Annotated in this window: 52 protein-coding genes, 1 tRNA gene and 3 pseudogenes (1 of these 56 only partly in view); 34 read left to right on the top strand and 22 right to left on the bottom strand. The window is 57.1% G+C overall.

From position 1 onward, the window contains the following. On the top strand, positions 1-61 hold the final stretch of the coding sequence (gene glyA / locus AC2FFP_RS03345) for a serine hydroxymethyltransferase (protein ID WP_496843750.1). The gene continues 1,247 nt to the left of window position 1, outside the view; 61 of the gene's 1,308 nt are visible here — the last part of the coding sequence; its start codon lies off the left edge, out of view; the stop codon is at positions 59-61. A 105-nt stretch (positions 62-166) separates the two neighbouring features. Here the strand turns inward: glyA and AC2FFP_RS03350 are convergent, their stop codons facing one another. Then, the gene (locus AC2FFP_RS03350; RefSeq protein ID WP_496843751.1) at positions 167-694 is read right to left on the bottom strand and encodes a ZrgA family zinc uptake protein; all 528 of its coding nucleotides are present in this window, start codon (positions 692-694) and stop codon (positions 167-169) included. A 232-nt stretch (positions 695-926) separates the two neighbouring features. On the opposite strand from AC2FFP_RS03350, the gene AC2FFP_RS03355 reads away from it, so the two are divergent. The 10 genes from AC2FFP_RS03355 (at position 927) to speB (ending at position 11,994) form a co-directional block, all read left to right on the top strand. Continuing rightward, complete coding sequence (locus tag AC2FFP_RS03355; protein ID WP_496768863.1) at positions 927-2,195, top strand: imelysin family protein; 1,269 nt, start codon at positions 927-929, stop codon at positions 2,193-2,195. A 141-nt stretch (positions 2,196-2,336) separates the two neighbouring features. Then, a complete protein-coding gene (locus AC2FFP_RS03360; protein WP_496768865.1) occupies positions 2,337-2,630 on the top strand; it encodes a (2Fe-2S)-binding protein in 294 nt (97 codons plus the stop codon). Then, complete coding sequence (gene bfr / locus AC2FFP_RS03365; RefSeq protein ID WP_496768867.1) at positions 2,578-3,063, top strand: bacterioferritin; 486 nt, start codon at positions 2,578-2,580, stop codon at positions 3,061-3,063. The genes AC2FFP_RS03360 and bfr overlap by 53 nt, the downstream gene beginning before the upstream one ends. Continuing rightward, positions 3,023-4,570, top strand: coding sequence for a di-heme oxidoreductase family protein (locus tag AC2FFP_RS03370; protein WP_496880706.1), 1,548 nt, complete (start codon positions 3,023-3,025; stop codon positions 4,568-4,570). The genes bfr and AC2FFP_RS03370 overlap by 41 nt, the downstream gene beginning before the upstream one ends. A 3-nt stretch (positions 4,571-4,573) precedes the next feature. Continuing rightward, positions 4,574-5,584, top strand: a complete 1,011-nt coding sequence (locus AC2FFP_RS03375) for an imelysin family protein (protein WP_496880707.1) — start codon at positions 4,574-4,576, stop codon at positions 5,582-5,584. A gap of 3 nt (positions 5,585-5,587) precedes the next feature. Next, on the top strand, positions 5,588-6,673 hold the full coding sequence (locus AC2FFP_RS03380) for a DUF1513 domain-containing protein (RefSeq protein ID WP_496880708.1): 1,086 nt from the start codon (positions 5,588-5,590) through the stop codon (positions 6,671-6,673). Between the two features lie 101 nt (positions 6,674-6,774). Further along, positions 6,775-8,664, top strand: a complete 1,890-nt coding sequence (speA, locus tag AC2FFP_RS03385; protein WP_496843753.1) for a biosynthetic arginine decarboxylase — start codon at positions 6,775-6,777, stop codon at positions 8,662-8,664. A 22-nt stretch (positions 8,665-8,686) separates the two neighbouring features. Then, a complete protein-coding gene (locus tag AC2FFP_RS03390) occupies positions 8,687-9,910 on the top strand; it encodes a saccharopine dehydrogenase family protein (RefSeq protein WP_472722978.1) in 1,224 nt (407 codons plus the stop codon). 75 nt (positions 9,911-9,985) lie between these two features. Continuing rightward, positions 9,986-11,155 (top strand): carboxynorspermidine decarboxylase, encoded by a 1,170-nt coding sequence (nspC, locus tag AC2FFP_RS03395; RefSeq protein ID WP_496880709.1) that lies wholly within the window; start codon positions 9,986-9,988, stop codon positions 11,153-11,155. Then, positions 11,152-11,994, top strand: a complete 843-nt coding sequence (gene speB, locus AC2FFP_RS03400; protein ID WP_496768880.1) for an agmatinase — start codon at positions 11,152-11,154, stop codon at positions 11,992-11,994. Before nspC ends, speB begins: the two co-directional genes overlap by 4 nt. Here the strand turns inward: speB and AC2FFP_RS03405 are convergent. Continuing rightward, positions 11,991-12,581 (bottom strand): HD domain-containing protein, encoded by a 591-nt coding sequence (locus AC2FFP_RS03405; protein WP_058275703.1) that lies wholly within the window; start codon positions 12,579-12,581, stop codon positions 11,991-11,993. The genes speB and AC2FFP_RS03405 overlap by 4 nt on opposite strands. Positions 12,582-12,681: 100 nt before the next feature. On the opposite strand from AC2FFP_RS03405, the gene AC2FFP_RS03410 reads away from it, so the two are divergent. After that, positions 12,682-13,512 carry a LysR family transcriptional regulator gene (locus AC2FFP_RS03410; protein WP_496768883.1) on the top strand — a complete coding sequence of 277 codons (831 nt, stop codon included), beginning with the start codon at positions 12,682-12,684 and terminating at the stop codon, positions 13,510-13,512. Here the strand turns inward: AC2FFP_RS03410 and lptF are convergent. Both lptF and AC2FFP_RS03420 read right to left on the bottom strand, forming a co-directional pair. After that, positions 13,509-14,648: an LPS export ABC transporter permease LptF gene (gene lptF, locus AC2FFP_RS03415; protein ID WP_496768885.1), complete on the bottom strand. Its 1,140-nt coding sequence runs from the start codon at positions 14,646-14,648 to the stop codon at positions 13,509-13,511. The two genes, AC2FFP_RS03410 and lptF, sit on opposite strands and share 4 nt — an antisense overlap. Before the next feature lie 806 nt (positions 14,649-15,454). Beyond that, a tRNA-Trp gene (locus AC2FFP_RS03420) sits at positions 15,455-15,530 on the bottom strand. A 143-nt stretch (positions 15,531-15,673) separates the two neighbouring features. Between AC2FFP_RS03420 and AC2FFP_RS03425 the strand changes: the two genes are divergently transcribed. Further along, on the top strand, positions 15,674-16,381 hold the full coding sequence (locus AC2FFP_RS03425) for a lysophospholipid acyltransferase family protein (RefSeq protein ID WP_496768887.1): 708 nt from the start codon (positions 15,674-15,676) through the stop codon (positions 16,379-16,381). On the opposite strand, the gene AC2FFP_RS03430 is transcribed toward AC2FFP_RS03425, so the two are convergent. From AC2FFP_RS03430 to AC2FFP_RS03450, 5 genes are all read right to left on the bottom strand, one after another. Beyond that, positions 16,378-16,623 carry a MoaD/ThiS family protein gene (locus tag AC2FFP_RS03430; RefSeq protein ID WP_170559220.1) on the bottom strand — a complete coding sequence of 82 codons (246 nt, stop codon included), beginning with the start codon at positions 16,621-16,623 and terminating at the stop codon, positions 16,378-16,380. The two genes, AC2FFP_RS03425 and AC2FFP_RS03430, sit on opposite strands and share 4 nt — an antisense overlap. After that, positions 16,616-18,871 carry a xanthine dehydrogenase family protein molybdopterin-binding subunit gene (locus AC2FFP_RS03435; protein WP_496768889.1) on the bottom strand — a complete coding sequence of 752 codons (2,256 nt, stop codon included), beginning with the start codon at positions 18,869-18,871 and terminating at the stop codon, positions 16,616-16,618. The genes AC2FFP_RS03430 and AC2FFP_RS03435 overlap by 8 nt, the downstream gene beginning before the upstream one ends. Next, a complete protein-coding gene (locus AC2FFP_RS03440; protein ID WP_058278395.1) occupies positions 18,871-19,350 on the bottom strand; it encodes a (2Fe-2S)-binding protein in 480 nt (159 codons plus the stop codon). Before AC2FFP_RS03440 ends, AC2FFP_RS03435 begins: the two co-directional genes overlap by 1 nt. Then, positions 19,347-20,213 carry an FAD binding domain-containing protein gene (locus AC2FFP_RS03445; RefSeq protein WP_496768893.1) on the bottom strand — a complete coding sequence of 289 codons (867 nt, stop codon included), beginning with the start codon at positions 20,211-20,213 and terminating at the stop codon, positions 19,347-19,349. Before AC2FFP_RS03445 ends, AC2FFP_RS03440 begins: the two co-directional genes overlap by 4 nt. A gap of 129 nt (positions 20,214-20,342) precedes the next feature. Beyond that, complete coding sequence (locus AC2FFP_RS03450; RefSeq protein ID WP_496843759.1) at positions 20,343-23,555, bottom strand: reductive dehalogenase; 3,213 nt, start codon at positions 23,553-23,555, stop codon at positions 20,343-20,345. 76 nt (positions 23,556-23,631) lie between these two features. Here AC2FFP_RS03450 and AC2FFP_RS03455 point away from each other — a divergent pair, with 76 nt between their 5' ends. After that, positions 23,632-24,534 (top strand): LysR family transcriptional regulator, encoded by a 903-nt coding sequence (locus tag AC2FFP_RS03455; protein ID WP_282170990.1) that lies wholly within the window; start codon positions 23,632-23,634, stop codon positions 24,532-24,534. On the opposite strand, the gene AC2FFP_RS03460 is transcribed toward AC2FFP_RS03455, so the two are convergent. Then, positions 24,525-25,430: a LysR substrate-binding domain-containing protein gene (locus AC2FFP_RS03460; RefSeq protein ID WP_496880710.1), complete on the bottom strand. Its 906-nt coding sequence runs from the start codon at positions 25,428-25,430 to the stop codon at positions 24,525-24,527. The two genes, AC2FFP_RS03455 and AC2FFP_RS03460, sit on opposite strands and share 10 nt — an antisense overlap. A 49-nt stretch (positions 25,431-25,479) precedes the next feature. Here AC2FFP_RS03460 and AC2FFP_RS03465 point away from each other — a divergent pair, with 49 nt between their 5' ends. Next, the gene (locus tag AC2FFP_RS03465; RefSeq protein ID WP_496723882.1) at positions 25,480-26,181 is read left to right on the top strand and encodes an SDR family oxidoreductase; all 702 of its coding nucleotides are present in this window, start codon (positions 25,480-25,482) and stop codon (positions 26,179-26,181) included. Positions 26,182-26,183: 2 nt separating this feature from the next. Here the strand turns inward: AC2FFP_RS03465 and AC2FFP_RS03470 are convergent, their stop codons facing one another. The 4 genes from AC2FFP_RS03470 to AC2FFP_RS03485 are packed head-to-tail and all read right to left on the bottom strand — an operon-like array spanning position 26,184 to position 31,909. Continuing rightward, the gene (locus tag AC2FFP_RS03470; RefSeq protein WP_496768899.1) at positions 26,184-27,455 is read right to left on the bottom strand and encodes an NAD(P)/FAD-dependent oxidoreductase; all 1,272 of its coding nucleotides are present in this window, start codon (positions 27,453-27,455) and stop codon (positions 26,184-26,186) included. A 39-nt stretch (positions 27,456-27,494) separates the two neighbouring features. Then, entirely contained in the window at positions 27,495-28,529 is a 1,035-nt protein-coding gene (locus tag AC2FFP_RS03475) for an ACP S-malonyltransferase (protein ID WP_496768903.1), read from the bottom strand. Continuing rightward, on the bottom strand, positions 28,526-30,718 hold the full coding sequence (locus tag AC2FFP_RS03480; protein ID WP_496768905.1) for a dehydrogenase E1 component subunit alpha/beta: 2,193 nt from the start codon (positions 30,716-30,718) through the stop codon (positions 28,526-28,528). Before AC2FFP_RS03480 ends, AC2FFP_RS03475 begins: the two co-directional genes overlap by 4 nt. Positions 30,719-30,742: 24 nt before the next feature. Further along, positions 30,743-31,909, bottom strand: coding sequence for a pyridoxal phosphate-dependent aminotransferase (locus AC2FFP_RS03485; protein WP_496880711.1), 1,167 nt, complete (start codon positions 31,907-31,909; stop codon positions 30,743-30,745). Between the two features lie 96 nt (positions 31,910-32,005). On the opposite strand from AC2FFP_RS03485, the gene AC2FFP_RS03490 reads away from it, so the two are divergent. After that, positions 32,006-32,896, top strand: a complete 891-nt coding sequence (locus AC2FFP_RS03490; protein ID WP_496843762.1) for a LysR substrate-binding domain-containing protein — start codon at positions 32,006-32,008, stop codon at positions 32,894-32,896. Between the two features lie 144 nt (positions 32,897-33,040). On the opposite strand, the gene AC2FFP_RS03495 is transcribed toward AC2FFP_RS03490, so the two are convergent. Together AC2FFP_RS03495 and AC2FFP_RS03500 are read right to left on the bottom strand one after the other, a co-directional pair. Beyond that, positions 33,041-34,198, bottom strand: coding sequence for an acyl-CoA dehydrogenase family protein (locus tag AC2FFP_RS03495; protein WP_108859173.1), 1,158 nt, complete (start codon positions 34,196-34,198; stop codon positions 33,041-33,043). Positions 34,199-34,324: 126 nt separating this feature from the next. Then, entirely contained in the window at positions 34,325-34,888 is a 564-nt protein-coding gene (locus AC2FFP_RS03500; protein WP_496768913.1) for a TetR/AcrR family transcriptional regulator, read from the bottom strand. 302 nt (positions 34,889-35,190) lie between these two features. On the opposite strand from AC2FFP_RS03500, the gene AC2FFP_RS03505 reads away from it, so the two are divergent. The 7 genes and pseudogenes from AC2FFP_RS03505 (at position 35,191) to AC2FFP_RS03535 (ending at position 43,512) form a co-directional block, all read left to right on the top strand. Then, complete coding sequence (locus AC2FFP_RS03505; RefSeq protein ID WP_496725361.1) at positions 35,191-35,655, top strand: nuclear transport factor 2 family protein; 465 nt, start codon at positions 35,191-35,193, stop codon at positions 35,653-35,655. Positions 35,656-35,666: 11 nt separating this feature from the next. Beyond that, on the top strand, positions 35,667-36,287 hold the full coding sequence (locus AC2FFP_RS03510; protein WP_496880712.1) for a pyridoxamine 5'-phosphate oxidase family protein: 621 nt from the start codon (positions 35,667-35,669) through the stop codon (positions 36,285-36,287). A 42-nt stretch (positions 36,288-36,329) separates the two neighbouring features. Further along, a complete protein-coding gene (locus AC2FFP_RS03515) occupies positions 36,330-36,491 on the top strand; it encodes a hypothetical protein (RefSeq protein WP_472722960.1) in 162 nt (53 codons plus the stop codon). A 103-nt stretch (positions 36,492-36,594) separates the two neighbouring features. Next, the gene (locus AC2FFP_RS03520) at positions 36,595-39,075 is read left to right on the top strand and encodes a heavy metal translocating P-type ATPase (RefSeq protein WP_496880713.1); all 2,481 of its coding nucleotides are present in this window, start codon (positions 36,595-36,597) and stop codon (positions 39,073-39,075) included. Further along, positions 39,072-39,461: a Cu(I)-responsive transcriptional regulator gene (gene cueR / locus AC2FFP_RS03525; protein WP_058275308.1), complete on the top strand. Its 390-nt coding sequence runs from the start codon at positions 39,072-39,074 to the stop codon at positions 39,459-39,461. The genes AC2FFP_RS03520 and cueR overlap by 4 nt, the downstream gene beginning before the upstream one ends. A gap of 94 nt (positions 39,462-39,555) precedes the next feature. Then, positions 39,556-40,431: pseudogene (locus AC2FFP_RS03530) on the top strand (NAD(P)-dependent oxidoreductase); the annotation flags it as partial. 15 nt (positions 40,432-40,446) lie between these two features. Then, on the top strand, positions 40,447-43,512 hold the full coding sequence (locus AC2FFP_RS03535; RefSeq protein WP_496880714.1) for an aminotransferase class III-fold pyridoxal phosphate-dependent enzyme: 3,066 nt from the start codon (positions 40,447-40,449) through the stop codon (positions 43,510-43,512). Between the two features lie 50 nt (positions 43,513-43,562). Here AC2FFP_RS03535 and AC2FFP_RS03540 read toward each other — a convergent pair whose 3' ends face one another. After that, the gene (locus AC2FFP_RS03540; RefSeq protein WP_496880715.1) at positions 43,563-44,039 is read right to left on the bottom strand and encodes a hypothetical protein; all 477 of its coding nucleotides are present in this window, start codon (positions 44,037-44,039) and stop codon (positions 43,563-43,565) included. Continuing rightward, the gene (gene hemP / locus AC2FFP_RS03545; protein WP_081894606.1) at positions 44,036-44,203 is read right to left on the bottom strand and encodes a hemin uptake protein HemP; all 168 of its coding nucleotides are present in this window, start codon (positions 44,201-44,203) and stop codon (positions 44,036-44,038) included. Before hemP ends, AC2FFP_RS03540 begins: the two co-directional genes overlap by 4 nt. Before the next feature lie 225 nt (positions 44,204-44,428). Here hemP and gph point away from each other — a divergent pair, with 225 nt between their 5' ends. Further along, the gene (gene gph / locus AC2FFP_RS03550; RefSeq protein ID WP_496880716.1) at positions 44,429-45,088 is read left to right on the top strand and encodes a phosphoglycolate phosphatase; all 660 of its coding nucleotides are present in this window, start codon (positions 44,429-44,431) and stop codon (positions 45,086-45,088) included. Between the two features lie 143 nt (positions 45,089-45,231). Here the strand turns inward: gph and AC2FFP_RS03555 are convergent, their stop codons facing one another. From AC2FFP_RS03555 to AC2FFP_RS03565, 3 genes are all read right to left on the bottom strand, one after another. Beyond that, a complete protein-coding gene (locus AC2FFP_RS03555) occupies positions 45,232-45,666 on the bottom strand; it encodes a hypothetical protein (RefSeq protein ID WP_496781164.1) in 435 nt (144 codons plus the stop codon). Positions 45,667-45,727: 61 nt separating this feature from the next. Next, positions 45,728-46,669 carry an aminotransferase class IV gene (locus tag AC2FFP_RS03560; protein WP_496880717.1) on the bottom strand — a complete coding sequence of 314 codons (942 nt, stop codon included), beginning with the start codon at positions 46,667-46,669 and terminating at the stop codon, positions 45,728-45,730. 72 nt (positions 46,670-46,741) lie between these two features. Then, complete coding sequence (locus tag AC2FFP_RS03565) at positions 46,742-48,064, bottom strand: TAXI family TRAP transporter solute-binding subunit (RefSeq protein ID WP_496781163.1); 1,323 nt, start codon at positions 48,062-48,064, stop codon at positions 46,742-46,744. On the opposite strand from AC2FFP_RS03565, the gene AC2FFP_RS03570 reads away from it, so the two are divergent. The 5 genes and pseudogenes from AC2FFP_RS03570 to AC2FFP_RS03590 all read left to right on the top strand — a co-directional run bounded on the left by AC2FFP_RS03570 (position 48,053) and on the right by AC2FFP_RS03590 (position 51,548). Continuing rightward, positions 48,053-48,745 (top strand): GntR family transcriptional regulator, encoded by a 693-nt coding sequence (locus tag AC2FFP_RS03570; protein ID WP_496768928.1) that lies wholly within the window; start codon positions 48,053-48,055, stop codon positions 48,743-48,745. The two genes, AC2FFP_RS03565 and AC2FFP_RS03570, sit on opposite strands and share 12 nt — an antisense overlap. 130 nt (positions 48,746-48,875) lie before the next feature. Beyond that, positions 48,876-49,025 (top strand): annotated as a pseudogene (locus AC2FFP_RS03575) (transposase); the annotation flags it as partial. Beyond that, a complete protein-coding gene (locus tag AC2FFP_RS03580) occupies positions 48,995-49,174 on the top strand; it encodes a hypothetical protein (RefSeq protein ID WP_496768955.1) in 180 nt (59 codons plus the stop codon). The pseudogene AC2FFP_RS03575 and the gene AC2FFP_RS03580, both read left to right, overlap by 31 nt. Positions 49,175-49,666: 492 nt before the next feature. Next, on the top strand, positions 49,667-49,846 hold the full coding sequence (locus AC2FFP_RS03585; RefSeq protein WP_496768931.1) for a hypothetical protein: 180 nt from the start codon (positions 49,667-49,669) through the stop codon (positions 49,844-49,846). An 820-nt stretch (positions 49,847-50,666) separates the two neighbouring features. After that, a pseudogene (locus tag AC2FFP_RS03590) lies at positions 50,667-51,548 on the top strand (amidohydrolase family protein). 1,010 nt (positions 51,549-52,558) lie between these two features. Here AC2FFP_RS03590 and AC2FFP_RS03595 read toward each other — a convergent pair. Further along, the gene (locus AC2FFP_RS03595; RefSeq protein ID WP_496880718.1) at positions 52,559-52,906 is read right to left on the bottom strand and encodes a MerR family DNA-binding protein; all 348 of its coding nucleotides are present in this window, start codon (positions 52,904-52,906) and stop codon (positions 52,559-52,561) included. A gap of 142 nt (positions 52,907-53,048) precedes the next feature. Between AC2FFP_RS03595 and AC2FFP_RS03600 the strand changes: the two genes are divergently transcribed. From AC2FFP_RS03600 to AC2FFP_RS03620, 5 genes are all read left to right on the top strand, one after another. Further along, positions 53,049-53,678, top strand: a complete 630-nt coding sequence (locus AC2FFP_RS03600; RefSeq protein WP_260026646.1) for a cation efflux transmembrane domain-containing protein — start codon at positions 53,049-53,051, stop codon at positions 53,676-53,678. Between the two features lie 74 nt (positions 53,679-53,752). Then, positions 53,753-54,220 carry a DUF411 domain-containing protein gene (locus AC2FFP_RS03605; protein ID WP_496880719.1) on the top strand — a complete coding sequence of 156 codons (468 nt, stop codon included), beginning with the start codon at positions 53,753-53,755 and terminating at the stop codon, positions 54,218-54,220. Between the two features lie 38 nt (positions 54,221-54,258). Further along, on the top strand, positions 54,259-54,804 hold the full coding sequence (locus AC2FFP_RS03610; RefSeq protein WP_170411849.1) for a c-type cytochrome: 546 nt from the start codon (positions 54,259-54,261) through the stop codon (positions 54,802-54,804). A gap of 913 nt (positions 54,805-55,717) precedes the next feature. Beyond that, positions 55,718-56,644: a hypothetical protein gene (locus AC2FFP_RS03615; protein WP_496880720.1), complete on the top strand. Its 927-nt coding sequence runs from the start codon at positions 55,718-55,720 to the stop codon at positions 56,642-56,644. A 259-nt stretch (positions 56,645-56,903) separates the two neighbouring features. Next, on the top strand, positions 56,904-57,272 hold the full coding sequence (locus tag AC2FFP_RS03620) for a hypothetical protein (protein WP_496880721.1): 369 nt from the start codon (positions 56,904-56,906) through the stop codon (positions 57,270-57,272). The last annotated feature ends 399 nt before the right edge of the window (positions 57,273-57,671 follow it).

The following is a 57,671-nucleotide window of genomic DNA, read 5'->3' on the forward strand; positions in this document are numbered from 1 at the left end:
TATCGCCGCCGAGGTTGCAGAGTGGCGGCAGAGTTTTTCGGAACTGCGTTTCGTACACTGACAGCACGATGGGTGCTGTCCATGGCGCTTTCGTCGCGCCCGTGTGATTGCGCCCTTCGCATCGTATATGGGCGCGGGCCGACCGCATGGCCCGCGTTTTGGCATTTCACATTGCCAGATCCGGTTGGTCCCGAGTTATCTCATACGTTCTGGTTTGACCGGATCGGGTCACCTGCAAGATCAACTTCTGAGCATTTTCGAACCGTTCGAAATACGCAAACCGGATATTAGCCAGCGCTGTAATATCTTGGCACTGAATCAGGTAGTCGGCCAGAAAGTCGCTATGTTGATCTTGATCAGCAGACTCGTTGGTATTGTCCTGCCCCAATCCTTCACCCGTAAGTGTGACATTGGCCGACGCGGTAATGCATCCGGCCTCTTCCGGCAGCACAAACAAGCCCAAAGGTTTGGACAGGTCTGATACCGCAACCGCCACCTGCGCGCGATCGTCATCGGTTTCGGCCGGGCCTTCAAAACCGATAATGTCTGCAGAAGGCACATTGAGGGATAAAGAAAATGCCTGATCAGAAAAGGCGATATTCACATATCCCGTACCATGTTTATGGGCAGGGCCTTGCACTTGCGATAGAACAATCGCCGGTGTCAGCATCAAAGCAATGGCTGCACATTTCATAAACAAAGCACCACCCAACAAAGAATCACACAGTCCATTCTAATGTGATTAAAACCCCGTGCAATCGCGGCTTCGGCTCACCTACCCCGCCAATTATGGGGAAAGGGTGCGACATATATTTCCGACAATAAGACTCAGGTTGACTTACCTTACTATTTCACTCAGTTTTTGGTGCGTGCGCGTCGCTGAAGCGGCGCTAGTGAGTTTTTTCTGACAGGAAAGTGTCACCTCCATGACCAAATTTTTTGCCGCCACCAGCGTATTGACCCTTGGGATCGCGACAGCAGCATTTGCCGAAACCCCCGCGAAGATCGACGTTCTGACCACCTATGCGAACATCGCCGAAGCCAAATATGACGACAGCCTGATCGCGGCAAAGTCGCTGCAGGCCGCAGTAAACGCGCTGATCGCTGATCCGTCAGACGCCACACTAAACGCAGCACGCGCTGCATGGATTGCTGCACGTGTTCCGTACCAGCAGACCGAGGTTTACCGTTTTGGCAACGCGATCGTCGACGACTGGGAAGGCAAGGTAAACGCATGGCCGCTGGACGAAGGGCTAATCGACTATGTGGACGCAGCCTATGGTGGTCCAACTGACGAGAACGAATTCGCCGCACTGAACGTCATCGCCAACCCGACGTTCGAGCTGTCAGGCAAAACCATCGACGCCAGCGAAATCACCCCGGAACTGCTGGGCGAGCCCCTGCACGAAGCCGACGGAATCGAAGCGAATGTTGCCACAGGCTACCACGCGATCGAGTTCCTGTTGTGGGGCCAGGATCTGAACGGCCATGGCGCGGGCGCAGGCGACCGTCCGTACACCGATTACGTTCAGGGTGACGACTGCACAAACAGCAATTGCGACCGCCGTGCACAATACCTGAGCGCTGCGACTGACCTGCTGGTCAGCGATCTGGAATGGATGGCGGCGCAATGGGCCGAAGGTGGCGAAGCACGCGCAGTCCTGACTGCCGACGAAATCGCAGGCGTCAGCGCCATTCTGACCGGCATGGGTTCACTGTCTTATGGTGAGCAGGCCGGTGAACGCATGCGCCTTGGCCTGATGCTGAACGACCCCGAGGAAGAACATGATTGCTTCTCGGACAACACACATAACAGCCATTACTACGATGGTCTCGGCGTTCAGAACGTCTATCTGGGCAGCTACACCCGCATCGACGGCACTCCGGTTTCAGGCGCATCGCTGTCGGATCTGGTGATCGCCAGCGACCCATCTCTGGACGCGGAGATGAAGGTGAAACTGGCCAACACCATGCAGGCTCTGGGACGTTTGAAATCAACCGCGGAAGCCGGATTTGCCTATGACCAGATGCTGGAACGCGGCAACGAAGGCGGCGAAGTGCTGATCATGGGCGGCGTTAACGGCCTGGTCGATCAGACAAAGACGATCGAGCGCATTGTGACCACGTTGGAACTTGACCAGATCGTGTTCGAAGGTTCGGACAGCCTGGACAACCCAGACGCGGTCTTCCAGTAAAATACAAGGTTCGCGCCAAACGGAGGCGGCAGTTTCACACCGCCTCCAAATCTTGTGAGGTACCTTTGATCTGTTGCCTCTGGACGTTTCTAAATTAACTTACTAATACAGTAAGAAATACAACTCAGAGCCCTGATTGCTATGATCGTATGCCACTGCACAAACATCTCGGATCACGATATCCGCGCAGCTATCGACTGGATGCGCACGTCTGATCCTTACGCGGTCATTACACCTGGTAAAATCTACCATGCCCTTGGAAAATCAGCAGATTGTGGCGGGTGCATGCCGCTTTTTCTAGACTCGATGCGCTCCAGCGATAAGTTGGAGGTCCCGATGCAGCTTCGCGCACTTCGCAGCGAGGCAACACAGGAGAATGCAGATGAAGGGCGACCCCAAGGTCATAGAATATCTCAACAAATCTCTGCGGCATGAACTGACGGCGGTCAGCCAGTATTGGCTGCATTACCGCCTGCAAGAGGATTGGGGCCTCGGCCACATGGCCAAGAAAAGCCGCGAAGAATCCATCGAAGAAATGGGGCACGCGGACAAGCTGATCGAGCGAATCATTTTCCTGGGCGGTCACCCGAACTTGCAACAACTTGACCCGTTGCGCATTGGCCAGACCCCAAAAGAGACGTTGGAATGTGATCTGGCCGCAGAGGTCGACGCCCGGGCCTTGTACAAGGAAGCGCGCGAATACTGTCAGAGCGCTGGCGACTACGTCACTATGTCTCTGTTTGAAGGATTGCTGGCGGATGAGGAAGGGCATATCGATTTCCTCGAAACGCAGCTGGACCTGTACGAAAGGATTGGCGAAGCCAATTATGCGCAACTCAACGCATCGAAAATGGACGAAGGCGAGTAAGCTTGCCCTTTTGCCGGTGGCCGCGCTTGCGGCTACCCAATCCCTGTCGGCAGAGCTGCGGGATCTTCACCTCAACTACCTTCCCAGAACTGAAGACGAACATGCAAGGATTGCGCGGGTTACCGCCGCACCTGTCGAATTCAGCGCGCCTCAGCGCTTTGAAGAGCTGCCAGGTGGGGCCGCAACTGTCCGCGCGCGCATCGACGCAGATGCGTTCTCGCAGCCCTCAGGCAACCTGAGTTTCGAGCAGGAGCTGGACTTCAAAGTCGGCAACGGCCTGTTCAAGAAGATCTGGGTGTCTTCCCCGTCTTCCACGTTGGCCTCAGATGGGTTGGGGCCGCTATATAACGCACGATCCTGTCAACGCTGTCACATCAAAGACGGGCGTGGGCATACTCCCAACGGCCCCGATGATAACGCAATTTCGATGTTCCTGCGCGTGTCTATCCCCGGAACCCCCGAGGACGGATACGCCGAGATCGAAGACTACTTCGCCACCCGTCCCGAACCGAATTACGGCAGGCAAATGCAGGATCTGGCCCTTCCCGGCCACCCGGCAGAGTACCGGCTTGATATCACTTACGAAGACGTTCCCGTCACTTTGTCGGATGGGGAAGTCGTCACTTTGCGGCGTCCTACGTACGAAGCTGCCGATCTGGGTTATGGCCCTTTGCATCCTGACGCGATGATCAGCCCCCGCGTGGCTCCGCAGATGATCGGCCTGGGCTTGCTCGAGGCGATCCCGGTACAAGACCTACTGTCGAATGCGGACCCGGAAGATGAGGATGGCGACGGAATATCCGGCCGGCCTAACATCGTATGGGCAGTTGAATATGGCGCGCCGATGATGGGCCGGTTTGGTCATAAGGCGGGCATGCCCACGATCATGGAGCAATCCGCTGCAGCCTTTGCCGGTGATATCGGCATTTCCAGCCCCCTCTATCCGGCTGCGCACGGCGATTGCACGGCGGCGCAGGTGGATTGCGTAAACGCTCCACACGGCGATGGCGACGACCGGACCTTTGAAATTGATCAGGTCGGCATGGATCTGGTCGCGTTCTACAGCCGCAATCTGGGTGTACCGGCCCGCCGCGATTTGGACGATCCTCAGGTGTTGCGCGGCAAGCAGGTGTTCCATGACACCGGCTGTGCATCCTGCCACACGCCCTCTTTCGTGACACATCGCATGGAAGACCGCCCCGAGCATAGTTTTCAGCTGATCTGGCCCTATTCGGACCTGCTGCTGCACGACATGGGCGAAGCGCTTGCCGATAACCGGCCCGAGGCCCGCGCCACGGGTCGTGAATGGCGGACACCACCACTTTGGGGGATCGGACTGACCCAACAGGTATCGGGCCATACGCAGTTTCTGCATGATGGGCGGGCGCAATCGTTGCTCGAGGCGATCCTGTGGCACGGCGGTGAGGCGCAGACAGCGCGTGACGCCGTCGTCGGGATGCCAAAGCCTGACCGCGATGCCCTTATCCGTTTTCTGGAAAGCCTTTGACCCATGCGCGCCTTCGTACTTGCTCTTTCCCTGACATTGCCTCTGGGCGCCAACGCACAAGATCGTGGGCCGATCCTGTCCGACGCCATCGAGGCTCATATCCTACCTGGCTATACCGCCCTGTCAGATTCCACCAATGCTTTGGCTAATGCTGCACGGGCGGATTGTGACCCGAACTCGACCCCGCTTCGCACTGCATACCACGCGGCGTTTGACGATTGGATTTCGGTTAGTCATCTGCGCTTTGGCCCATCCGAAGCCGAGGACCGCGCCTTTGCGTTGGCGTTTTGGCCCGATACCAAGGGATTCACCCCCAAAGCCCTGTCCGGCCTGATTTCTGCTGAGGATACAGCCATTCAAACCCCGGATGCCTTTGCGGAAACCTCCGTGGCCGGACGCGGTTTTTTCGCGCTGGAACTGATGCTCTACGATCCACGGTTCACCGATCTGGGCAGCGCCGAGTATCGCTGCGCACTGATGCAGGCCATAACCGCAGACATCAACCGCAATGCCGGGGCAATTGATGCAGACTGGGCGGACTACGCACGCGCATTGGCAAGCCCGGGTGAGAACAGTCCATACCGGTCTGAAGACGAAGCCATGCAAGAGCTTTACAAGGCCCTGACGACCGGTCTGGAATTCACCGCCGAAACCCGCCTTGGTCGCCCAATGGGAAGTTTCGATCTCCCCCGCCCCAAACGCGCCGAGGCGCGGCGTTCAGAACGTTCGTTGCGCCATGTGGAGTTGTCTTTGATCGCCCTGCGTGACCTTGCCGCGCGTCTGTCGGCAGATCACCCGGACATCGCCGCCGATCTGGATGACGCATTCGCCGCCGCCATCGATCGGGCGCAGTCGCTGTACGATCCGGCATTTGCCGGGGTGGCAACCCCACAGGGAAGATTCCGCGTTGAGGCGCTGCAACAATCCATCAACGATATCCGCGCCATTGCCTCGACCGAGCTTGGCCCCACGCTGGGCATCAATGCCGGGTTCAACTCACTGGACGGGGATTGAACCGTGAAAAGCCGTCGAAGCTTTCTCGCTGGGTTGGCTGCTGCCAGCCTTGCGCCCTTACGTGGATGGTCCGCTGTCGGCGCACCGGATTATCTGGCCGCCGCACTGTTCCCGGATGGGACTTTTCGGCTGGCCGGGTTGGATATGGGCGGTGACATCCTGTTTTCTCTGCCGTTGCCCGCGCGCGGGCACGCGGCGGCGGCGCATCCCCACCACGCGCAAGCGGTGGCTTTTGCACGCCGTCCGGGAACATTTGCAATCATCATCGACTGCGCGACCGGCACACAGACCGCTGTGTTAGAAGCCCCAAAAGGCCGCCATTTCTATGGGCATGGCGTGTTCTCAACCGATGGAACGCGGCTGTTCACCACCGAAAACGATTATGAGACCGGTCAGGGCGTGATTGGTGTCTGGAACACAGATGACTACACACGAATTGGCGAGTTCGCTTCGGGCGGTGTCGGTCCCCATGACATGCGTCTCATGCCAGATGGTCGCACATTGGTTGTGGCAAATGGCGGGATCGAAACCCACCCAGAAACAGGAAGAACCAAGCTCAACCTGCCTGTGATGCAACCGCGCCTGACCTATCTGGACCAAAATGGCGGGGTTCTCGAGCAGGTAGAACTGCCACAAAAGCTTCACAAAAACTCGATCCGCCATTTGGCCGTGCGACCTGACGGTTTGATCGGGTTCGCGATGCAATGGCAAGGCGATACATCGCAACACCCTCCCCTCTTGGGTTTGCATCGCCGTGGCGAAAAGCCCCTGCTACTCAGAGCGCCCGACGCTGACCAAAGCACGTTGCAGGGATATGCGGGCAGCATCGCCTTTTCCGGTGCAGGCGAAACAGTCGCTATCACCTGCCCCCGCGGCAATGCCGTGCACCGTTTTCGGGTCGCGGACGGACAGCTTGATGGCGTCTTCCTGCACGAGGATGTTTGCGGCCTTGGCACCGCATCAAACGGGTTTGTGTTCACAACCGGGACTGGAGTCATCGGGCAATTGTCCACAAACAAGGCCCAAATATCCAACCGGGCTGATTGCCAATGGGACAACCATTTGATCCCAATTCGCACAGCTGCATGAATTCGGAAAATTCCGCCTCATAGATTACACTTGGAAGAATCATATAGCTGCCGTATTGGCGGGCGCGAAACTGGCACCCTGACTTACAAGGACTGACTTGATTGAAACACACGCCCGACGCACCGCATTCCATCTACGGAGTTGAGAAATGGGGCAAAGGTCTCATTGAGGTGACGGAGCAGGGCGAAATCGGTCTGCGCAATCCGATGGCCCCCGAGGCCGAAGCGATCAGCTTACCGGGTATTCTCAGTGATCTGGATGAACGCGGCATCAAAGCGCCGATGATACTGCGCGTCAGTTCTTATCTGGAACACGAGATTGTCCACATTAACGAGAGCTTTCGCGATGCGATTGCACGCACCGGCTACAAGGGCAGCTATCGCGGTGTTTTCCCGATCAAGGTGAACCAGCAAGCGCAGGTGGTCGACCGGATTGTCGAGTTCGGCAAGAAATACAATTATGGGCTTGAGGCCGGATCCAAACCCGAACTGGTGGTCGCGCTGGCGCACCGTCTCGCCCCCGAGGCGTTGATTGTCTGCAACGGCGTCAAAGATGCCGAATTCATTCAGTTGGCCATCCTCAGCCGCAAGATTGGGTTCAACACGGTCATTGTGTTGGAAAGCCCGAAAGAGGCTGACACGGTGATCCAGGTCTATAACGAACTGGGCATCGAACCCCTGATCGGTGTGCGGGTCAAACTGACCAACCAGATCAGCGGTAAGTGGGAGGAAAGTTCGGGCGACCGGTCCGCCTTTGGTATGAACACCGATCAGCTGGTCGCCACGGTGGATAAGCTGAAAGCGGCGGGCCTGCTGCATTGCCTAAAACTACAGCACTCACACCTTGGTTCGCAGGTGCAGGACGTCAACGATGTGCGCCGCGCGGTGGGCGAAGCCTGCCGGTATTACACCGAACTGACGCGCGAAAGCGTGCCGCTCACCCATCTGGACCTCGGCGGCGGTATGGGCGTGGATTACACAGGTGAGAAGAAGGCCGCCGAGAACTCGATCAACTACACGGTCGAGGAGTACTGCGCCAATGTTGTCGAGACCGTCGCCTACGCGATGGATGAGGCAGAAGTGAACCACCCTACGTTGGTTACCGAAAGCGGCCGCGCCGTGGTGGCGACATCGTCGATGCTGGTGTTCAACGTGCTGGAAAGCACGCTTTACGATGCGCCCAACGGCCCAGAGGTCGAAGCGGACGATCACCATCTGGTCTCAGATCTTGCGGCGATCAACGGCTATCTCAGCAGCGACCGACTGCAGGAATGCTGGAACGACGCGAATTTCTACCGCAACGAACTGCGCGCGCTGTTCCGCCGCGGCTATGTGGACCTGCGCCAGATGGCCCGCGCCGAACGGATCTATCTGTCGCTGATGGCCCGTCTCAAGGCACTGGCCGCAAGCGACGATCTGGACACGGATGTCGATGATCAGCTTGAGAAAGTGGCCGATATCTATCACTGCAACTTCTCGCTGTTCCAGTCGCTGCCTGATGTCTGGGCGATCGACCAGTTACACCCAATTGTGCCCCTGCAGGGCCTGAACCAAACGCCTGATCGTCGCGCGGTTCTCTCCGATATCACTTGCGACAGCGACGGGAAGATTGACCAGTTCATCCTGGCCGACGGTGTCTCGCCCAGCCTGCCTGTGCACTCCCTGCCCGAAGATCGGGAATACCTCATGGGTGTTTTCTTTGTCGGGGCCTATCAGGAAACACTGGGCGATTTGCACAACCTGTTCGGCGACACGAACGTCGTTACCATCGACCTGCGCGCGGACGGCGGCTTTGACCTGCTGCACGAGCAAGAGGGCGACACGATCAGCCAGGTTCTGTCGTATGTCGAGTTCGACCCCAACGATTGTGTCGCCGCGTTCCGCAAAATGGTGGACGAGGCGATCTCGACCGGTACTCTGATGGCCAAGGACCGCAAAACCCTGATGAGCGCCTATCGCGACTCCATCAACGGCTACACCTATTACGAATAACTCCAGAGAGGAGATGACCCCCATGGGAACTTTGAGTGGCAAAACACTGGTTGTCGGCGCAGGCGGCGTATCGCACGCGGCCGTGCACAAGATGGCAATGAATTCGGATATCTTTACCGAAATCACATTAGCCAGCCGCACGAAATCGAAATGCGACGCCATCGCCAAGGCAGTGAAAGATCGCGTGGGCGTTGACATCGCCACGGCGGAGCTGGACGCCTATAAGGTCGAAGATACCGTCAAGTTGATCAAGGAAACCGGGGCCGAACTGCTGGTGAACCTCGCCCTGCCCTATCAGGATCTGGTGCTGATGGATGCGTGTCTTGAGGCGGGCATTCATTATCTCGACACTGCGAACTATGAACCCGAAGATGTGGCCAAGTTCGAATACCACTGGCAATGGGCTTATCAGGACCGGTTCAAAGAGGCAGGCCTGACCGCCATCCTCGGCTCGGGCTTCGATCCGGGTGTAACCAGCGTGTTCGCCAAATGGCTGAAGAAACACAAGCTGGACACCATTCGCCAGATCGACGTTCTGGATGCCAATGGCGGCTCGAACGATCAGGAATTCGCCACCAACTTCAACCCGGAAATCAACCTGCGCGAAGTGCTGGCCGAAGTGCGCCACTGGGAAAACGGCGCATGGCATACCAGCCCGGCGATGACCACAAAGGTCGAATACGATTTCCCCGCCATCGGCCAAAAAAACATGTACCAGATGTATCACGAGGAATTGGAGTCGCTTACGACCCACTTCCCCGAGATTGAGCGTGCCCGCTTCTGGATGACATTCGGCGACGCCTACATCACCCACGCCAAGGTGCTGGAAAATGTCGGCATGACTCGCATCGACCCGGTGATGCATGACGGCAAGGAAATCATCCCGATCCAGTTCCTGAAAACTCTGCTGCCCGATCCCGGCGATCTGGGTGCCGAAACTAAAGGCAAAGCCTGCATCGGTGACATCGCCACGGGTCAGGCCAAGGACGGCTCGGGCGAGAAGACCTATTACATCTACAACATCTGCGACCACGAAGAATGCTACGCAGAAGTCGGCAGCCAAGCCGTCAGCTACACCACGGGCGTCCCCGCCATGATCGGTGCGGCGCAGGTGCTGAAAGGCAACTGGTCCGAGCCCGGCGTATGGAACATGGAACAGCTGGATCCGGACAACTTCATGGACATGCTGAACGAGCACGGTCTGCCGTGGCAGGTCCACGAACTCGACGGTCCGGTCGAGTTCTAACTTCATCTTTTCCAAAATATTCCGGGGGTCCGGGGGCAGAGCCTCCGGCCTCTCCACAATTCGGAGGCGCCGGACATGTCCGACATGATGACCACACAGGCCGGAGACGCAGGAGCCTTTCGCAGCTTTGACCTGAGCCGCGTGCCAAGCCCCTGCTTCGTGGTTGATGAAAAGGCCGTCGAGCGGAACCTGACCATTCTCTCCGACATTGGAACCCGATCCGGCGCACATGTGCTGAGCGCGCTCAAGGCATTCTCGATGTTCTCGCTTGCCCCGCTTGTTCGCCTACATCTCGGCGGCACATGCGCGTCCGGCATTTTCGAAGCACGGCTGGGTCGCGAAGAATATGGTGGCGAGGTCGCGACCTTCTGCGCCGGCTACAAGGACGCAGACATCGATGAAATTCTGTCGTTGTCCGATCACATCATATTCAACTCACCAGCGCAAAAAGACCGGTTTCTTGCCAAAGCTCGGAACGCTGGCGTTCAGGTTGGTCTGCGCATCAACCCGGAACATTCCGAAGGTGAGATCCCCAAATATGACCCCTGTGCGCCCTGCTCTCGCCTTGGCACCCCAATCAGTCAGTTGACGACCGACGAATTGACCGGGGTTGATGGCCTGCACATGCACACGCTCTGCGAACAAGGGTTCGCGCCATTGCAGCGCACTTGGCAGGCGGTCCTGCCAAAACTCAAGCCCTTCCTCGGCCAACTCAAATGGCTGAACTTTGGCGGCGGTCATCATATCACGCGCGACGACTATGACCGCGACGGGCTGGTGGCTTTCATCCGGGACATCCGCGAGAAATACGGCATCGATGTCTATCTCGAACCCGGTGAGGCGGTCGCGTTGGACGTAGGTATCTTGGTCGGCGAAATTCTCGACCTGCCCACCAATGGCATGAACCTTGCAATCACCGATATCTCGGCCACATGCCACATGCCTGACGTGATCGAAGCCCCCTATCGCCCCGCCCTAATGGATGAGGCCGAAGCAGGCCATACTTACCGTCTGGGCGGCCCCTCCTGTCTGGCCGGTGATGTGATCGGGGATTACACATGGGATCAGTCACTGGAAATCGGCCAACGCTTTGCCTTCCTGGATCAGGCCCACTATTCGATGGTCAAGACCAACACATTCAATGGCGTACCGCTGCCTACCATCGCGCTGTGGAACAGTGAAACGGACGAGCTGAAGATCATCAAGCAGTTCGGCTATGACGACTTTAAGGACAGACTTTCATGAGCATTTTCCTCGACAGTGAACTGACCGAAGCCGAGCGGACTGAAGATGCCCGCTTTCGCGTGATCCCTGTGCCGCTGGAGCGCACGGTCTCTTACGGCTCGGGCACGGCCAAAGGGCCTGATGCCATCATCGAGGCCAGCAATGAGCTGGAACGCATTACCGGACATGCTGAACCATGCGTCGAGGGGATCTTCACCGAAGAACCAGTGGATTGCGATGCTTCGCTTGCTGAGATCATGAACCGCCTTTCCCAGCGCACCGAAGCCGCTGTTCGCGCGGGCAAGGTTCCGGTGACTTTGGGCGGAGAGCATTCCCTCAGTTACGGTGCCGTCATGGGAGTGGCGCGCGCATTAGGTCAACCAATCGGCATCGTTCAGATCGACGCCCATGCTGACCTGCGCAACGCCTATCAGGGGGAAAAACACAGCCATGCCTCAGTCATGCATCTGCTGGCCGAGGAAGGCGTTCGATTGGCTCAGTTCGGCGTCCGTGCCTTTTCGACTGAAGAGGCGCAGAGCCGCCTGAAAAACCACATCTTCCACGTGGATGCAGAAGATCTGGTCACAGGCAATATCCATGCCGTCGACCTGCCAGAGGATTTCCCCGAGCTGGTCTATGTCAGTTTCGATGTCGACGGGCTGGACCCGGCAATCATGCCCGCCACCGGAACTCCGGTGCCGGGTGGCCTTGGATATTATCAGGCGCTACGGCTGGTAGAACACACCCTGAAAGGCCGCAAATGCGTAGGCTTCGACGTGGTCGAACTGGCCCCGAACGGCAATGCCGCCTGGGACTTCACCGCCGCGCAGATCGTTTATCGCCTGATGGCTGCCTGTTAACCCTCGGACGTTTCGTTCAGTTCCATATGGCCTTCGCCCTTGTTCAGGACGCGGCGCAGCATGGGTTCAAAGAACTCAAGCGGTTTGGTCGGATACTCGGGATCAAACGCCTTCTGATCGTATTCATGGCAGAAGTAACGGCAGTCCTCCCAATAGGGGCTGTCACGGTACTTGTCGCGGGCGTTGCGATCACCACCCAGGTGGTGATTGTAGTAATAGCCTTGGAACACGCAGTGGTGTTTTAGTATCCAGTGGGTTTTCTCGCTGACATAAGGTTTCATCATCGCTGCCGACAGCTCACCGTGGTTATACGGTGACAGAATATCTCCGGTGTCATGGATCAGTGCCGCGACCACCAGTTCTTCATCCGCACCATCCTCATGGGCACGCGTCGCGGCCTGAAGGCTGTGCTGGTAACGATTGACTGGGTATGGGGTCCACGCTTCGTCCAGGGAGCGGATCGCGTCCAGGATTCGGTCAGGAAGGGCAGCGTTGAACGCCTCTTCATACTCCATGACGGCGTCCCAATCGGCTTTGGTCGCCTCTTCAAAACTGGTCCAGGTGGGTTTGTGGCTTTTGTCCAGCATGATGTTTCCTCTGGCTGATCTGCTACGGCCAGCATATCCGAAGGCAACAGCTGAAAAAAATGAATTGATTTTATCACTTCGATCAAAAAATACTTTCGACATGCAAATCAAAGCCCTTGAGACATTTCTGTGCGTTGCAGACACCGGTGGCTTCCATGCCGCCGCACGACACCTCAACATCACTCAGACAGCGGTCAGCGCCCGTATCAAACTGATCGAAGAGGAAACCGGAAAGCCCCTGTTCACTCGGGGCGCAGGCGGCACCAACCTGACAGAATTCGGACGGCAGTTTAGACCCTATGCCGAGCAGATGTTGTCATTGTGGTCCTTCGCCTCTCGTGACCTTCCGGGGCAGACACCGCACCGGATCGCCCTTCGCCTTGGTGCACAGCTCAGCGTTTGGGACCCATTACTGGTCGATCTGGCCGTTCGCTATGAACAACGCCATGGCCAGCTATTGCTGACCCTGAACTACGATCATGACCTCAACATGGTCGAGGCCGTGGCGACGCATGTATTGGATGCCGCACTGACCCACGAAAAACCATCCGATCGGCGCGTTCTATATCACGAACTGGCACCGGAACGTTTATTGTTGGTCGAAACCCTGGGCGCGGGCAAAGACCCAGTTTTCGTAAATCTCGAGTTAGGCGAAGTTTATCAGGACCACGTGCGGTCAGCAGCGCGCAAAGCAGCAGAACAAACGCTTTTTTTGGGCAATTGCATGATGGGCCTGCGGTATGTTTTGCAGCGCGGCGGCACGGGGTACTTCCCCGAATATGTTATTCGGGATCAATTGAACGAAGGCACCTTGGTGCCGGTTGCCGAAGCGATAGACCTGATGTTGCCGCTTTATCTGGTGACCCGGCGAGACAGCGAAGCCTTCGACGACGTGGTGGCCTGCCTGACCGAACTGCGTGCGGCGGATTAAGCTTGAGACAAGGCTCCATTCGCCCCCCGCGATCGGGTGCGCAGCAATGGCCGCCCGGCGATCAACAGGAACACGCATGAAATCAAGACGCCGACAATCGCCGGAAGATAAAGCAAAATCCACAGGTTTGGATCATCAATCACGACCGGGGACACAAAGCCCCGGACCCCCTCCAACAGGACCAAAATCGTGAAAGCTCCGAATATCTGTGGCCACAGCCCAAAGCGCGAAAAACTGCCCAGCATCAGCGTTGAAAAACCAGCCATCGCCACCGCGATACAAATGGCGATCCATGAAAAACGCTGATGCAGCTCTTCGATCAGTTCCCCTTCCGAGAACTGCTCGGTCGCAAGAATACTTTCCCGGCCCTGCAACAACTCGAGCGTTGGGATCGCCTCAAGACTGCGCATGGCGTTGGTGTCTGAATTTGTGAGTTCCGAGATGTCATAAGAGGCATCCGCAAAAAGTGTCGAAGACAGCGTCCTGCCTTCCGGGTTCAGGCGCAATGCGATCCCGTCCACCATCACCAGATGAATGCCGGTGCCATTGTTGACCAGATAGGCCGTCTTGCTGGAATAGCTGACCGGGCTCTCTTCATCCCGACGATCCGAGACAAAAACCTCGGACAGCGTGCCATCCAAATCAATTTTCCCAATGTAGACCGTAACGCCTTGCGCGGGGTGCAGAAATTCACCCTCATTTAAAAGCTGGGCAGTGACGTCTCCGGCAACCTCGGCCTGGCGCTGCTCTAGCTGCTCCACCGATGCAGGGCGCAGAATGACACTGATCGCGGCCATCATCAGACCGGTCAGGATGCCGAATACGAACACTGGGCGCGCTAATCTCCAAGGGCTGGTCCCTGTGGCCAGCATCACCGTCATCTCGCTTTCGCGGCTCAGGCGGTTGGTGGCATAGACAGCGGCGGCAAAAACCGCCATTGGCATCACGGTGCGGATAAGGGTCGGCAACGTCAGTGCGGTGAATTCCAGAAACACCATCGCGGGTTGGCCGCCGCTGATCACCCGGTCAAATAGGCTGACGGAACGGGTAATCCAGAACACACCCACCAGAACCAGGGTAAAAAAGCCGAACAGAATCAGCAGCTGCCGCAGGAAGTAACCATCAAAACGCGACATGAACCCTCTTCCGCCTGTCTGTTGTGGGCAGGACCATAGGCCATTCCAAAGGCGCAGGAAACCGGATTGATCGAATTGCGCGGCACCTGGCTAAACCAATGTTAACCCCATCTAAACCCCAGGTTCAACACAGCCGCCAATCTGAGTGGAATGAACAACCGAACACGCGATGGAGGAGAATATGATGGCCCACGCAGACTTCATCACCGAAATGGGCGTCTTTTGAAGCCTCGTACATTCGCATGCGGCGTAAAGCCGGTTGGTTGTAGAAAATGGATCGGTCAGATTCAGCCGCCTTTAGACCCCCCCGGGTCTCAATATTCCCGTATGCAACACCGGCAAAGTTTTCTACGCCACATATTTGCCATATTTCCTTTCAGTTGATACGGTCGCAAAAAAGGCGAATGCCGGTGGCCAAGATAGAGCAGCAGTCAAAATATTCTAAGAGCGTCGCAGCGCTCACCGTGCCAGAGTCCCTAAAGGGCAAACGCGGAGGGCTGTTCTATTTGCTTTGCGAAATGGAGCGAGCTCGGCTTATGAGACTGTACGGGCCGAACTTCGAAGACATCATCACAAAGTCGCCCTCGCACCAGGGCTCAAACAACGGTCGATTGGTCAGTATGCTCTCGGTCGACGAGTTCATATTTTTCTAGCAATCAATGCCTGGCAGTTGCGTTGTTCGAAAAGTTAAGAATCGCGTCTTGTGACCGGGTCCCTGCAGCCTCAGATTACACCCCAAATAATTGCAGGATACCTAGCTTGGGTTTCGTTCTTTACGATGAAACGGCCGCAGGTCAATGAGGAAATGGCAGGGGCAGCAGGGTTCGAACCCGCGACCTACGGTTTTGGAGACCGTCGCTCTACCAACTGAGCTATACCCCTAAGGTGCGCTTCAAATATGCCAGCCGCGCAGCGGACTCAAGAGGCTTTTTTAGATTCCGCGCGACTAATGCATCCGACAAACAAGTTGCGTGCAGCGTTTAGTTCTATAAGACACGGTTTGGTCAGTACGAGGGACCCAATCCGTGAGTATCCGCAAAAAGATCGCCGACAGCGAAGCCGTTTTGAACTGGGCCGCGCGCCGCATCGCAAGTTATATCCGGATGGTCAATCGCAACACCAAATGGAAGCGCATCGGATACGAAGAACTGGACCAACTGGCCGAACAAGGTGAGCCGGTGATCGTGGTGCTGTGGCACCAAAGGCTGGCGCAGTCGCCGTATTTCTTCCCGCTGGACAAAGGGCGCATCTGCTCGATCACTTCGTCTGCGCGGGCCGGCAGTATGGTAGGTCGGGTGCAGAAACTATTCGGCATGGACACCATCGCCATGGCCAGCAAACACAAGAGCAACGTTGCCGTCTCGCGAGAGGTGATCGGTAAGATCAAACAAGGGATTTCCATCGGCATCGCTGCTGACGGACCACGTGGGCCTGAGCGTGTGCTTTCCACGGTGCCATTGGTTTGGGCGCGCACGTCTGGCAAACGAATCTTCGGGATCACCTTTTCGGCACAATATGGCAGCGAAGCGGGTACATGGGATCGCCTGTTGATGCCCCGCCCCTGGCGGAACACGGGAGTCTTTCTATGCCGCGAGTGGACTGAGACCGTGCCGCGCAAAGCATCAGAAGAGCAAATCGAAGAGCTGCGCCAAAGCCTTGAGCAGCATATGAACGATATCACTGCCGAAGCCGACCGCATGGTCGGGCGCGAACCGTGGTCGCCAGAGGCCTAACCGCCCCTTAACCGCTGCATCAGGTACACTTCGCTGCCTTCAGGGATTGGCTCGGTCAACCCTGTGGCGATAACGCGGCCGTCAATTGCGATTGACACGCCGGCATCAATAGGGCCTTGAAGCTGTGGGTGGGCCAGCACTAGTGCGCGTAACAAGTCCCCGGTCGTCTTGGCTTCAACCTCGACGACCTGCTGGCCCCCGGTCAATGACCGGAGGCCTGACCAGAGATGAACCTCAACCATCGTCCTTGAGCGCGGCCAGAATGCGCGGCGGTGACATCGGTAACTGACGCATGCGCACGCCAGCCGCATGGGACACGGCGTTGGCAATGGCGGCCAGAGGCGGCACGATGCCGGTCTCGCCGACGCCTCGTACACCGAAGGGATGACCGGGGTTGGGCACTTCGACAATCACCGTGTCGATCATCGGCAGGTCACTGGCGACGGGGATGCGATAGTCGAGGAAGATCGAGTTCTGCAGGCGACCGTCATCGCCGTAGATATACTCTTCGTTCAGCGCCCAGCCGATGCCTTGCGCGGCACCGCCCTGATACTGCCCTTCCACATAGGTCGGGTGAATCGCCTTCCCGGCATCCTGAATGACCGTGTAGCGAGTGATCGAGGTCTTACCGGTTTCCGGATCAACCTCGGCATCAACGATATGAGTGCCAAACGACACACCTGCGCCTTCCGGGGTCGCCTCAAAGTGGCCTGAGATCGGACCGCCGGTCGAACCCATATGGGCCGTGATATCGGCCAACGGCCTCGGATCGAAATCACCGGCATTGGGGCCCGAGGGCACCGCACAGCCGTTTTCCCATTTGACTGCGTCCGTCGGAATTCCCCAGCTGGCCGCCGCACGTTCGCACAGTTTTTCGACTGCGTGTTTGGCTGCTTTGATGGTCGCCAGACCGGAGGCGTACGTCACGCGAGAGCCGTGGCTGACGTCGTTGTACCCAAGCGTCGCTGTATCGGCGATGGTCACCCGGATGTTTTCGTAGGGAATGCCCAGCACCTCAGCCGCCATCAGCGCCATTGAAGCGCGCGAGCCGCCGATGTCCGGCGTACCGACCATCAACTGGGCCGAACCGTCCTCAGACAGAGATAGCGAGACCGAAGTTTCACCACCGTGGTTAAACCAGAACCCGCAAGAGATGCCGCGCCCCTGCCCTGGCTTCAGCGGGGCTGAGTAATGCGGATGCGCCTTGGCGGCTTCCAACGTCTCAACCAGACCGATGCGCTCATAACGCGGGCCGTAGCTGGCCTTTGTGCCTTCATACGCCGCATTTTTCAGGCGTACATCGACAGGATCAAGGTCCAGCTTTTTGCACAGCTCATCAATCACCGACTCAACGGCAAATGCCCCCATTGGTGCACCGGGTGCACGGTAGGCTGCCTGTTTCGGTCGGTTGGCCATAACGTCATAGCCAACCTGTTTGACGTTGGTCAGATTGTAAGGCGCAAAGGCACACATGGCGGTCATATCGCCCGGCGCGCCCGGAAACGCGCCACCTTGCAGGCGGAACACGCCCTGCGCGGCCGAGATGGTACCGTCCTTCTTCATGCCGATCTTGATGTCCATCGACGCCGAGGCCGTCGGGCCAGTTGCCCGGAACACTTCGGACCGGGTCATCACGAGTTTGACCGGGCGGTTGGCCTTTCGGCTTAGCGCCAGTGCAACGGGTTCAATGAACACAGTCGTCTTGCCACCAAAGCCGCCGCCAATTTCGGACGCTGTTACGCGCAGCTGTGCGGTCTCAATCCCCAACAGCGCCGCACAGGTTTTCTGCGCGATCCAGTGGCCCTGGGTCGTGCACCACAGCTCACCCTTGCCATCATTGCCCAACATACCCAAACAGGCGTGCGGCTCGATGTAACCCTGATGGGTCGCCTCAGTGACAAAGCTGTCTTCGATGACCAGATCGGCCTCGGCAAAGCCAGCCTCGACATCACCGTGTCCGCTTTCGTGGTACCGCACGACGTTTGGATGCATTCCTTCAGGAACTGAATAGTCCGCGGCACCTTCGCGAATGACCGGAGCATCCGAGGCCATCGCCTTGTCCACATCGGTGACGTGGGGCAACACCTCGTATTCGACCTCGATCAGCTTGAGCGCATCGCGCGCTGCCAGCGCCGACGTGGCCGCAATGGCCGCTACAGCGTGGCCGTCATACAGTGCCTTTTCGCCTGCCATGACGTTTTCCAGAACATTCCAGAATTCGCCTTCCAGACCCGGTTTGAACGGGACGTCGGCAAAGTCCGCACGAGTCACGACGGCTTTGACGTCCTTATGCGCCTGGGCCTTCGAAGCGTCGATTTTCACGATCCGCGCATGGGCATGGGGCGAGCGCAGGATCGCGCCGTGTAGCATGCCGGGTGCCGAGATATCTGCCCCGAACTTCGCGCGGCCCGTAACCTTGTCCAATCCGTCGGGACGGTTCGGTCGGGTGCCAACGAAAGTAAATTCCGATTTGCGATCGTCCAGTGCCATTACGAAGCCTCCCGCAGCTCTTCCGCCGTTTCCATGACGGCACGAATGATTTTGTCATAACCGGTGCAGCGGCACAGGTTCCCTGCCAGCCAGTACCGGGTTTCTTCTTCTGTCGGGTTGGGGTTCTTTTCCAACAGAGACTTGGCCGCGACCAAAATGCCCGGTGTGCAGATGCCGCACTGAAGCGCGGCGTGTTCGATAAACTTCTGCTGCAGCGGGTGCAGAACGTCGCCATCCGCGATGCCCTCGACCGTTTCGATCTGCTTGCCATCGGCCTCTACCCCCAGCATCAGGCAGGAACAGACCAGGCGCCCGTCGACCGAGACGGAACACGCGCCGCAGTCACCAGTACCACAGCCTTCTTTCGCGCCGGTCAGGTTCAGCTTGTCGCGCAGACAGTCCAGCAGGGTTTCGCGCGGGTCGCAGAGGTATTCAACCGAGTCGCCGTTTACAGTGGTGGATACGTGGAACTTGCTCATGCTTGTTCTCCCTTCGCACGGGCATAGGCGATTTTCGCGGCGCGCGTGGCAAGAACGCCAGCGACCTCGGTGCGGAACGCGATGGTGCCGCGCTTGTCGTCAATCGGGTTGCACGCAGCGGATGCCGCAGCAGCCAGCGCATCAAGCGCGGCATCGTTCAACGTACTGCCGATGATGGCCTTCGCGCAGTCTTCAACCAGTAGAACGGTCGGGGCGACAGCACCCAGCGACACGCGGGCTTCGGTAACAGTGTCGCCGTCCAAACGCAGGTTCACCCCTACGCCGACAACAGCAATATCCATCTCGGTGCGTGGTATGAACCGCAGATAGGCGTCGCCGCCGTCCTCACCTCGTGCAGGGATATGGACAGCCGAGACAAGCTCACCCTTGGCCAGCGATGTCTTGCCAGGGCCGGTCGGGATATCTTCGACAGCAACTTCGCGATCGCCACCCGGGCCTGTCACGGTAACGGTCACTCCGGCGGCGACCATAGCAGGCACGGAATCCGCCGCAGGAGAGCCATTGCAAAGGTTCCCGGTCAGCGTTGCGCGCCCCTGCACTTGGGTTGATCCGATCAGGTCCATCGCCTCGACCACACCGGGCCAATCCCGGCCCAGTTCGGGGTGCTCGCTCATTTCTGCACCGGTGGCAGCGACTCCCAGCGTCCAGCTGCCATCTGCATTGCTGTTGATGTCGCTCACGCCATCAATCTTTTTGATGTCGATCAGCGTGTCGGGTGTCACCAGTTCCGAGCGCAGCTGCACCAGTACATCGGTGCCTCCTGCAAGAAACCGGGTAATGCCCGTCGCATTCGCGGCCAGAGCCGACGCCTCGGCAAAGCTGGCGGGGCTGTGATAATCCATGAAAATACCTCGCACCTGTTGATCAGGATTCACTGGGGTTCGCAGGGGACGTTAGTGCAGCTACCCCACGGCGTCCATGGCTGGAACGACCAATTTTTGTGTTTATCGAAGTCGTTTTCAGACCTCAGATCAGAGGTCGAGTTCGATCACACCGTCAGGTTCAGCCGCACGGCTTTGACACAAGATGATCGCGCCCTCGCGCTGTTTGTTGGACAGAACGAAATCACGATGCTCAATATCGCCGGAAACCACTCCGCATTTGCAGACGCCACATATACCGTCGGCGCATTTAACATCCACGTGAATACCCGCCTCGTTCAATACCTGAGCGGCATCTTTGCCTTCGGGGACGGTCAGTTCCCTGCCCGATTTTGCCAGCTTCAACGTGAAGGGATGGTTTTCATACTCCGGCTGTTCCGGAACTGAGAAATACTCCAGGTGCCGCGCCTCTTCGGGAAATCCCTGACTGTCGGCCGCTTGTATGACACCGTCCATGTAGCGATCCGGTCCGCAGGTATAGACGTGCCACCCTTCCTGATACCCCGACAAGACGGCATCCAGATCGGCGCGTGTTCCTTCATCTGAGAAATGAAAATGCACATGGTCGGCCCAGGGCATCGCCGCCAGATCGTCCAGGTACCCAGCCCCAGCGCGGGTGCTGGCGGAATAGTGTAACGCGAACGGCTTGCCCAAGCTGTGCAACCGATGAGCAAATGCAATCATCGGGGTGATGCCGATCCCGCCGCCCATCAAAAAAGTCTTTGTTGCGCTCTCATCCAGTTCGAAATGGTTGATCGGATTCGAGATAAAGACCTTGCGCCCTTCGCTGAAGATTCGATGCAACAGGGCCGAACCGCCGCGTCCTTCATCCTCGCGCAGAACGCCGATCTGATAGACTGACCCGTCCGATGGGTCCCCCGACATTGAGTACTGGCGCAGAAACTCAGGCGCGACCAGCACATCCAGATGCGCCCCGGCGGTCCAATCCGGTAAAGGCGCACCATTCAGGGCCGAGAATTCATACTTGGTCACATCCGCCGTCATCTTGTCGACCTTGGTCAGCGCAACCCGCATCACCGGCGCATCGCCCGCGATCGAGTAACGATGCACGATCGACGTATCCCCTTCTGCCTTGCGGTTTTTGTATTCTTCGGCTGACACCATCGCCTGATAGGCCGCAATCCCGGCCTCGCGGTCCATCGCAAAGGGATATGGCCACGGATGGGGGGCCAGATAGGCGGGATAGACGGCTAATGTCTGATCGTCGTACTTCAGGTCCAGATCTGTCTGCAGGTCACGCCGGTTCAGCGGGTGTTTCGTCGGACGATAGGCTCCGTCCGTTTGCAATTCGATATCCCACCACCATTTCTTGGTGTCGTTCAATCCGCCATTACCCACGGCATCGTCCAGTTTCGCCAATGCCGGCGCGGCTTTCGGGATGTTTATCGCGGCCCAGCGGAACGGGCGTTCCTTGAAGATACCCTCAAGGTTCCACGGGCACGTCTTCATGCAACGCCCGCACATCGCTCCGCCGGGGGTGGTCACGCGATAGGTCGCACATTTCTGACTGTCGGATTTCCAGATCTCATAGCCGTTGAACATGAGTTTTGGCCCTGCGGTGATTGCCCCTGAAGGGCATTCGCGCGCGCATTTGTTGCAGCTTTCGCAGAAAGTCTGCAGGCCAAAATCAATCGGTTTGTCGTGCTCTATCGGCATGTCGGTCGTCACCGCGCCAGACTTGAGCCGGGGCCCGAGATAGGGGTTCAGGATGACCTCACCAATCCGGCTGACCTCGCCCAATCCGGACAGAAGCAAAAGCGGCGGCTGAAGCACCTCGCCATCCATGACCGTATGCGCCTTGGCTTTGTAACCCAGGTTGCGGATCTGCTGCGCGATTACACCGCCCAACAGCGAAAACCGCAGATAGGCGCGCATCGACTGGGCAACTGCGATCCAGTCGTCGCCACTGGACCCCTCCATGGTTTCATAGCCTTGATCGATGATCACGCTGATGGCTTGATCATGGGGCGGGTTGATCTCTTCTCCGGTCGCGTCGTGAGAGTACCACGCCCATTCCGGGCAACGGCTGAGGCCCACGGCATCGCCTCCAATGAAATAGGTCGCGGCCTTGATATTCGCGGCATTTCGGGCGGCATCGGTCGGGCGCGAGCCATCTGCGCTGTCGCCATCCTGCAATAGCACAAATGCGCCCAGTGAACGGCGCTGGGCGAAACTGGGGGCGGCCTTGCGCACATAATGCCCCCCCCTGGCTGCATCCTGCAGCGGTTTGCCCATATCCCCGAATTGTGCGCGGGCAAACATGTCGGCGCGTTTGGGAACGCGGGCCACGTTTTCTTCGTCGATGTAGGTCGTCGGGTCCTCGATGCGCTTAAGTTTCTCGAACGGATGCGCCCCGTCCACGTAGCGTCGTTTGGCGTAAGCATCCCGGTTCAGCGCGTTCTTGGCGAACCCCGTTCCCAGCCACCACGCCGGACCCTGAGTGCGAAACCACGGTTGCTGCGCCAAGGATTGCAGCGGTCGATCATGCGCAATCTCCATCTCGGTTGTAACAGCTGCCAGGCCAAACCGCGTACCTAGCCACGGCACGACAACATCGCCATCCTCGACCGAGGCCAAACCAGCCGCCACCGCCAGTTTTCCAAGATCAACCTCAGAGGACATCGCGGTATGCGCCCGCGCATCGAACCCCAACAACCGGATGTAATTGGCAATCACCACCGCATTTTCGGTCGCCAGCAAACAGGAACGGTGGTCCTGCGCATCCATGATCCATTCAGAGCCGGGCTCATCCGGGTTCGGATCACGGTTGTGTTCATAGACAAAGACGATGGCGTGGCGGTGGGTGTCCATCGGCTTGGGGGCCGCCTCCATACTTTCCTTAAGGTCGGCCATAATGACATCAATACCCGACGCCAGCGTCTTGGTCTGCCGGGTCTTCAGCGCATGGGCCAGTCGATCTAGGTCGGGGTTACGACGCGGCTGGGGCAGCATCGCCTCGGCAGGCAAAGGCCCGCACCCCATCATCGACGCGTCATTGAAATAGCCAAAGGCCTTCAGGTGATGCGCCCGCGCGCTCGGATCAGCCGGGATTTCAGAGGGCACAGCATTCACGAACCCATCACGAATAGCGTCCATCATCGCCTGAAACTCACCCATTGCGTTGACGATGCTTTCAGGCTGATCCGGCCGGTGAAAACTGAGTACGGGCATCGGCGGCACGGCAGACAGGTCCGGCACAACGCTCTGACGTGCCAGCCGCTCTGACGGATAAGGCCCCATGTGGACCGGCCGGTTCTTGTCCGAGAAAAAGCGGATCCCCATCGTGCGCCTCCTGATTTCTAGGTCTCACCTAATGCGGCGTGGACAGTAAATCCATTCATGAATAATCATAAGCGGTATGAGCAAAACAGATTTCATGGATCTGGATGGCAAAGTCCTGAGGGTCTTTCTGACCATTCTCGAAGAAAACTCGGTATCCAAGGCCGCAGATCGGCTTGGCGTGACGCAATCGGCCATCAGCCACACCCTGTCCAAACTTCGGGTGGTTCTGGGCGATCCGTTATTTATCAGATCAGGGCAAGGTCTGACCCCTACTGAGCGCGCCTTGTCCCTGAAAGACCCCGTGCAGCAGGTTCTGGACAATATGCGCGCACTGACCGAGGACCGCCCGTTCGACCCGCTGTCCGAAGAGATGGTCTTTCACATCGCCACAAACGACATGCCGAGGGAATTGATTTTCCCGCAATTGCTGCAAAAAGTACGGACCGAAGGCGTGCGGCTAGGGTTGGGGTTTATCCCATCAGGTGTTCCAGACCCTGAGCTGCTGCGCAGCGATCGGTGTCAATTGATGCTGACACCTTTGCCGCCGGATGGACCGGACATCTTTCAAAAGCGCATCCTCAGCAGTCCGTTGATGATCTACTATGATGGCACACGACGATCTCCTCCGGACAGTTGGGAAACCTATTGCGAAACCGAGCATGTCGAAGTGCGCTTTGCCGATGGCCGCAGCTCGCGCGCTGTTATGCGGGGTGTCGATCAAAACCAGATCAGGCCACCGACGGTTACCCTGCCGCATTTCAATGCCATTACCTCATTTGTGAAAGGCGGCGACCTGATTTCAACCGATACGGCGTTGATGAAACACGGGCCGCTACATGCGTTGGATTGTGCACCTCTGCCCTTCGCGTGCGACCCTGTCTCTATCTACATGGTCTGGCACCAAAGATCATCCAACGACCCGGCACATCGCTGGTTGCGTGACAGGATCGAAGCCATCGCGGCGACGCTTCAGGATTGAGACAGCAACCAGTCTTTCATCACTGCGACCAGCGCGGGTTGGCGTGGCTGTTTAGGTGTCACGATGTAAAAGCCCAGGTCCTCGACCAGCTCGTCCGGGATCGGGCGCACCAACTGACCGGCGGCCAACTGGGCAGAAACAAGCGGTTCGTTAGCAAGCGCAACGCCCTGGCCCGACACGGCTGCATCGATGGCAAGGCTGGTCTGGCTGAAACTCATCATCTTCGGCTTGCCGGTGATCCCTGCCCGCTGCAGGAACAAAGGCCACAGCCCATGGGTGTCGTTCAGCAGAGTGTGCTTTGTCAGGTCAGCAGGATGCGCAATCCTGGCCGCCATCTCAGGACCGCAAACCGGAACGAATGTTGTAGAAAACAGAGGCACTGCGACCACCCCCGGCCCAAAAGGCGCGCGCCCTTGCCGAACAGCAATGTCGACACCGTCCCCCTGGAAATCCGCCAGCCGTTCCCGCGCGTCGACCTGCACGGCAATATCAGGGTGGTGCCGCGTAAAGTCCTGAAGACGGGGAACCAGCCATTTCGAGGCAAAGCTGGGCGTGACTGAGATAGTAATTTGTCTGTCCCCAGAAAGATCCTCGACGGCCTCTTCGATCAGTCGGAAGGCCCGGCGCAAGGGCGCATAGAACCTGCGCCCGGCCTCGGTCAGCGCGAGGCCACGCGGCAGGCGGTCAAAGAGCGTCACAGCCAATCGCGCCTCAAGTCCGCGTACCTGCTGGGCGACAGCACCTTGGGTGACGCCCAGGTCCTCGGCAGCCATGCGAAAGTTCAGATGGCGCGCCGAAGCTTCGAAAGCCCGCAAGGCGTTCAGAGGGGGAAGAGCCACCATCGTAGCACCCTGTAGTTTTTCTACATCATAAGGCCAGCAGAACTGATTGGTCAATCAGATTGCCAAAGCGCATCTTCATGCCATCAATGAATGGAGAAATCACATGACCAAAGTGGCGCTGATAACAGCGGGCGGCAGCGGAATGGGCGCAGATTCAGCCCGACGTCTGGCCGCAGATGGATTTAAGGTAGGTATCCTGTCGTCTTCGGGCAAGGGTGAGGCGCTGGCGCACGAACTGGGTGGCGTTGGTGTGACCGGGTCAAACCAGTCGACGGATGATCTGCAAAAACTGGTCGATACCGCGATGACTCATTGGGGGCGCATCGACGTGCTGGTCAACTCGGCCGGTCACGGACCGCGCGCGCCAGTGCTGGAGCTGACGGACGAGGATTGGCACACCGGTATGGACGTCTATTTCCTGAACGCCGTCAGACCAACCCGGCTGGTGACACCTATTATGCAGAAGCAAGGTGGTGGATCGATCATCAACATTTCGACCTTCGCCGCGTTCGAGCCCGACCCTGTCTTCCCAACCTCGGGCGTGTTCCGCGCAGGTTTGGCCGCTTTCACCAAGCTGTTCTCGGATCATTACGCGGCTGACAACATCCGGATGAACAACGTCTTGCCAGGGTTCATCGACAGCCTGCCAGAGAAAGAGGAATTCCGCGCGCGCATCCCGATGGGCCGCTATGGACGCAGCTATGACGAGATCGCCTCGGTCGTGGCGATGCTTGCGTCAGAAGGCGGCGGCTATATCACCGGTCAAAACATCCGGGTTGATGGCGGCATCACCCGCGCGGTCTGAGGTCAGAACCGCGCTTTTACAAAATGAGTCAGCGCCGCGCCGGTTTCAAAATAGGCGCGGCGTAGCCCTATCCACTTTTCCTGATACTCTGGGACTGCGGGCACCGGCAAAAGGCTTGGATCGTCCTGCAACAGACTTTGGGCAACAAGGCGGCCAAAGACAGTGCCTGGCCCGATTCCACGCCCCGAAAATCCATGAACGGACAGAGCATTGGGACCGATCTGCGTAATCTTCGGGATGTGGTCCGACGTCATGGCGATGCGGCCATGCCACCCTTCGACCAATGGCTGATCGGCCAGTTGCGGATACAGCTGTGCCAGTTTGCGCTTGATCCAGCTCTTGTGAATCCCGCCGCCTGCTTGATCCAGATCACCCATGGCACCGATGATAAACCGCCCCTCTTGATCCATTCGGAACGAGGTCATGATCAGGTCTGTGTCCCAGCACCCCTCATCCCCCGGCAAAACGCTAGCGCGCAGATTGTCCGACAATGGGGCCGTGGCATATTGGAAATAATAGACTGGTACATAAGCGGGGGCCGATGCGGTCAGATCACGGTGATAGGCATTGGTCGCCTGAATGACCCATTTGGCGCGCACCGTGCGCCGAGCAGTCTTCAACACCCAGATTCCATCCATTTGCTGCATGGACTGAACCGGGTCTTGCGTGGAAACTAACGCGCCAGCCTCAACCCCGGCACGCGCCAATCCACGCACATATGCCAATGGCTGGATGGTTCCGGCGCGCGGATCGAACAGGGCGCCACCAAAGGCCGCACTGCCGGTGCGTTGGGCTGTCAGTTCTGCAGACAGCAACTCAACCGGTGCGCCAGCAGCGCTGAGTTGCGCATGGCGGACCTGCAGGTCCCGGAGGCCCGCAGCCGAATGCGCACAGTGTAGAGTTCCGTTGCGCACAGGTTCACAGTCTATCCCATGCTGGTCGATCAGGCTGAACACCTCTGATGGAGCAGCAGCCAAAAGGTCAACCAGCCGATCCCCAACCATGTCACCCAGATGCGCGCGAATCTCAGCGGGCGGCAACCACAGCCCCGCATTCGCCAGCCCGACATTGCGGCCCGAGCCACCGTGACCGATGTCATGCGCCTCAAGCAGACAGACCGAAGCACCAGCCTTGGCCGCGGTCAGCGCCGCAGAACAGCCGGTATAACCACCACCGATCACCGCCAGATCAACAGTGAAATCACCGGTCGAAACACTGGGTTCGACATGTTCACGGCATGTGTTCAGCCAAAGGGACTGGTTGTGGTCGCTCATGTCGCGCTCCTTGAAATTGCGCGGATCATCAGGGCAGTGTCAGCCGGTTGCAAGCGCTCTTTGATCCTCGCGCCCCATGGCGATCAGGAAGGGTTGCGCATCCTGTTTCGCTTGAAAATCAGCCTTGTTACCCATGCCCCGCCAGTTCGCCAGAACAAGAGATTGCGCCACTGCGCCACCTAAGGTCGCACCGGGGCCGGTAACAATGAACACGTCTGGCGCGAACTCATGCGCGGCGGTCTGGATCGCACGGGTAAAGTCATAGGGTTCGGTCACTTGGTGGCCCAGGGTATAATCCCAAAGCGCATGCGTATCCGTCGCACCCGGCCACCAAACCTTTCCGCGACCGTCGATCAGGGGGCGTTCAGGCTGTCCGAACAAGTCCGCTCCCAAACGCGCACGCCCTTCGGCAGCGACCGGTGCCTGCAAGGATGTGTGAAACGCGGCATGGTTTGGCAGACGCATCGGGAAACGGTCCTGCACGGCGGGTTGCGACGCCTCGAACGCCTTCAGCCCCATTTCATTGCCTGCCAGAACCAGCATTCCGCCCAGTTCAATGGACAAAGCAAGATCATGATCCTGAATTGCGTTGATGCGCGCCACATCTGCCAACAGCTCGGTCTTGCGCGCGGCGTCGTCCGCCCAATCATCGGCAACATAGGGGTAAACCAATTGACCGCCGATCAGGTGATCCTGCATCAGTGTTCCCATCGTGTTCACGACGCGAAACCCGTCCTCAGGCGACAACGCCCCGGCAGCGGCCAATGCAATGTACCACCCCATCGAGTTCCCGGTGACCGCGACCACTTCGATATCATCGGCCTGCGATTGCGCGTCCGCCAGCGAAGCTGCGTAGATGAGTGGTGAGGCAATGTCGCCTTTTGAATACTTGGAAACTGTGAACCGCGCTGCGCCATCCAATGCAGTAACGGCCTCTTGCCCTGCTTCGGCACGTATCGCGTCGAAGCGCCTAAACATCGCAGTCCGCTGCGCGTGGTGGCGATGCAGATAGCCAAGCTCGGGCTTGTTGTATGTACCCCGACCGGGGCAGATCACGACAGCTGTGCGGGTCATGAGCGGCCCCCCGTCAGTTTTAGCGCAGCGGCGAGAATCCCCTCTTTCGACGGCAGCGGAGCAGCATAAGCGGGGCCAGTGGCGATAAAACAATCTTCGGCCACGACGCGCGCGCTAGGGGTAGAGGGACTGTTTTCGGTGAAAAAGGTCATCAGCGCCTCGGACTGGCTGCCAGTACGGCGGCACTCGTCGACGATCAGGACGTGTTTGCAACCCTTTGTGGCCTGACGCAGAGCCTCAATCGGGAGAGGTGCCAGCCAGCGCATGTCGATGATACGGGTTTTCACGCCCGCTGCCTCCAACTCGGGCAGAGCCTGTTTCGACAGGTAATGCCCGTTTCCATAAGTGACCATGGCCAGATCTTTACCCTCGCCATGCACGCCAACCTCACCCAGCGCGATACTCTGGTCAGGCGACGGGTACGCCGTCATCCAACCTGCGTCCTTTGCATCGTGCAGATCGCGCATCGGATAAAGGGCAATAGGTTCCAGAAAGACCACGACCCGCTGTTCTTCGCGCGCCAGCCGTACGCATTCGCGCAGCATCTTAGCCGCATCTGCGCCTGTCGACGGGCATGCAATGATCACGCCGGGAATGTCGCGCAGGACAGCCAGCGAGTTGTCATTGTGGAAATGGCCGCCGAACCCTTTCTGATACCCAAGCCCCGCGATGCGCAGAACCATCGGGTTAGTGAACTGCCCGTTCGAGAAAAAGGGCAGGGTCGCGGCCTCGCCCCTGATCTGGTCCTCGGCATTGTGCAGATAGGCCAGAAACTGGATTTCGGGGATCGGAATGAACCCGTTATGCCCCATGCCAATGGCCAGTCCCAGAATGGACTGCTCATCCAACAGCGTGTCGATCACCCGGTCCGGGCCAAAGCGTTGCTGCAGTTTCTGGGTCACGCCATAGACGCCGCCCTTGCGGCCGACATCTTCGCCCATACAGACGACCTCGCCGTGTTCCAGCATCAGATCGGTCAGCGCCCAGTTGATCAGACGGCTCATGGGTTGCGGATCATCCATTGCCCGCATGTCGCCGCCAAAGGCCTTGGCGCGCGCTTCGGTACTGGGACCGTTGGTGGGCTTACAGATCCGCTTTGGCGGGATCAGGCTGGCCATAACCTCGGACGCATTGGCCAGATGCGGGCGGGTTGCGGCCTCCGCCGCGATGCGGTCCGTGCGGGCGCAGGTATCTTCGTAGTTTTTCAACGCCTGCTCCGGCGCCAACGCCCCGGCCTGTTCCAGCAAGCGCACCGAGTGCAGCAGGGGATCGTTGGCCTCGTCCGCCTCCACTTCGGATTTTGGTAGGTATGTAGTCGGCACATCAGCGCCTGCGTGTCCGTAAAGGCGGACGGTTTTCAGGTGCAGGAAGGCAGGTTTGCGGCGGGAGCGGACATACTCGGCGGCTTCCTTGGACACTGCGTAGGTCTCGTAGATATCCAGACCGTTGGCCTGAAAGTACTTGATCCCGGGGCGATGCTCCATCGACGCCTGTATCCAACCCTTGGGCGTTTTGACCGAGATTCCAATCCCGTTATCCTCACACACAAACAACAGCGGCAAAGGCGTCGACTGCACGCTGGTCCAGCCTGCGGTGTTGATCGCGCCCTGCGCGGTGGAGTGGTTGGCCGAGGCATCCCCGAAGGAACACATCGTAATCCCGTCCAAGGGCAGTTCACGGTGTTCAGGATCGCGTCTCCGCGCGGCGCCTAACGAATAAGCAGCACCCACAGCCTTGGGCAGATGGCTGGCGATGGTCGAGGTTTGCGGCGGGATGGTCAGCGCCTTTGAACCCAAAACCTTATGCCGCCCGCCCGAGGTCGGATCCTCTTTCGAGCAGGCAAAGCTCAGCAACATGTCCCACGCAATTTGCTGGCCCGGCACCTGCTCGGCCCGGGCGATCTGGAACGCCGCGTCGCGGTAGTGAAGAAAGGCAATATCGGTCGGACGCAATGCATGCGCCACGGCTGCCATCCCTTCGTGGCCGGATGATCCGATGGTGTAAAACCCCTGCCCCGCCTTCTGCATGGCCCGGCTGGTCCGGTCCAATGCACGGCTAAGGACCTGTGACCGGAACAGCGACACCGCATCGGTTCCGCTTAGCCCCGGCCTCGGGCTTGCGCCTTCGGGGAAGTCGCGCTTGGCGACCCGGGTCAGGAAATTCTCGTGAACGATCTGGGCGCGATCCATTGGGTGTCTTCCGGTCTTACTTAGTTACAACTTGGCGGTAGCGTCCGCGATACGGCGCATACCTTCTTGCTGGCTTTCGGTGGCATAGGCAAAAGAAAGCCGCAAATGCCCCGGCATCCCAAACGCGCGCCCCGGCACCAGCGCCACGCCCGCCTCATCCAGCAGATAGCGACAGAATTCATGGTCTGTGGGCATTTTCGCATGAGTTTTGGGAAAGACGTAAAACGCGCCATCCGGCACGGCACATTCCAGACCAGCGGCGTTTAGCCCTTCGACAACCAGATCGCGGCGCTCTCGCATTTCCCGACGGCGTTCTGCCAGCAAGCCTTGCGGCCCGTTGATGGCCTCCAATGCTGCAGCCTGGGCAATCGAACACGCCCCCGACGTGATTTGCCCCTGCACGGCAACCATCGCGTTGATCAACTCAGCAGGGCCAATTCCCCACCCGATGCGCCAGCCGGTCATGGAATAGGCCTTGGACACGCCGTTTACGATCAACGTTCGTTCCGCCAATTCGGGAACGGCCAGCACAAAGGGCGTGAAAGGCACAAAAGACAGGTGTTGATAAATCTCGTCAGAAATCACCCAGACCTGAGAATAGTTTTGCAATACCGCGCCCAGCGCCTGCAATTCCGCCTTGGAATAGACCGCGCCGGTCGGATTGGACGGCGAGTTCAGCAGCAGCCAACGCGTGCGCGGGGTGATCGCGGCCTCCAACTGATCCGGCGTCAGTTTGAATTTCTGCGTCGCCGGACAGCGGACGACTACGGGGACACCGCCAGCCAAACTGACCATATCCGCATAGCTTGTCCAGAATGGAGCAGCCATAATCACTTCATCACCAGGGTTCAGAGTTGCCATCATTGCGGAGGACAAAACCTGCTTGGCACCCGTCGAAACGATTACATTTTCGGGGCGCGCGCCAGCCTCAGTCGCAATCGCTGATCGCAAGGCGGGCGTTCCTGCCGTTGCGGGGTATCGCGTCTGCCCGTCAATAGCTGCGCGGTGGGCCGCCTTAACAACATGCGGCGGCGTTGGGAAATCAGGCTCACCTGTGCTGAGCGCAATCACGTCGGCACCCTGCGCGCGAAGACGCGCGGCCTGCTCTGAGATACGAACGATCTCTGACAGCTCAATGCCATTCAACCGGTCGGCGGGCTGAAACTCTTTAATACTGGTCGTCAGGTTCATTGGTCCACATCCACGCTGGAATCCACACCTCTGTATCGGGCTGGCGCGCTGCAATTGCCAGTGATATTCCGTGTGAAAGGTATGAGGATTAGTCATATGATTGCGCCCCGTCGGTTTCTTCCCTCGATCCCCTCTCTTCTGGCATTGGAGGCGGTTGATCGCCTCGGCAGTGCCTCGGCTGCAGCCGAGGAGCTGTCGCTAACCCAAAGCGCGATCAGCCGACAGCTGAAGTCCATGGAGGAACAACTGGGTGTCGCGCTTATCCAGCGCAATCAAATGCGATTGCACCTGACCTCCGCCGCGAAAGATTATGTTCAGGTGGCGCGCACAGCGCTGAACCAGATTGCGCTGGCGTCACTGAAACTGAAGGCCAACCCAACAGGCGGGTCGCTGAACCTGTCCATCCTGCCCGCCTTTGGAATGCACTGGCTGGCACCACGCCTGCAGGATTTTGCCCGTCGCCACCCCGAAGTGACTGTGAACCTGAGCACATGCCTCAAGCCGTTTGACTTCGAGACCGAACATTTTGATGCCGCCATCCACTTCGGCCAAAAGAACTGGCCGGGCGTCAACTACCTGCCGATCATGCGTGAAGATGTGGTTCCGGTCTGCGCTCCGGACCTATTGCCAGATCAGGAGCAGGACTTGAGCTGGCTAATGACGGCTCCCCTGCTGCATCTAGAGACTCGACCGGACGCTTGGGAGCGATGGTTTGCGGCACAAGGGCGTGACGTATCAGGGATGCGGGGAATGCTGTTCGATCAGTTCTCGACTATGGTGCAGGCCACGATCCACGGGTTGGGAGCGGCGCTATTGCCCAGCTATCTGATTGAAGACGAACTGAAAACCAAAAGGTTGGTTCCCGCATGGAACGGACCCCGCATCAGCCTTGGGCAATTCTTTTTGGTCTGGCCGCAGTCACGGCCGGAATCCGAACCGCTACGGTCGTTTCGGATATGGCTCCAAGGTCAGGTTGGCCAATTCTGATCCCAAACTGCGCAGCCTCCGGCCTTGCGTCCTGCGGACGGCAGAGGGGTCGGGCAGGTGCGGGCTGCGCCCGCACCTGCCCGACCCAACGGGAGGAGACGTTTTCCAAAAACGTTGACAACAGGCGGGAGCCCTTTGGGTGCGTTACTTATCCAGCGAGCGGGCGATCAATTCTTTCATGATCTCGTTGGTGCCGCCATAGATCATCTGCACCCGCGCATCCGCATAAAGCCGAGCGATCGGGTATTCCATCATGAACCCGTACCCACCGAACAGCTGAAGGCATTCGTGCATGATCTCGTTCTGCACTTCTGAACCCCAATATTTCACCATCGAGGCCGTCGCCGCATCCAACGTGCCCGCCTCAAGTTGTGCGATGCAGTCATTGACGAAACTGCGCAGAACTTCGGCTTTGGTTTTGCACTCAGCCAATTTGAAACGCGTGTTCTGAAAGTCCATAACGCGTTGGCCAAAGGCCTTGCGTTCCTGCGTATAACGCACTGTCTCGGCAATTGCGAAGTCGATCGCGCCCAACGCCATGATGCCGATGGTCAGGCGTTCCCAGGGCAGTTGCTTCATCATCTGATAGAAGCCCTGGCCTTCTTCTGGTCCGATCAGGTTCGTCATCGGAACCTTGACGTCTTCAAAGAACAGCTCGGCAGTATCGTTGGCCTTCATCCCCAATTTCTTGAGGTTACGACCCCGGCGAAATCCTTCTGCGCCTTCGGTTTCTACTGCGATCAGCGATACGCCCTTGGACCCTTGCGATTTATCCGTCTTTGCAGCCACCAGAATCAAATCGGCGGATTGGCCGTTGGTGATAAAGATCTTGGATCCGTTCAGGCGATAGGAATTTCCGTCCTTGTCTGCGGTGGTGCGAACGGACTGAACGTCCGAACCTGTTCCGGGCTCGGTCATGGCCAAAGCGCCAACCATTTCACCGGATGCCAAACGAGGCAGCCATTTGTGCTTTTGATCCTCGCTGCCATAGGCGTTCAGGTAATGGACAACAATCGACTGAATTCCAAAACCCCAACCCGAGTCACCGCGTGCGGCTTGCCCGTACATCGTGACCGCGTCAAATCCAATCCCACCGCCTACGCCACCATATTCCTCGGCAATAGCGCCGGCCATCAAACCCATATCCCCGGCCTTGTTCCAGAATTCGCGATCGACCATGCCGTTTTGGTTCCAGCGTTCGATATTGGGTACAAGTTCGTCGTCCATGAACCGGTTTGCCATTTCGGCAAACATCTGATGTTCGTCAGTGACCCAGTTGGCGGTTGGCTTGAATAGCGACATATAGGTTTCTCCCAAATCGAATTTCGATAAGGGTAGCGTTGGGCATCGCGCAAACCAACCCATCTACCGGATTGCTACGCAACGTCTTTTTCGTACAAGACCTTACGTTCACAGGTTTAAACCCGGTCAAGCCAGGGCATTATCCAGCAGAACCTGTGCCGCTGCCTTTGCATCTCGCGCAGGATCGCAGCTTTTTACCAGAACGGCCGTGACGATTGCGCCCTCTTGCAAGAGCAGCAGCTGGCATCCCAATGCCTCGGGATCACGTGCGCCTGCCTTGCGGGCCAGATCGGTGAGAAATTCGAGCATCAGATGCTTGTGTTCGGCTGCTTGCACATGGATCGGGTGATCTTGTTCCTGATACTCTGCGCCCGCTTTGATGAACATGCATCCGCGAAAGCTGTCCTCCTTGAACCATTCGCCCAGCACATCAAAACTGGCGATCAGCCGTTCGGCAGGTGTATCGGCTAGCTCATCTACGCGTTGCAGGAACCATTTGCGAAAGTTCTCATCCCGCAACTGTAAAGCCGCCAGGATCAGCTCTTCCTTGGTACGGAAATGTTTGTACATCGACGTTTTCGACACGCCCGTCTCGACCACTAACTTGTCCATGCCGGTGACGTGAAATCCGTCACGATAGAAGACCTGCAATGCCTTGCGGACCAGCTCGTCACGTTTGTTCGGGCGCATCTGTCAGCTCCTGTATGTACTGATCGGTACATAATACACTGCAGCGATGGCTGCAACAGACACAACCTAACCTGCTGTTTTCACTTACTCTCCTTAGGAGACGAAAAATGTTAGTTCAAATAAATCCAACTCAACACTTGAAAAAGGTTACCGATCTGTACACATTCACGGCACAGTGTACCGATCAGTAAATTTAGGAGCGAACATATGAGACCCCGCACCAGACCTCTCTCGCACCAGTACATCCCCCTTCTTTTGACCATCGCCTTGATGGCGGCTTCTCTGACCTGAAAGACCCGCGCATGAACCGTCCTCCGCTGCCCCCGTTCACCCTGGAAACCGCAACGCAAAAAGTGCGATTGGCAGAAAACGCCTGGAACAGCCGTGATGCGGATGTCGTGACCCCGGCCTATACCGAAGACAGCCAGTGGAGAAATCGGGCAGAATTCCTAAGCGGCCATGCAGACATCCATGCCTTTCTGACACGCAAGTGGCACAAGGAACTGGACTATCGGTTGACCAAAGAGTTGTGGGCCTATTCCGGTGACCGCATTGCGGTTCGTTATGCTTATGAATGGCGTGACGACAGCGGCCAGTGGTTCCGGTCTTATGGCAACGAAAACTGGCAATTTGCCGAAGATGGTCGAATGGCCGAACGGCACGCGTCGCTGAACGACCTGCCGATTGCGGAAACCGAACGTCTGTTTTTCTGGCCGCAAGGCCCCCGTCCCGACGATCACCCCAGCCTGTCCGATCTGGGACTTTGAAAGGAATACTCATGCCCCGCGCCTTTTCCGAACTGACCTTCACACCTGCCGTCCGAGCCCATCAGGAACGGATGGGATCTGCCAAGACCTATGCCAAATTCATCGAAAGTGGCCCGCAGCAAGGTCATGAAATCGGCGAGCCTGAAAAGGCCTTTATCGAAGCGCGGGATGGGTTCTATCAATCCACCGTGTCCGAAACGGGTTGGCCATATGTGCAATACCGTGGCGGACCGACCGGGTTTCTCAAAGTTCTGGGACCGCAGACAATCGGTTATGCCGACTTTTCGGGCAACAAACAGTATATCTCGCGTGGTAACCTAGATGGTAATGACCGGATTGCAATGATCCTGATGGATTACGCCAATCGGCGGCGACTGAAAATTCTTGGCCGGGTCGCGTTCACCGAGGGCGAAGATGCCACAACCAGCCTATATCCTGACGGTGCCGATGCCCCGGCTGAACGCGCCGTGATCATCCGGGTCGAAGCGCTGGACTGGAACTGCCCGCGCCACATCACGCCCCGCTTTACCGAGGCCGAGCTTCGCCCACATCTGAACTCGCTAGGGCAGCAATTGGCGCAACTTCAGGCCGAAAATGACAGATTGAAGCAAGAGTTGGCAAAACGGTCCTGACCCAACAGCGCCTGATGAACCTCTCGAACCAGGACTTTGCCCATGTCGCGATCTTCATTGAATATGGCCGGTTTCATTCTTGTAGGCATCGCGCTGACCACGGCCGCAGTGTCGCTTGCGTTCTTTGCCTCACCCGAGGCCGTCAGATCGCCGCCACCGGATACCTACAACTCTCTCTTGCTAGAAATGTTTGCGAACAGGTGACGCCGACGCGCGGGTTGCAAAAAAGAAAATCCGCGATACCTCTTGACCTTCCCGTGACTGGAACCCCCATTTGGAGGGCAGATAACACATCGGGACGAGTCGCATGGCTACGCCGCAAACAACACAACTCAAAATCTCGGGCATGTCCTGCGCGTCCTGCGTGGGGCGTGTAGAAGCCGCATTGCAATCGGTGCCAGAAGTGATCGATGCCTCGGTCAACTTCGCGACCGAAACGGCGCAGGTCACACATACCGGGCCGGTCAACGCACTGACTGACGCCCTGAGCAACGCCGGCTACCCAGCGGCCAGCAAGCAGACGACCCTGAAAATTGGCGGGATGACCTGCGCCTCGTGCGTGGCAAAGATCGAGAACGCGCTGACCGCTGATTCTGCGGTCGTCGACGCACAAGTCAATCTTGCGACCGAAACCGCTGTGGTCACGTTTATCGACGGGGCCACCGACTCGCAAAAGCTGGCCGGTTTGTCTGAGGCAGCAGGATACCCTGCGCGCGTGGCAGACAGCATGACGGCCGACCAAACAGACCACACGAAATCCGACGAAGCGCATGCGCTGACCCGCACGACGATCTTCGCAGCGGTATTGGCTCTGCCAGTATTCATTCTGGAAATGGGCGGGCATATGATCCCTGCCTTCCACCATTGGGTCCAGGCCACAATCGGCACGCAAACCAGCCACCTCATCCAGTTCGCACTGACCTCGGCCATACTGATTGGCCCCGGGCGCGTGTTCTACGCCAAGGGTATTCCGTCACTGATGCGCGGATCGCCCGATATGAACGCGCTGGTCGCCTTAGGAACGGGGGCCGCCTATTTGTTTTCCGTCACCGCAACCTTCGCCCCGCAGATCCTGCCGCAGGGTAGCGCCAATGTGTATTTCGAGGCCGCCTCTGTCATCGTGGTTCTCATACTGCTGGGCCGGGTAATGGAAGCGCGCGCCAAAGGCCGGACCGGGGCCGCGATCCGCAAGCTGGTTGGGCTGCAGCCCAAAACAGCGCGGGTCGAACAGGACGGAAATTTCATTGATCGCCCCATCGCCGACATAACAGTAGGCGATACCCTGCAGATCCGCCCGGGCGAACGAGTTCCCGTGGATGCCGAGGTTCTGGACGGCACCTCTTATGTGGATGAAAGCATGATCACGGGCGAACCGGTGCCGGTGGGCAAATCGCCATCGGATCAGGTCGTTGGCGGTACGGTGAATGGCACCGGAGCGCTGCGGGTACGCGCAACGCGCGTTGGTGCCGATACGGTACTGGCGCAGGTCATCCACATGGTCGAACAGGCGCAGGGGGCGAAGCTGCCGATCCAAGGGCTGGTCGACCGGATTACTGCGCGATTTGTGCCCGTTGTGATGGCTGTTGCGCTGCTGACGATTGTCGTTTGGTTGTTCGTTGGCCCAGAACCAGCTTTGCCATTGGCGCTGGTCGCCGGTGTCTCAGTTCTGATTATCGCCTGCCCCTGCGCCATGGGCCTTGCGACACCAACCTCGATCATGGTCGGCACCGGCCGCGCGGCAGAATTGGGTGTGCTGTTCCGCAAAGGCGATGCGTTGCAGCAGTTGCAACAAGCTAAGGTGGTCGCACTGGACAAGACCGGAACACTCACGTTGGGTCGGCCGGAACTGGAGAGTGTTACGACTGCAAACGGCTTTGACCGCGACAGTGTTCTGCGTTTGGCCGCCGCCGTCGAGGCAAGGTCAGAGCATCCCGTTGCCACTGCCATCACTCGTGCCGGACCATCTGAATTGCCCAAGGTATCAGAATTTGAGTCTCTCACGGGGCTGGGAGTTCGGGCTGTGGTCGAGGGGCATAAGTTGCTGATCGGTTCGGCCAGATTGATGGAACAGAACGACATAACCGTCAGGGACCTGATGGCCGAGGCCAACCAGCGCGCCGAAGAAGGCGCAACCCCTTTGTTTGTCGCCATCGACGGTCAGGCCGCTGCAATGCTTGCGGTCGCGGACCCGATCAAGCCCGGCACTGTGCAGGCGCTTGGGCGGTTGCACGAAATGGGGCTAACTTTGGCGATGGTGACAGGCGACAACGCCCGGACGGCGCAGGCTCTGGCGGACAAGCTGGGCATTGATCATGTCACAGCCGAAGTGCTGCCCGATGGTAAGCTTGCCGCGATCAATGCGCTGCGCGACACGTTTGGTGCACTGGCCTTTGTCGGGGATGGCATCAACGATGCCCCGGCACTGGCTTCGGCGGATATCGGCATCGCCATCGGAACCGGCACAGACGTAGCGATTGAAACTGCGGATGTCGTGCTGATGTCGGGCGATCTGCGCGGCGTCGCAAACGCGGTCGAGATCAGCCGCAGAACCATGCGCAACATCAAGCAGAACCTCGGTTGGGCGTTTGGCTACAACATCTTGCTCATTCCGGTTGCCGCAGGTGTTCTTTACCCCTTTGGCGGCCATCTGCTGTCCCCAGCGCTCGCCGCTGGGGCCATGGCATTGTCCAGTGTTTTCGTGGTCTCGAATGCACTGCGTTTGCGGCGCGTCCGGGCCAGCCTGCCTGACACCCCGCAAGGCCATGCAACGCAAACGGTGACCTCATGAATATCGGCGATGTTTCAAGCCAGACCGGCCTACCCGCCAAGACGATCCGGTATTACGAAGATATCGGCCTGGTAAAGCCCCTGCGCGATGACAACGGATACCGCAGGTTTCGCAGTCAGGACGTGCACAAACTGAATTTTCTGGGCCGCGCCCGCGCCTTGGGATTCACGATCGAGGATTGCCGGACGCTGATGGCATTGTACGAGGACGAAACCCGTGCCAGCGCCGATGTCAAAAAGGTGGCCCGCGCGCATATGGCTCAGATCGAAGCCAAGATCGCTGACCTGAACGCCATGCGGGACACTCTGAGCCATCTGATCGACGCTTGCGCAGGGGACGACAGACCCGATTGCCCGATCCTACAGGATTTGGGCGGCAAAGCGTGACGCGGGGTTGCCCTTTGGACGCAGCTTTGCTTTGTCTCTGCTAAACAATCCGGCCCGCTGAAAAAGACGGGGACCGGACAGCAGAGAGGATCTCCAAATGGCAAAAGTCGCGTTTCTGGGTCTGGGCGTCATGGGATACCCCATGGCCGGTCACTTGCAGGCCGCAGGTCATGAGGTGACCGTTTACAACCGCACCGCCACTAAGGCCGAAGCTTGGGTCGCCCAACATGGTGGCGCCATGGCGACAACCCCCCGAGAGGCCGCGCAGGGTGCAGATTTCGTCATGGCCTGTGTCGGCAATGACGACGATCTACGGATGGTTTGTACAGGTGAAGACGGCGCATTCAGCGGCATGTCCAATGGGGCGACCTTTGTTGATCACACCACTGTTTCGGCCATGGTGACACGCGATTTGTACGAAGTTGGGCAAACAAAAGGCATCGCTTTTGTGGACGCTCCGATCTCGGGCGGTCAGGCAGGGGCAGAAAATGCGGTTCTGTCGATTATGTGCGGTGGGGATCAGGCGGCGTATGACGCGGCTGAACCGATTATGCAGGTCTATTCCAAGATTTGCCGTCGTATCGGCGACAGCGGTGCAGGTCAGATGACCAAGATGTGCAACCAGATCGCTATTGCCGGTCTGGTGCAAGGCCTCAGCGAAGCGCTGCACTTTGCCGAGAAGGCGGGCCTTGATGGCCGCGCAGTTGTTGAAGTTATCAGTCAGGGCGCGGCGGGCAGTTGGCAGATGGCAAACCGATATGAGACAATGCTGGATGACCATTTCGAACATGGGTTTGCGGTGGACTGGATGCGTAAGGACCTCGGCATCTGTCTGGATACGGCCAATGAAACGGGGGCTTCGCTGCCTGTTACCGCTCTGGTCGATCAGTTTTACAAGGACGTTCAGAAATTGGGCGGCGGGCGCTGGGACACGTCCTCGCTGATCAAACGCCTGCGCGCGCTGGATTAAAGGACCGTCGCACTGATGACCGAGTTGACCGAATTCTGGGCCCACGCCCTGCGCATCCATTGGGGGCTTGAGGCCAAACTGAACCGGCTGGACGGCGAATATGACCTCAACTTTCTGGTCAAGGCCACCAATGGTCAGGACTACGTACTGAAAGTCATGCGCGCGGGTTGCGAGGCAGAGTTCATTGACCTGCAGATAAAGGCGCTGAAACACGTTGCCGCCGAGGCACCGGGACTGCCCTTTCCCAGTGTTTTTCCGGATATCAACGGTGCGCTGCTCCCGGAAATCCCTGATCAGGATGGGCAGCCCCGACTGGTTTGGTTGCTCGAATGCCTGCCCGGCCAATGCTATGCCAAGGCTGCGCCGAAATCCGAGGAACTGATCCTGAAACTGGGCCGCGTTCTAGGCGCAACCGACCGGGCACTGGAACGGTTTACTCACGACGGGCTACACCGCGCGGATTTCAAATGGGACCTGACACAGGCGGGCTGGATTTCGGACAAGTTGGATGCCATTGCCGACCCTGCGCGGCAGGCAATGTTGTCAGAGATTTGCGTTGAATTCGATGCGATCTCGGGCTCTCTGGCGGGCCTGCCGAAGCAAGCGATCCACAATGATGCCAACGACTACAATATATTGGTCGACGGTGAACTGGGTCAGCGGCAAACCGTCTCTGGCTTGATCGACCTGGGCGACATGTGCGCCGCACCGCGTATTTGCGATCTGGCGATAGCCGGGGCGTATATCGTCCTGGACCACCCAAAACCCGAGCCGGCATTGACGGCGTTGGTCCGCGGCTATCACGCCGCCAATCGTCTGCGTGCTGACGAGGTCGATTTGATCTGGCCGCTGCTGCGGATGCGGCTGGCCGTGTCCGTGGTAAACTCGACCCTGATGGCGGCGGACAATCCGGACGACCCTTATGTGACCATCAGTCAGGCCCCCGCTTGGCGGTTTTTGGAAAACGACAGGGTGAATGGCGGCTTGATGCTCGCCCGGCTGCGCGCCGCCTGCGGGTTGCCGGTAACCGACGGGGCCGAACGTATCCACGCCTATCTGTCCGAACATCGCGGTCAATTCGCGCAGATGTTCGAACAGGACCTGAGCGATGTTCCGATGGGATCGCTTTCGGTCGAGAATTCAACTTGGCCCCAGAACCCGTTCCACATGCCTCTGGATGAAGCCGCGCGTGTCGGTGAGGAATTCGGTGAGGGGCTCTGGCTGGGCTACTACAACGAACCGCGCCTGATCTATGCCGAGCCAGCGTTCCGCAAAGGGCCGTGGAAAGCCTCTGACCGACGGACAGTGCATTTGGCGGTGGATGTGTTCGCCCCAGCCGGAACCGTGTTGTATTCCCCGATGAGCGGTCGGGTCGAAGCGGTCGAAAACCGTGACGCGCATCTGGACTATGGCGGCGTCGTGATCCTGCATCATGAAACACCCGAGGGCGATCCGTTCTATACACTCTACGGTCATCTCGACCCCGAAGTCTGCGACCGACTGAAACCGGGCGATCCTGTGGCGCAGGGCGCGGCTTTTGCGCGATTGGGGGATGCTACGCAAAACGGCGGCTGGGCTCCGCATGTGCACTTTCAACTGGCCCTGACAACCAATGGCATGCAAAACGACTGGCCCGGCGTTGGTGATCCTGACGAAATGGAGCTGTGGCACGCCGTCTGTCCAAATCCGGCAGCGTTGTTGAATCTGCCGGACGACAAGGTGTTCTATCGCCCGACCGACAAGCAAGCGATCCTGCAAGGGCGGCATGACCATTTCGGTGGCAACCTGTCCCTGACCTACGATGATCCGGTCATGCTGGTGCGCGGGTGGAAGCATCATCTGTTCGACGAATGGGGCCGCCCCTATCTGGATGCCTATAACAACGTCCCTCATGTGGGTCATGCACACCCGCGCATTCAGGCCGTGGCAGCCGACCAGCTTAAGCGGATGAATTCGAACACCCGCTACCTGCACCCCGCTCAGACTGCGTTTGCCGACAAGATTCTGTCCAAGCTGCCCGACCATTTCGAAGTCTGCTTCTTCGTAAACTCAGGCACGGAAGCCAACGAGTTGGCCCTACGACTGGCACGGGCGCATACCGGGGCCAAAGGGATCGTGACGCCGGATCATGGCTATCACGGTAATACCAACGCGGCAGTGGCGGTCTCTGCCTACAAGTTCAACAAACCCGGCGGCATTGGCCAGGCCGATTGGGTCGAGCTGGTCGAGGTGGCTGATGACTATCGTGGCTCGTTCGGACGCGACGATCCCGATCGGTCACAGAAGTTTGCCGATCTGGTTGATCCGGCTATTGCCGCGTTGCAGGCCAAAGGCCAGGGGTTGGCTGGCTTCATCGCCGAGACCTTCCCCTCGGTCGGCGGCCAGATCATTCCACCCAAGGGGTACCTGTCAGCCGTCTACGAAAAAATCCGTGCAGCAGGAGGTGTTTGCATTGCTGACGAGGTGCAGACGGGCCTTGGTCGCCTTGGCGACTACTATTTCGGCTTTGAACACCAGGGCGCGCTGCCGGATATCGTTGTTATGGGGAAACCCATCGGCAACGGCCATCCGCTGGGCGTACTGGTCACGACCAAAGCCATCGCAGACAGCTTCAACAACGGGATCGAGTTCTTTTCGACTTTTGGCGGCTCTACCCTGTCCTGCCGGACCGGCAAGGAGGTGCTGGACATTGTCGATGACGAGGGGCTGCAGGACAATGCCCGTGACATGGGCACGCGCCTGATGGATGGGCTCCGACAGATTGAGGCTGATTTCGGCTGTGTCGGTGACGTGCGCGGTATGGGCTTGTTTCTGGGCGTAGAACTGATCAATCCGGACGGATCCGAAGGCACCGAAATCTGCAATTATGTCAAAAACCGGATGCGCGATCACCGTATCCTGATCGGCAGCGAAGGACCCAAGGACAACATCCTGAAAATTCGCCCGCCTTTGACGATTGAGGCTGAAGATGTCGACATGATCCTATGGGCATTACGCAAGGTCCTATCCGAGGTCGGCGATTACGCCCCCACCTCGGTCTGCGATCATGACCACCACCACGCGGGCTGTGGGTGTTGCTGAAACAAAAAACCCCGGCTCTGACAGGCCGGGGTTTTGAAGTCGCCAGCCGCTTAGTGCAGCATGGCCGAGGGGGATTTATGCCCTGTCGTCGGCAGGGGTATTGACGCGGTCATCCGGCGCAGCACCATACCCATCTCTTCGGACAGTGACGCCAGTGCCGGGGCAAAGTCTGGTCGTACGATCAGCGTTGCCATCATCATCGCGTCTTCACGCGCACCTTCCGAAGCGGCAGCGATCATCTGGGCAAAACAGTTTTCGTCTGCACCAAGGCAGGAACAGCCAAGCCCATGCCGTACCAAGGGACGGCGGCTGTGGTGGGCACACAGCCCGCACAGACGATCTAGCGTCATCACTGCAGCCCGCCCCTGATCCAGGCCAAGCGCAATTTCGAAATCGCTTGCAGCATCCGCACGGGCCTCGGGACTTTCGCTCCATAATCGCAGATACATCACAGCACCGGCTTCGATTGTGCTAAGGTCGGACAGACGCCCAACCGCAGCGCCACCGCGAGAGGAATGCGTGCTCATTTCGTCAGGATCAGCTTGCCGGCGCGTGTGATACGCAGGGTATAAAGTTGATCGCCCAGTTCGATATGGGCCAGGTTGCCACCCTTGGTCAGATCTTCGGCCTTATGTGCCGGAAGCATGGACACCGCATAGGACTGGCTGGGATTCGGGGTCTGCACATTCATCAGGACAACTCCAGTAGGTTCTCGGGCGAAGGGCCTTAATTTGTTCGCGCTTTCAACAATATGGCTGACCCGAACTGGGTTGGCTGAGGGGGTCTTTCCGTTAATCTGATTAATTTAGTCAGGTATGTCAACCCTATTCGATGGAAACCGCGAATGTGGGGTGATTGCGCAAAGATTTCATGCAGGTTAGGTCTGGCTCACACGCATTAACCGACGGGGAAACCGATGACCGCAACAATCATGTTCGACCTGGATGGAACACTGGTAGACAGCCTTCCGGACATTGCAGCGGCCGCCAACCGGACATTGCTGGATATTGGCGTCGCCCCGTTGCCGGAAAGCACGATCAAGCAATTTGTGGGCAACGGTCTGCCAAAACTGGTCGAACGCATGATCCACCATCACGACCTGCCGATAGAGCGTCACGGCGAATTGACCAAACTGACGCTGGCCCACTACTCTGCCGCCTCCAGCGACAAAACGATCCCTTACCCAGGCGTCCCGCAGGCGCTGACGCAACTGCGCGAAATGGGCTGCGTTCTGGGCGTATGTACGAACAAGCCTGAGGCACCCGCACGTCATATCCTGGACGCACTGGATCTGGCGCATCACTTCGAAACAGTGTTTGGCGGCGACACACTACCCGTTCGCAAACCAGACCCCGCGCACCTTGAGGCAAGCTTCAACGCGGTCGCCAACGCCGGACCCCGGCTCTATGTCGGAGACAGCGAAGTGGATGCCGAAACTGCGCGCCGTGCAAACGTGCCCTTTCTTTTGTTTTCGGAAGGCTACCGAAAAACCCCAGTAGAAGAGATCCCTCACAGGTTCAGCTATGATGACACCCATAAACTACCCGCGCTCGTCCTGGAGGCATTGCAGGGATAGGGGAGAAATTTGCTGGCAGGGGGATTGGGGAAGGCGGTTGAGGGGCCGGCCGAGGGGGTAAGTAGCCAGCCCCTCATCGGGGAAAAGTGGTATTGTCCGCAGTAATTCTTTGGATGCATTAACCCTAACGAATCGACCTGTATTCAGAAATTGGGGGTTTCCCGTAGGCGAAGATAACTAATTGAATTTTCATTCATTTTTATGACAAAAAATGCCAAATAACCGAAAATGCACATTTTGGCACGCGTCTGAACCCAAGAATCATCCATCTGGGCGGCGAAAACTCTACTCCATGCGCCGCCTGCCAAGAAAAATTGGACAGGCCTTCCTTGGAAAACAATCCTCGTCCGCAGGCCGATCAGGGTGACGCTGGATTGCGCCGAATTCAACAATGGGTTTTCGATGAACTGAAAAAACGGTGTGTTCTTCGGGTCCGGTGAGATTGCGAGCCGACAGAATGCTTCAAGCTTGAATTGCTCGCCATCAACGCTGCTGGCTTCGGCCCAGTTCAGACCAGGCCGTGCAAGGTTTGTCTTGCGATCCATATGGCTGCGGCGATTTTTGATTTTGAACGTCAAAGAGCCTCGTTCGGGCGCCTGCCAGTTGGTTCAGGCGCAAGCCGCGATCTTTACCATGAACTCAACTCGCAACCTTCAGGGTGCTTCGTTTCACGAGATCCTTGTAGAGCTCGCGTAGGCGACGTGTCATCGGGCCAGCACCTTCATGTTCTCCGATCGTTTTCCCGTCAATTGAAGCGACAGGTGTTTGCGCACCGAAAGTGCCCGTCAAAAAGGCCTCGTCGGCTCCATACGCTTCATAAAGCGAGTAATTCTTCTCGAACACCGGGATGTCGTTGGCCCTACACAGGTCTATGACCTTTTGGCGAGTGACCCCGTTCATGCAGTAGTCTCCAGTGGAGGTCCAAACCTCACCGCGGCGTACAATGAAGAAGTTGCAGGCATTTGTGGTGTTCACAAACCCAAGTGGATCCAGCATGAGGGCCTCATCCGCGCCAGCCTGTTCAGCCTGCAGACATGCGATAACGCAGTTCAGTTTCGAGTGACTGTTATACTTAGCATCCTGGCTCATCGGCAGGCCGCGCACCTGAGGCACGGCGGCCAGGCGAATGCCCTTGTTCATTAGGCTGTCTGCCGGTTTCGAATGTTCCATGATCGCAACCACCGTAGGTCCGGATCGAGATAACCCGGGGTGCTGAAACGGCTTGTCCTTTGGCCCGCGTGTCACCATGAACCGGCAATGCGCGTCCGTTGTCATACCGTTGGCCTTAGCGGTCTCATTCAGCGCTTGCAGGACCTCGTCCTTGGTCATGCCAACATCGATCGAAACGGCTTTGCAGCTATTGAAAAACCGGTCCATGTGTTCGTCGAAGAACGCCCACGTGCCATTATAGAGCCTCAGCCCTTCCCACATGCCATCGCCCAGCATGAAGCCAGAGTCATAGACGGACACCACCGCCTCGCCTCGCGGCACGATCTTTCCGTTGAGAAAGATCTTAATGTCTTGATTGCGCGCGTCTTCCTGCGCGTCGTGAGTGGAATGGCTCAGGCTTTGCTCGCTCATATTGTTTCTCGTAGGTGGGCGTTTTGTTGAAAGGGTGCAGAGGCGGCGGCAACCGCCACCTCGGTTGTTTGTTTAGTTAAGAAGCCCGACTTCGCGGAAATAGCGCTCGGCGCCGGGATGCATTGGTGCGGATAACCCATTTATCACCATTTCCTCTTTCTTGAGGTTGGCAAAAGCCGGGTGAAATGACTTGAAGGCATCAAAGTTGTCAAAAACCGCCTTGACCATCACATACACGGTTTCTTCCGGTACATTTGAGGAGGTCACGAAAGTGGACGGAAGACCAAAGGACGGAACATCTCCATCTACGCCTCGGTAAAGACCGCCTGGTATGGTTACGTTCCCATAGTAGGGCTTACTCTCAACCAGCGTCTGTACTGCATCGCCGTCAACAGGAATGATGTTGATATCGCATGTTGTGGCAGCTTCCAAAACGTTTGCCACCGGGTTACCCGCGACCATCAAAAACGCTTCAATGGTATTATCGCACAAGGCCGAAGATTGTTCTGCTGATTTCAGTTCGGTCACCAGTCCAAAGTGATCCATGTCCCAGCCCATAGCGTCCACGAGAACTTCAGCGGTGCCGCGTGTGCCGGAGCCAGGATTGCCCAAATTGATGGTCCGACCGCCGAGATCGTCCAGGGACTCAATGCCGGTGTCTTTGCGAGCGGCGATAATGACCGTATCAGGATGCAGCGAAAACAAGCTGCGGAGTTCGGAATCTGGCCCGTCTTCTTCGAACAGGCTGGTCCCGTTCAGGGCGTGGAACTGCCAGTCGGACTGGACAATTCCCATTTCCAACTCACCCTCGCGCATAGTGCGCAGGTTGTAAACTGAACCACCCGTGCTCTCGACCGAGCAGCGAATGCCATGTTCCTTGCGTTTCTGATTGACCAGCCGACAAATGCCGCCGCCAACGGCATAGTAAATGCCGGTGACACCGCCAGTACCGATTGTCAGAAACTCTTCCGCTTTAGCCGGGGCACCGGCCAGAAGCGCGGCCGCGCCAAACGCTGCAAGCCCGGTATGTATTCTCTTTTTGAGGATGCCGGTCGACAACATGTATAACTCCCTTTTCACCTGTTGCGTCACTCCGGTTCCAGACCGTGTGATCATCTCTTGCCGATGGGTTCGTCGTCGCAGCCAAGGTTCGGAGCTTTTCGAATCCCCACCTGATACGACGATACTACGTGTTTTTACAATTGTCGACAATTCGAGTAATTGTCGACAATCTTCCAAATGTTGGCTACCTTGAAATGAGGTCGCTGCAGTTGAACACCCTACCGAAAATGGAAGTTCAGCTGCGGTTAATTTTCTGGCTATCCTGGCTTCACGAAGTAATCTCGCTTTCCATTCACAGGGTGTTCTATCAACGGGATCGACATGACACGACAAACAGCATCCGCAGAGAAATCCGGCGATACACTGAAAGACAGAACGCTGGAGCGCCTGCAGAAGTTAATCTTGACCGGAGATCTGGAGCCCGGGGCAAAACTGCTTGAAACCCAGGTCGCCGCTCAGTTGGATGTCAGCCGCGCTACATTGCGCGAAGCGATGGTTCAATTGAGTGAGATTGGGCTTCTTGTTTACATTCCTTATCGCGGAACTTTCCTTCGTACGCTGGATCCGATTGATCTGGACGAAATCTATTCGTTCCGAACGGGACTCGAGAAGATGGCGTTTCAATTCTGTTGGGACAAACGTGACCTCATGAGCCTCGCCGACCTGCAAATGCGCAACGACAGGCTATGCGACTGCATCTCGGACAACGATCCCTACGGCGCGATCATGGCTGAAATGCACCTTCACTCATGGTGCTATGAACTTTCGGGGCATAACCTTCTACTGCAAAGCTGGGAGCGCCTAAAACCTAACCTCCAGTTCTACTTTGCTATGCACCAAAAAGCGCACGGGCGCGGCGGTCCACTCCGGGATTCCCACGACAAATACCTCCACCTTGCCCAAGGGAACAGCTTGGATGCCATGTTGGATCACCTTGAAGACCACATGCGGCAAGGGTTAAAAAACACGATGAAATTTCTGAATGAAAGAAACGCTCAAAAAAAACGCGTGTGAACGGAAGATGATAAACTCAAATTAGTTCTGGACCCATTGAATATGTTGCCACTAACTCGGCTGCGTGCGTAAAGCCCCATTGTTTCAGGGGTATATCATGAGCAATCTATTCTGAGTGACAGACGAACAGATGGAGCGTCTTCGGCCTTACCTTCTAAAGAGCCATGGCAAGCCGAGGGTTGATGATCGGCGTGTGTTGAGCGGCATTATTTTCATCAATCGCAATGGGTTGCGCTGGTCTGATGCCCCTTGCGAATATGGGCCGCCAAAGACGCTGTATATCCCGACGCCTCAGCACGGTCAAAGGCCTACGACCTGTTCATTTACCTGATTGACACGGGGGTTCGCCTTCGAGAGGCGACACTGGTCGATTGGGGGGCCATCGACATGCGGGAGCGCTATATCGCCAACTACAACTTCAAAACTTAATCCATGACCTCTCAAGTGTATCCAACGTCACCGTTTCCGGTGCGGAACTGTCCTCGCGCGGTGACAGAAACTGGGCTGAAATCGGTTATGGCAGAGCTCTGGATTGGACCAACGGAAGCGCCCTTTTTGGAGAAGTGTCTTACCGCCAGTCCATCGAGACAAGCGGCAACTGCGGCATCGGTGCAACCGCTGGTCTGCGCGTCCTATGGTGAGGTAAGGAATAAAGCTTCTTATTGGCTGCGCTACGCGATGCAGGCTGGTTTACTTCAGAACCGCCGTGCCGTCACTCATATCTCGTTCAAGTAGTTGGTCGACGAAAATTATCTCTTACAGAAGGATCTATCAGATAAAAAAACCTATCCTGGCGGCGCTGGTTGCAGTCGCCACAGCGGCCTATTCCCCTGCGGTAGCGGAGGACTTCGCATTCCTCCTCTACAATGAAAGCAGCTCTGATCTTGTCGAATTCAATGTCTCTCCAGCGTCATCCGGCGATTGGGAGAAAATCTCCTGGCTGGTGTTTACCTCGCACCAGGATACGAAATTGATGTTGATATTGCTGATCGGTTGACGACCTGCATCTATGACATTCGCGGAACTTTTGCCGACGGTTGGGAAGCCAAGGATTTTCGGCTGAACCTGTGCGATCTGGGAGAATACAAATTCACCGACTGATTGAACATCACAACAGGGACATTGGCTCGACCAGGAGAGCTCCGGCATGCCAGAGCTTTCCGTCCTCAGATGATCGGTGTTGCCTGCAATCAGTCTGAAGAGTGGAAACAAGTTACCTTGTCGAGGTTCTGCGCTGGGTGCGGTTTATTCTGAATTAGACATCAGCATCCATTTCGACATTCCACAAGCGTTGCACAGGTCAGAAAATTGCCGACCTACGATTTTTAGATGAAAGAACTGCCAATGCGCCTCACCGCAGGAAATTTTCTATTCATAAACGTTCTTTTCACGTGCGCGTTTTTAGTCTTCTGCTTTGTCGCCCGCGGAAGCGCGGTTCCCACAATCGAGTCGACAGGGACTGAAGTTGCAAGCTGGTTCTCTGAAAATGGCATGCGGGCGCGAACTTATGTCTGGGCTTCGACCTTTGTGTCTTCGGGCCTGATGACTTTCGCCACTCAGGTTTCGGCATTGCTTCCCTCGCCTCATCGCTATGTGGTTAATTGCACGTGTCTTTGGATTTGCGCTAACCGCGCAGGTGCAGGCGTGGATTTGGTGAGCACAGAATTGTTCCCCAATGCCTGGCCTGGCTCAGCCTTGTGTCTGGCACCGAACAGGCCATCGAGACAGTTACGGTCTTCGGACATTCGGGATTCATTGCACTTGGCGCCTCGATGAACCTTTACCTCGGCGGTTTGCTTGGATTCGTCAGGGTGAGAGGGGTCGTTCGTTGGTTGATGTAAAAGCTTCGAAAAGCGTAAAGTCGTCATTGGTCGTACGGGACTGTGGTAGGCTCCAGCACACTGTGCACGGAGATATGAAAATGCAGCAGGTCGATACGCATCTTCACCTTTGGGACACAGCTCGCTTTGACTATCGTTGGTATCAAAGCGGGTCATTTTCCAATCTGCCTGAAACCTATCTTTTGGATGATGCGATCTCTGAATCTTCAAATGTGGGCACTTCGTTCGTAGTTGTGCAGGCAGAAGTCAACCATGCGCTTGACCCCGTTGAAGAGACGGCGTGGCTTCAGAAAACGGTTGATGAGCATCCGAATGGCAACCAGATCGCCGGGTTCGTCGCCTATGCGGATCTTTCCGATCCACATTTGGAAAGCAAACTGGAGCGACATGCGCGCCATCCTGTTTTCGCTGGTATCCGCCAAGATATTTGGTGGGAAAAGCCTTTACCTCGGCCGGATATTCTCGAAGAAGACATGCTGAAGAAATCCGCCTGGTGTCGCGGCTTTGCAAAGCTGGCCAATGTTAATGTTTCGTTCGATCTGACATGCTGGCATACTCACCTCAGCCAGTTTGCGGTGTTCCTTTCGGACCATCCGGATGTGACTGTTATCATCGATCAACTGGGGTCACCAGATTTGGGTGATAACCATGCACTGCAAGTATGGATGGAAGGTATCAACGCGCTAGCCGCGCTTCCGAACACGTTCATGAAGATTTCGGGTTGATCGCGAGCAGACCCACATTGGAGCGTTGATACTATCAGGCCTTTGGTTGAGCACGTGCTACATGTGTTTGGCTCGAAACGGTGCATGCTAGGCAGTAATTTTCCGGTCGAGGAGCTTACATCGTCCTATGAAAGGGTTTGGACCGCATTTAACGAATTGTTTGCCGAGTTGACCCAGGAAGAGCAAAAAAGCCTGTACTACGCGGCAGCACAGACCGCATATCGGTTTTCAGCGTAATCGCTTTTGGGTCGTTTTAGTGGCGTGTCCAAATGAAAGGCCTTTGAGTCACAAAATGACAAGATTGGTGCGTCGGAGAAAATTCAACCTGTTTAAAATCAATAAATTAACCAGGAAGAAATGAAAAAACTATGTGCCACCCGACATAAATGCTGAAAGTCACACGAGACCGACCCAACCGTCATAGTTGGACCAGAAAAGCAGTGAACATTCGACATCAGAAGGCGCCCCTAACGTTGGGCATCAGGTGAATTTGACCTTTGTGCCATAGACTAACCCGCTCCCCATTTCATACTCACGCAAACAGATTCGCTTGATCTGACTTCCCTTTCGGAAAATCAGGGCTGATTTGTAGGCCAGACAGCGAAGCTGCCTGTGCCGGCTATTCTGCCACGTGGCGAACGCTGGACGGGGTGAGGCATTGCTATTCGACAGGGGTGGTGCGGTCCGCAGGCGCAGCCAAGGACACGGCCCTGTCTAATAGGGTTCCCTGAGGGGGAGGGCAGCGTCCTCACGCTGACGGCCAAGGGCGTTTGGCTTGTCCAAATCCCGTTGGCCCACGAAAGGAATGTAGTGGGAACGACGGCTTGCCGCTTTTTGCGATTATACCATTCTGTCAAACAGCAAAAAGTAACAGTCGACCATAAACAGCAGACCTTAGCTGCGGTCGCAATGTCAGGCTCGACTAAGTGCGGCTTTGCGCAGATATGCACGGTGCGGCATCGGTCATTCTGGGCTCAGGGCAGACAATCAAAAGTCAACAAAAAGGAGTGCCAAATGTCCGCTCTGCGGACGAAGCTGCCGGATGCTGTCGCCGCAAACATCGCGCCTCCTCACCAACAAAATCACCGGAGAGTTCGCGGCACTGCAGCGCGATTTCCCGAAAGCGGACGTTCAAGTCTACCAAATCGGGGCAACTCAAAATCGGTCGTTCGCTGCGCGAGCATCGAGCGTCTGAGTTGCGGACAAAACAGCCATTTGCTGCGGCTGAAGCGATGTCCGCTCATAGTTTAGTGATCTTGGTGACAGAGCTTATGATCGGCAAGAGACGCGAGTACATAGCAGTTCTCTGACACCCGCTCGTCACCACAGCCTTTCGAAATCCGAACCAGCTCTTTTTCGAGAGCGCGTAGCCGTTTAATTTTTGCCCTAACGTCGGAAAGTTGTGAGACGGCGATGTCCGTCGCTTCTTGGCATGACCGATCCGGGTGGCCTTGAAGCTCGATCAAATCGGAAATTGCTTCAATCGAGAAACCAAGATCGCGCGAATGTTTGATGAAACTGAGACGCTCTAGCCCTGCCATGTCGTAGCGCCGTTGGTTGCCTTCTGTGCGTTCTGGTGCGGCAAGCAGGCCCATCTCCTAACAGTAGCGGATAGTCGGAACTTTGACCTTCGTGCGCTTTGAAAGTTCCCCGATCGAAAACATGAAAATACCTCTTGAACCTCTAGTCACTAGAGACACTACACTATGTCTGATGCGGACTCAAAAGGGCTTTCCAATGTCAGGATGTTGCGGGCATGACGCCAAGTTCGACGGCGTATCGGATGATTACAAACGACGGCTATGGATCGTCATCGCGTTGAACGCGACGATGTTCGTCGTTGAGATGACCGCCGGCCACTACGCAAAGTCTCAAGCGCTTCAGGCTGATGCACTCGACTTTCTCGGAGACGCGTTGACCTATGGTATCTCGCTCGCCGTGATCGGCGCCTCAATTCGCGCGCGCACGAATGCGGCTTTGGCCAAGGGGATCAGCTTGTTCTTGATGGGTCTTTGGGTATTCGGATCGACGGTGTACCGCGTCTTCTATGTCGGCGTCCCAGAAGCGGAAATCATGGGCATCATCGGAGCTTTGGCTCTGGCGACGAACCTTGCCAGTGTGTTGCTGCTTGTCAGCTATAAAGACGGTGATGCAAACGTCCGCTCTGTTTGGCTCTGTTCAAGGAACGACGCCATCGGCAACGTGGCGGTGATGTTTGCCGCTCTCGGCGTCTGGGGCACGGCAAGTGGATGGCCTGACCTGCTTGTTGCTGCGGTCATGGCCTCCTTGTTCCTCTCCTCGGCCTTCCAGATTGTGCGCCAAGCAGTCGCCGAGCGCCGGGAAGTTGGCGAACATCAGCATGTTTGACGTAGATCACGACATTCGATCTCGAATGATGCGAAATTGGCTCAAATGAGGAATATTTACAAAGGACTCTCACTATGTACCTGAAACGCCGCCAAATACTGACTTACGCTGCAGGCTTTGCCGGCACAGTACCGTTTGCCGCGTTTGCGCAAAACGCACCTTCCATCCATGTTCTGAAGGATCCAAATTGCGGCTGTTGCCGGGTTTGGATCGATATCCTGCGGCAGGAAGGCTTTCGCGTTACCGAGGAGCGCAGCCTTGGAACACAGCTCATCCGGCACAAACTGGACAACGGCATCCCCGAAGAAATGATCTCCTGCCACACAGGCGAGATCGACGGCTATATGATCGAGGGGCACGTGCCGGTCGCCGATATTCGTCGCCTGTTGGAGGAGCGACCTAATGCTATCGGACTTGCCGTTCCCGGCATGCCCTACGGTTCGCCGGGGATGGGGCCGGAAGATCGTCGTGAGGCCTACGACGTGTTTTTGATCCTTAGGGACCGTAGTACCAAGGTGTTTACGAGTTACGGAGCGGCCTGAGGCGACATTCATCGAGCGGAAACAGTAAGGAGGAGAAGATGACACAGCTTGGATTACGCGTTTTTGCCTTGAGCATCCTGTCTATCACCATTGCTACAGTGGGTTGCGCTCAACAACAACGAGGAGGTTGGTGGGGTCACGGGCCAATGGGATCTAACCACATGAGGTCCGATCATATGCGTGGTTGGGGGCACGGCAATATGGGGCCTGGTCAGCAACAGCGCATGCAACGACACTGGACGTATATGAACGAGGGAGTTCCCGTAGAATATCGGGGGGCAAGAAGCACCATTCGCGCTACGCCCGAAAATGTTGCTGAGGGTCAGGCTCTTTACAGGGAAAACTGCGCGAGTTGCCATGGAGCGGAAGGCTTAGGAGACGGTGACGCCGGACGTTCGCTCGTTCCATCTCCAGCCCTACTCAGATGGTTCGTTCAGATGCCGATGTCGGGGGACGAGTACCTTCTATGGGCGGTTTCCGAAGGCGGCGAACGCTTCGGAACAGACATGCCAGCCTTTGAACAAACGCTGAGTGAAGAAGAAATCTGGAAGATCATTGCTTACATGCGCGCCGGGTTCCCTTGATCTGTTGTTAACCTGCTGCCTTTTGTAGAGATTTTTGCTGAAGATACTGTGACGCCAATTCTCAGCTGAAACAAATCTGACATTGCGCCATTCCAGAAAGCATCACGGAAGCAGACATTTATGTAAATCGCAGAACGAGCAGGTTAGGGCTCTGAGCCGTCGATCAGCCCGGTTTGTGCGAAGGGTGGCTTGTGGAAGACGAATGTCAGCACGATTGGCCAAGCCGATGAAATCGCCGGGTCATCTCGTTTTTCCTAAAGTCTGCTTACGGGAACAGGCTCAACCTTCGACCGCTGCACTGCCGCATGTCTGCTTCGAGCCCAAAGCAGACCAAGTCCGGCACCGATACTCGCAGATGCAGCAATCTAGTTGACCAAACAATCAGCTGCGTTGCAGAAAGAAAAGCGGCTGTTCGTTCTAGGCGCCGCGAAGTTTTCGACGCGGATATCTCATTTGCGGACGCAGTGAGCATTCGCTGGACGAGCCAGATCATCCCAGCGCACCCTGAAAATCGGTCCACCGCGCTTTAGCTAGAGTTCGCAGCCCGCCGACCATGGGCCAAAATTTTGGTGTATCAACGACAACTTGCTCAAGGTGGCCGCGAAAAACACAATTCGGATCGCGGACTTTCTGGACCGTGAGGTTCAGAAAAAAGGCTGAACTTTACTGAGATCATATGGATGATTCGCGCGCTGGTAACTCTCCTGGCGGATTCATTTCGAATTGTGTCAAATCGGCACGACATACAAAACAGTTGCGTCGGCCCTTGTGCATTGTCTGACACGCAACGACAATCAGGCGGGTCAAAACAGGATTTTTTGGATTTTGACGGATATGTGCCAAATATCATCTGTTATCTGATCGCGCGGGAGTGGGTGGTCCAGCGCCTCTATTATAAAGGGCGAGGTGCACTATGAGATTTGTTGATCTGGGTTTTGAAGACGACGGCGTTGAATTCGAATGGGCTGCGGCCAAGGGCGGTAACGGCGGAGGTCGCGGCGGCCCGCCAAGCGGTGGCGGCGGAGGAGACGGCGGCGACTCCACAACGGTGAGCTATACATTCTCCAGTGGTCTTGCGGATGTCGAAGCCGACGCTGCTCTTGGCATCGAGGCTGTTGATAATTTCAACATCGATCTGAGGTTTATGGGAGAAGGTTGGACGCTTGATGCAATGAGCGCAATAGCTTCCGCCGCAGATTACTTGTCGCGCCTCATCACAGCCGGTCTGACCGAAGACGAAGGCATCGACGATGTGCAGATTGATCTGTCACTTGCCGACATCGACATTCTAGGTGGCACAGTCGCGCAGGGTCGTCCGACTTCAGTTCGGTCTTCCGATAACGTGATGCCCGACGGGCTGCCAGTAACAGGCGAGATCATCTTCGATACCAACGACCTGTCGGCTCTGCTGGATCTCGGAACTTTGGATGATTTGGCTCTGCACGAAATGATGCATGTATTGGGTCTTGGTACGCTTTGGGAAGTTTCTGGCGTGCGCGACTTTCTAAGCGATCCGGAGTTCGTCCCGGATCTGACCACAAAAAACCCCAGAGATGGATTTAACGTCATCGAATATACCGGCGGAGCATTGGACACCGACGACAATCTGCCACTGGTCGAAACAGAAGGCACATTGGGCCATTGGGAAGAAGCGGCCTTTGGAGATGAACTGATGACGACAGTCTTTAATGTGAATGGCAACTTTATGTCTCAGATGACAGCGGATGCTTTGAAAGACCTAGGTTACTCGGTCGACGACTCGGTTGCAGCGGAACTGGCTTCAGCCATTGATCTGGATTTCAGCGGCTACACGATAGATGATTTCGCCTTTGTGGCCTAATTCCTTAACCGCGTAAGCCCGGCTGACTTCTAAGAGCGGTCAGCCGAATTTTCTGATACCGTCCACTGACACGGAGCAAAACGACTAGGCAGTCCTTCATTGCAGCACGCATGAAAGTCTACATTCGGCGATTTACGATTACAGTCTGCTTTGAGCTCAATGCAGTCGTTAGCTTCGCATTGCACGAATGGACGCTTTGCCAACAAATTGATGCCAAGATCCGTGGATAGTTTCAAAACGGCAATTTAGGAGAAACCACATGAAAAAGTTTGTCGTATTAGGACTCACGGCAGTTGCTCTTGTTTTTGCTGGCCCTGAGGCAGCCGTAGCAAAAGACAAGGGCAAACCGGAACACGCTCAGGGGGGGAAGGGAAACAAGGCCAAGGTCGACAAACCTGGAAAAGGCCAAAAAGCTGTGCCGCCCGGTCAAATCAAAAGATACACCCGAGGCGCGAAACTTCCAGACGATGTCGATTGGGAGGACATAGGAGACCTTTCCAAATGGAACCTGTCCCCGCCGGGTAAGGGAAACAAGTACATTAGGGTGGATAATGAAATCCTCGAGATTACAGAGGACACTCAGACGGTAATCGACGCCGTAGGCATCGTGGACGATCTGTTGAGATAGTGGACGAAGATTTGCTGTATCGTTGGCGCAAGATATGTTCGCGACTTCAGGTATGAACCGGCGATGTTTCTTAAGTTCTGTCTTAAGATCGAATGCACCCAAAGTCCGCATGTGGAATGTCAGCCAACAGCGCTGCGAACGGCCGCTTTGACTCCGGACGACTTGACGTGCTGTGAATGCCCGCTTGAGTTCTAAACAAGTTTCGCTGCACCCGCATCAGGCGGGTTTGTCCGCAACTCAGACATCGACGTACCAAAGTTCGCTGCGCTTTGAATGAATGGCCGCTTTTCTTTCTGCGACGCAGCTGGTGACTTCGGCGAATAGTTTGTTGCGCCTGCTTGGTTCAGAGATGGAGCACTTCCGCTTTGGGCTCATTACGGACCTCGGTGCCTTTTCAGC

It is taken from the genome of Ruegeria sp. YTSC004 (assembly GCF_059609805.1).

Bases quoted from the DNA above. Each gene is read 5' to 3' on its own strand.
- AC2FFP_RS03350 (WP_496843751.1), bottom strand. From the start codon at position 694: ATGAAATGTGCAGCCATTGCTTTGATGCTGACACCGGCGATTGTTCTA.
- AC2FFP_RS03355 (WP_496768863.1), top strand. From the start codon at position 927: ATGACCAAATTTTTTGCCGCCACCAGCGTATTGACCCTTGGGATCGCG.
- AC2FFP_RS03360 (WP_496768865.1), top strand. From the start codon at position 2,337: ATGATCGTATGCCACTGCACAAACATCTCGGATCACGATATCCGCGCA.
- bfr (WP_496768867.1), top strand. From the start codon at position 2,578: ATGAAGGGCGACCCCAAGGTCATAGAATATCTCAACAAATCTCTGCGG.
- AC2FFP_RS03370 (WP_496880706.1), top strand. From the start codon at position 3,023: ATGCGCAACTCAACGCATCGAAAATGGACGAAGGCGAGTAAGCTTGCC.
- AC2FFP_RS03375 (WP_496880707.1), top strand. From the start codon at position 4,574: ATGCGCGCCTTCGTACTTGCTCTTTCCCTGACATTGCCTCTGGGCGCC.
- AC2FFP_RS03390 (WP_472722978.1), top strand. From the start codon at position 8,687: ATGGGAACTTTGAGTGGCAAAACACTGGTTGTCGGCGCAGGCGGCGTA.
- nspC (WP_496880709.1), top strand. From the start codon at position 9,986: ATGTCCGACATGATGACCACACAGGCCGGAGACGCAGGAGCCTTTCGC.
- speB (WP_496768880.1), top strand. From the start codon at position 11,152: ATGAGCATTTTCCTCGACAGTGAACTGACCGAAGCCGAGCGGACTGAA.
- AC2FFP_RS03405 (WP_058275703.1), bottom strand. From the start codon at position 12,581: ATGCTGGACAAAAGCCACAAACCCACCTGGACCAGTTTTGAAGAGGCG.
- AC2FFP_RS03410 (WP_496768883.1), top strand. From the start codon at position 12,682: ATGCAAATCAAAGCCCTTGAGACATTTCTGTGCGTTGCAGACACCGGT.
- lptF (WP_496768885.1), bottom strand. From the start codon at position 14,648: ATGTCGCGTTTTGATGGTTACTTCCTGCGGCAGCTGCTGATTCTGTTC.
- AC2FFP_RS03430 (WP_170559220.1), bottom strand. From the start codon at position 16,623: ATGGTTGAGGTTCATCTCTGGTCAGGCCTCCGGTCATTGACCGGGGGC.
- AC2FFP_RS03435 (WP_496768889.1), bottom strand. From the start codon at position 18,871: ATGGCACTGGACGATCGCAAATCGGAATTTACTTTCGTTGGCACCCGA.
- AC2FFP_RS03440 (WP_058278395.1), bottom strand. From the start codon at position 19,350: ATGAGCAAGTTCCACGTATCCACCACTGTAAACGGCGACTCGGTTGAA.
- AC2FFP_RS03445 (WP_496768893.1), bottom strand. From the start codon at position 20,213: ATGGATTATCACAGCCCCGCCAGCTTTGCCGAGGCGTCGGCTCTGGCC.
- AC2FFP_RS03450 (WP_496843759.1), bottom strand. From the start codon at position 23,555: ATGGGGATCCGCTTTTTCTCGGACAAGAACCGGCCGGTCCACATGGGG.
- AC2FFP_RS03455 (WP_282170990.1), top strand. From the start codon at position 23,632: ATGAGCAAAACAGATTTCATGGATCTGGATGGCAAAGTCCTGAGGGTC.
- AC2FFP_RS03465 (WP_496723882.1), top strand. From the start codon at position 25,480: ATGACCAAAGTGGCGCTGATAACAGCGGGCGGCAGCGGAATGGGCGCA.
- AC2FFP_RS03470 (WP_496768899.1), bottom strand. From the start codon at position 27,455: ATGAGCGACCACAACCAGTCCCTTTGGCTGAACACATGCCGTGAACAT.
- AC2FFP_RS03475 (WP_496768903.1), bottom strand. From the start codon at position 28,529: ATGACCCGCACAGCTGTCGTGATCTGCCCCGGTCGGGGTACATACAAC.
- AC2FFP_RS03480 (WP_496768905.1), bottom strand. From the start codon at position 30,718: ATGGATCGCGCCCAGATCGTTCACGAGAATTTCCTGACCCGGGTCGCC.
- AC2FFP_RS03485 (WP_496880711.1), bottom strand. From the start codon at position 31,909: ATGAACCTGACGACCAGTATTAAAGAGTTTCAGCCCGCCGACCGGTTG.
- AC2FFP_RS03490 (WP_496843762.1), top strand. From the start codon at position 32,006: ATGATTGCGCCCCGTCGGTTTCTTCCCTCGATCCCCTCTCTTCTGGCA.
- AC2FFP_RS03495 (WP_108859173.1), bottom strand. From the start codon at position 34,198: ATGTCGCTATTCAAGCCAACCGCCAACTGGGTCACTGACGAACATCAG.
- AC2FFP_RS03500 (WP_496768913.1), bottom strand. From the start codon at position 34,888: ATGCGCCCGAACAAACGTGACGAGCTGGTCCGCAAGGCATTGCAGGTC.
- AC2FFP_RS03505 (WP_496725361.1), top strand. From the start codon at position 35,191: ATGAACCGTCCTCCGCTGCCCCCGTTCACCCTGGAAACCGCAACGCAA.
- AC2FFP_RS03510 (WP_496880712.1), top strand. From the start codon at position 35,667: ATGCCCCGCGCCTTTTCCGAACTGACCTTCACACCTGCCGTCCGAGCC.
- AC2FFP_RS03515 (WP_472722960.1), top strand. From the start codon at position 36,330: ATGTCGCGATCTTCATTGAATATGGCCGGTTTCATTCTTGTAGGCATC.
- AC2FFP_RS03520 (WP_496880713.1), top strand. From the start codon at position 36,595: ATGGCTACGCCGCAAACAACACAACTCAAAATCTCGGGCATGTCCTGC.
- cueR (WP_058275308.1), top strand. From the start codon at position 39,072: ATGAATATCGGCGATGTTTCAAGCCAGACCGGCCTACCCGCCAAGACG.
- AC2FFP_RS03535 (WP_496880714.1), top strand. From the start codon at position 40,447: ATGACCGAGTTGACCGAATTCTGGGCCCACGCCCTGCGCATCCATTGG.
- AC2FFP_RS03540 (WP_496880715.1), bottom strand. From the start codon at position 44,039: ATGAGCACGCATTCCTCTCGCGGTGGCGCTGCGGTTGGGCGTCTGTCC.
- hemP (WP_081894606.1), bottom strand. From the start codon at position 44,203: ATGAATGTGCAGACCCCGAATCCCAGCCAGTCCTATGCGGTGTCCATG.
- gph (WP_496880716.1), top strand. From the start codon at position 44,429: ATGACCGCAACAATCATGTTCGACCTGGATGGAACACTGGTAGACAGC.
- AC2FFP_RS03560 (WP_496880717.1), bottom strand. From the start codon at position 46,669: ATGAGCGAGCAAAGCCTGAGCCATTCCACTCACGACGCGCAGGAAGAC.
- AC2FFP_RS03570 (WP_496768928.1), top strand. From the start codon at position 48,053: ATGACACGACAAACAGCATCCGCAGAGAAATCCGGCGATACACTGAAA.
- AC2FFP_RS03595 (WP_496880718.1), bottom strand. From the start codon at position 52,906: ATGGGCCTGCTTGCCGCACCAGAACGCACAGAAGGCAACCAACGGCGC.
- AC2FFP_RS03600 (WP_260026646.1), top strand. From the start codon at position 53,049: ATGTCAGGATGTTGCGGGCATGACGCCAAGTTCGACGGCGTATCGGAT.
- AC2FFP_RS03605 (WP_496880719.1), top strand. From the start codon at position 53,753: ATGTACCTGAAACGCCGCCAAATACTGACTTACGCTGCAGGCTTTGCC.
- AC2FFP_RS03610 (WP_170411849.1), top strand. From the start codon at position 54,259: ATGACACAGCTTGGATTACGCGTTTTTGCCTTGAGCATCCTGTCTATC.
- AC2FFP_RS03615 (WP_496880720.1), top strand. From the start codon at position 55,718: ATGAGATTTGTTGATCTGGGTTTTGAAGACGACGGCGTTGAATTCGAA.
- AC2FFP_RS03620 (WP_496880721.1), top strand. From the start codon at position 56,904: ATGAAAAAGTTTGTCGTATTAGGACTCACGGCAGTTGCTCTTGTTTTT.